Here is a 57671-nt window from a genome sequence, read left to right on the forward strand (position 1 = left end):
CGGCGAATCGCCCGTCACCCATATGGATGAGAAGGTCGAGCTGGTCAGGGCCGTCAAGGAGGTCGTCGACGTTCCGGTGATTTCCGGCGCCGGCTCCAACGACACCGCACACACCGTGCGTATGGTCGAACAGACTCAGGAAGCGGGTGCCGACGCGGTGCTCGTCGTCATGCCTTACTATTCCCGCCCCTCGCAGGACGGTATCGTCGGCCACTACAAGGCCGTCGACGAATCCGCCGAAAAGCCGATCATCGTCTACGATGTTCCCGGCCGTACCGGCTTGAAGGTCAAGGTCGGAACCTACGACCGACTGGCCGAACTTGAACACGTCAAGGCTGTCAAGGACGCCACCGGCGATCTTGCAGCCGCAGTGGAGAAGCAGCAGCGCACCGGCCTCGCCTGGTATTCCGGCGATGACGGCCTGTTCCTGCCGTTCCTCTCCATCGGTGCCGTCGGCATCATTTCGGTGATTGCCCACGTCGCCTCCAACCCCATGCAGCAGCTTGTCCAGGCATTCGATCGCGGCGATATCACTACCGCCCGTCGCCTCGCCAACCAGCTCGCCCCCCTTGTCCACGCGTTGAATGGCGACGGCTATCAGGCCGTCATGGCCAAGGCTGCGCTCAAGGTCAAGGGCGTTATCCCCTCCACCACCATGCGTCTGCCGAACATCGGTCCCGACGCCACTCAGCTTGACAAGGCTGAAGAGGGCATGCGCGCTGCCGGACTGCTGTAAGCCCGAAACGCTGCATACGGGTTGCCAGCCCGCCGCCCCTGCATGACAGAGCAGAGGCACCACAACAGAAATCCCAAAAAGGTTATGGCACAAGAACAAAAGAAAACAAGCAAGAACACGAATTCTCGCCGTCGCGGTTCCGCGCGCGGCCGCAACGCCAACGGATCCAACAGCCGTACGCCGTCCCGTAAGATCAACGCCACCCGGCAGGCCACCGCACCCCAGCAGGATGCCGTGCTGATCGCCCCGCCGAAGTACCGCAAGGGCTCCATGCGCATCACGCCGCTCGGCGGCTTGGGTGAAATCGGCCGCAACATGAACGTGATCGAATACAACGGTCACCTGCTGCTCATCGACTGCGGCGTGCTCTTCCCCGAGGAGGAGCAGCCGGGCGTGGATCTCATCCTGCCCGATTTCAGCTACATCAAGAACCGTCTCGACAAGGTCGACGCCCTGGTGCTCACCCACGGCCACGAGGACCACATCGGCGGCGTGCCCTACCTGCTCAAGCTGCGCCCGGACATCCCGCTGATCGGCTCCAAGCTGACCCTCGCCTTCGTGGACGCCAAGTGCAAGGAACACCACCAGAACCCCACCAAGGTTGAGGTTGCCGGCCGTGAGAAGCTCAAGGTGGGTCCCTTCGACCTCGAATTCGTCAACGTCACCCACTCCATCCCGGACGCCCTGGCCGTCTATGTCAAGACCCCGGCCGGCTCCCTGATCGACACGGGCGATATCAAGCTCGACCAGCTGCCGCTCGACCACCGCATCACCGACCTCGTCGAATTCGGCAAGATCGGCGAAAAGGGCGTGGACCTGCTGATGATGGACTCCACCAACGCCGAGGTGCCCGGCTTCGTCAAGCCCGAGACCTCCATCGGCCCGGCCCTTGACCAAGCGTTCGCCCAGGCCACCCGCAAAATCATCGTCGCCAGCTTCTCCTCCCACGTGCACCGTGTGCAGCAGGTGGTGGACGCCGCCCACAAGTACGGCCGCAAGGTCGTGTTCGTCGGCCGTTCGATGGTGCGCAACATGTCCATCGCCGCCGACCTCGGCTACCTGCACATCCCCGAAGGCACCGTCGTGGACCTGAAGCAGGCCAACGACATTCAGGACGACAAGCTCGTCTTCATGTGCACCGGCTCCCAGGGCGAACCGATGGCCGCACTCGGCCGCATCGCCGACGGCAACCACCGCGATATCCACATCAACGAGTTCGACACCGTGATTCTCGCCAGCTCCCTGATTCCAGGCAATGAGCACGGCGTCTACAAGGTGATCAACAAGCTCGTGCAGCTCGGCGCCAAGGTCGTCAACCGCGACAACGCCGCCGTGCACGTGTCCGGCCACTGCAACGAGGGCGAGCTGCTGTACATGTACAACATCGTCAAGCCCAAGTGCGCCATGCCGATCCACGGCGAAAACCGCCATCTGGTGGCCAACGGCCTGATCGCCGTCAAGACCGGCGTGGACCCGCAGAACGTGGTTTTGGCCGAAGACGGCGATGTGGTCGACCTGTACCACGGCAGGGCCGCGGTCGTCGGCTCCGTGCCGTGTGGTTACGTGTACGTCGATGGCGATTCCGTCGGCGAGCTGACCGATGACGAGCTGGAAAAGCGCCGCATTCTCGGCACCGAGGGCTTCGTCTCCGCGTTCGTGGTGGTCGACACCGACAATCACGAGGTCGTCACCGGCCCGAAGATCTACCTGAATGCCGTGGCCGAGGACGAAAGCGAGTTCGACAAGGTTCGTCACCAGATCGTCGAACAGCTCAACGACCAGATGATGCAGGGCACGCGCGACACCTACAAGCTGCAGCAGACCATGCGCCGCACGCTCGGCAGCTGGGTTGCGCGCCAGCTGCACCGCAAGCCGATGATCGTGCCCGTCGTGGCCGACATCGCCCAGGACGTCGAAACCGTAGAAACCAAGTAGTCCGGATTATCCAGGGACGACCGTAAGGAGTAATTGAAGTCATGCCCGGTTCTAATCTCACTCGTATTGAAGCCGAAGAACGTAAGGCCGTTATCGAAGCGCCGATTCACTATCACGTCGACCTTGACCTGACGGTCGGCGCGAAGAACTTCGGTTCCAAGTCGTTCATCTGCTTCAACGCGAAGCCTGGTTCGTCGACCTTCCTCGACCTGATCGCCGACGAAGTGACCTCCATCGACCTCAACGGCAAGTCCCTGGACCCGGCCGTGGCCTTCCAAGACAACCGCATCGAACTGACCGACCTCAAGGAGAAGAACGAGGTCACCGTCGAAGCCAGGTGCCGTTACTCCAACACTGGCGAGGGCCTGCACCGCTCGGTCGACCCGTCCGATGGCAACATCTACCTGTACTCCCAGTTCGAGGTGCCGGACGCTCGCCGCGTCTACGCCGTGTTCGACCAGCCTGACCTGAAGGCCACCTTCGACTTCAAGGTGCTCGCTCCCGCCAGCTGGATCGTCACCTCCAACATGCCGGTTGCCACCATCGAGGACGATCCGCGCGAAACCCTCGACGGCACCCTCGGCGACAAGCCGAACGAAAGCACCCGTCTGTGGGACTTCGAGCCGACCCCGGTGATGAGCTCCTACCTGACCGCCATCTGCGCCGGCCCGTACGCCGAATGGCACACCGAATACCTGAACGAAGACGGCCGTACCGTGCCAATGGCCCAGTACTGCCGACAGTCGTTGGCCAAGGCCTTCGCGAAGGACGTCGACTACCTGTTCGACATCACCAAGAAGGGCTTCGCGTTCTACGCCAAGACCTGGGGCGTGCCCTACCCGTACGCCAAGTTCGACCAGATCTACGTTCCCGAATACAACGCGGGCGCGATGGAGAACATCGGCATGGTCACCATCCGCGACTCCTACGTGTTCGAATCCAAGGTGACCGACGCGCTGGCCGAGCGTCGTGTGGTGACCGTGCTGCACGAGCTTGCGCACATGTGGTTCGGCGACTACGTGACCATGAAGTGGTGGAACGACCTGTGGCTCAACGAGTCCTTCGCCGAATTCACCTCCACGCTGGCCACTGCCGAAGCCACCGAATGGCACGACGCCTGGGCCACCTTCTGCTCCGGTGAGAAGAGCTGGGCGTTGCGCCAGGATCAGCTGCCCACCACGCACCCGATCGTCGCCCCGATCAACGACCTCAACGACACCTACGTCAACTTCGACGGCATCACCTACGCCAAGGGCGCCTCCGTGCTGAAGCAGCTGGCATTCTACGTGGGCCGCACGCAGTTCTTCGAAGGTATCCACAACTACCTGAACCGCCACGCCTACTCCAACGCCACCCTGGCCGACCTGCTGAGCGAACTGGAGAAGACCTCCGGCCGCGATCTCAAGGCCTGGAGCGCCAAGTGGCTGGAGGAATCCGGCATCAACACGATCGCCACCGGCCTGACCGTAAACGCGGACGGCACCATCGCCGAACTGAAGCTCACCCAGAGCGCGCCGGCCGAACACCCGGTGCTGCGTCCGCATCGCCTGGCCGTCGGCTTCTACAATGAAGACGCCGCAACCGGCAAGATCGTGCGCACCGAGCAGTTCGAACTCGACGTGGATGGCGAAACCACCATCGTCGAGGCCGCGGCAGGCAAGCCGCGCCCGGCATTCGTGCTGGTCAACGACGATGACCTGACCTACACCAAGATTCGTTTCGACGCCGAATCCCAGGCATTCGCCGAAGCCAACCTGCATCGTTTCGACGATGCCCTGGCCCGCGCCGTGACCTGGCTCGCCTTCTGGGATATGACCCGTGACGGCGAATTCCCGGCCGAACGCTTCGTGGACATGACCCTGCGTCTTCTGGCCACGGAAACCGAATCCACCACCTTCCGTTACGCGCTGGCCTGCATGGGCACCACCGCCCACCACTACGTGGCGCCAGCCCGCCGCGACGATGTGCTGCGCCACGTGGCCGCCGAGCTGTGGACCCTGGCCAACGCCGCCGCAGCCGGCTCGGACACCCAGTTCCAGCTCGCCACCGCCTACCTGGGCTATGGCGAGGAGGGCGATGCCGCATTCGCCGCCAACGCACACGGTCTGCTGGACGGCACCGTGCGTCTTGAAGGCCTCGAAATCGACAACAACTTCACGTGGACCATCGTCCAAGCGCTCACCTCCGTCAACGAGATGACCAACGACGACGTGGACGCGCAGCTCGCCAAGAAGGAGACCACGGAAAACCGCGAGTTCGCCTACGGCGCCCGCGCCTCCATGGCCACGACGCAAGCCAAGGAATGGGCTTGGGATCAGGCACTCCACAACGACGAGCTGACCAACTCCCAGCTCGAGGCCGTGGCCCGTGGCTTCTCCGCCACCCCGCGCCCCGATCTGGCCGAGCCGTTCGCCGCCAAGTACTTCGAGACCGTTGACTGGGTCTGGGCCAACAAGACCTATCACATGGCCGAGGCTTTGCTCAACGGCCTGTACCCGGGTTACGCCGATCCCGCCACGCTGGTCAAGCTCGGTGACGCCTGGCTGGACGAGCACATTGCCGCCGACAACGCCCTGAAGCGTCTGATCGTCGAAAACGTGGCATCCTCCCACCGCACCCTCAAGGTTCGCGAATACAACGAAGCGCTCTGATTTCCTTCTGGCTCCCCTCGGGTGCGAGGGGAGTTGTCGCCTCAGGCGACTGAGGGAATCGCTTCCGCGAGGAGCTACGTCCACATTCCAACATAAAACCCGCAACCAATCCTCAACAGCGTATTCTCGCTCAAGGCCGGCAATGTGCCGGTCGATGAGCGACAAGGATACGGGGAATGATTGCGGGCTTTTCCATAACTTCATTACTACTGATTCTGTTGGCCGGAATCGGCGCAGGATTCGTGGGCTATGCGGTAGGCGCATCGTCACTGGTCTCATACCCGGCCCTGCTCGCGTTCGGCATTCCGCCTGTATTGGCAAACGCTTCTAACACCGTTGGCGTGGTCGGCACGGGCATCGGTGGCGTGATGGGTGCGCGCAAAGAACTCAAAGGCCAAGCGGTACGCTCCATTACGTATATGGTCATCGGCGCATTCGGCGGGGTGGCCGGTGCGTTTCTGTTGCTCAAACTCGACCCGAGTGTCTTTGAATTTGCCGCACCAGTGCTGATTTTGCTGAGCTCGCTGATCATCGCCATCAATCCGCGCGGCCGCATGCAGGCCAAGCAAGCCGCCGCGGATGCCACCGCGCAACTCAAGCACATCGAAGCCACTGAAGCCACTGAAGCCACTGAAGCCGCCAAGCGCGCAACCACCCCTACCGCACCTCACCGCCCGCCGGAACAACTCGTGCAGCCCATGAGTCAGGATTCCTGGTGGGTATGGCTGGGCGTAGCGGCGGTCGCCATCTACTCCGGCTACTTCGGCGCGGGCGCCGGTACCTTGGCTCTCGCCGTGCTTGATGCCGCCAAAATCGGCCCATTCCACAAGATCAATGCATTGAAAACCCTGATCGGCACAGGCGCGAACATCAGCGCCTCAGTGGTATTCATCATCCAAGGCGCGGTCGATTGGCCGGCCGCCATCATGCTGTGCATCGGATGCTTCATCGGCGGGTACATCGCCCCGTCCATCACCCGCAAGATTCCCGCAAACATCATGCGCGCCGCCGCCGTAATCGCCGGCATCATTCTTACCATCGATCTGGGGCTCAAAACCTATTGATTCGTGCCTTACACTGATGCAGTGAAGCATACAGCATGGCCGTCAACCGCAGCGTGGTCGCAGACCCCGATAAGGTGGCCAATGTCTGGCATTTGGCGACTGCGGAACCTGAGCGCCTAGAAACCAGCGCGGCAGGCGAAGCGGTGAACGACTTCCTCGATCCGCCAGACACGTCGCAGATTCACGGCATTGCGTGTCATGCTGATTGGCGGTTCGCGGCGCGAGCAGGTGCTGTTCGCCGGCGTTATGAAGGAGCTACTCGCGCCCATCAACAATCCGCGATATGTCATCATCGGTAAGGAATGGGGCGTGCGCGCTTACTGCGTGAGCTTCCCCTGCCCGTCCGTATTTGCCCGCCGCCAGCAGGACGCCGAGATACTGAGCCGGCAGTTGGACCGCTGCCTGACGCATTGCACCATGGTATACGCCCGCACTGAGGAAGGTCGGCATACGCTACTTCGCTGCCAAACGCGTTCTTTCCTCAACCGCGACGAGCAACTGCCGCACATACTGACCACAACATCGGAGTAATAGATCGTTGCATTCATGGCCGAGACCACCCCGGTAGAGGAGATGCCGTTGGGCATGTTCATCGCATGGCTCAGCGTGTTCCTCGCCGTCGTTCTGTTTGGTGTTGCTTTGCCGGTTATCGATGTACGCTGGGTAGTTCCGTTCGTCGTATTTGCCGCTGTATTGTTTACAGGCGCGTTTGCCGGCCCGTTCTTACTAGTGCGATGGCTTCGTTCCCGTGCCGGAGTGCATCGGTCCGCCCGGCATGCCCGCTAACGAATGTATCTCATCATTCATCCGCCGAACAAGATGAATATGCGGGTTTGTGGGTGATGCCATTGCGGCTGTTGAATGCTGATTTCCGGTTCTGGAGCAGATTCCGTGGCGGTTTTTTGCCGAGTCGGGTCCTAGGGTGGAGCACAACGACTACGATGGTGCGGGTAACGCGATACAAGGAGTGGAACTTCATATGCCGAAGATGTTTGGAACCGATGGTGTTCGAGGACTGGCCAATAGGGATTTGACCGCACGTCTGGCGTTGGATTTGGGCGATGCCGCCGTGCGTGTGCTCGGCGACGCCGGCACCCAAGACGATCAGCCTGAGGGGCGCCGCCGCGCGCTCGTGGGTCGTGACACCCGTGTGTCCGGCGATTTTCTGGCTTCCGCCCTGTCTGCGGGCATGGCCGCCGGCGGATTCGACGTGATCGACGCAGGCATCATCCCGACCCCGGGCATCGCGTTCCTGACCAGCGTGCTCAACGTTGAGATGGGTGCCGTGATCTCCGCCTCCCACAACCCGATGCCCGACAACGGCATCAAGTTCTTCGCACGCGGCGGCTTCAAGCTGCCCGACCAGAAGGAAGACGACATCGAGGCCGTGCTCGGCCAGGACTGGGACCGCCCGACCGGTGCCGGCGTGGGCCGCGTGAGCCACGACCAGACCACTGCCACCAACCTGTACATCGATCATCTGGTGGCCACCATCGCTCCGCTGAACGATGACAAAACCCAGCCCAAGCCGCTCAAGGGACTGAAGATCGTGGCCGACTGCGCCAACGGCGCCACTTCCGTGGTGGCTCCCGAAGCCCTGCGCCGTGCCGGTGCGGATGTAATCGTGATCAACGCCTCGCCGGACGGCTACAACATCAACAAGAACGCCGGTTCCACCCACCCCGAGCAGCTGCAGGCCATGGTCAAGGCCACCGATGCCGTGATGGGCGTGGCCTTCGACGGCGACGCCGACCGTTGTCTCGCCGTGGACGAAGACGGCAACATGATCAACGGCGACCAGATCATGGGCATTCTGGCCCGCGCCAAGCAGCGCGAAGGCAAGCTCAACCACGACACCCTCGTGGTCACCGTGATGAGCAACCTCGGTCTGAAGCTCGCCCTGAAAGATATGGGCATCAAGACCGTGGAAACCGCCGTGGGTGATCGTTACGTGCTTGAGGAAATGCTCAAGGGCGATTACTCGCTCGGCGGCGAGCAGTCCGGCCACGTGATCAACCGCGAATTCGCCACCACCGGCGACGGCACCCTGACCGCACTGACCCTGTGCAACGAGGTCGTCAAGTCCGGCAAGAGCCTGAAGGAGCTCGCCGCCGACTTCCCGCAGCTGCCGCAGACCCTCATCAACGTGCCGAACGTGGACAAGAAGGCCGCCTCCACCAACAAGCGCATCCAGGATGCCGTGGCCCGTGAGGAGGAACTGCTGGGAGACACCGGCCGTGTGCTGCTGCGCCCCTCCGGCACCGAACCGCTCGTGCGCGTGATGGCCGAGGCCGCCACCCAAGCCTACGCCGACGAAGTCTGCACCCGCCTCGCCAAGATCGTCGCCGAAGAACTCGCGCTGTAGCACCCTTCCCTAAGGAAAAAAAACAATGTTTGGAAAGAACGCCAAAGTCGACCTCGAACTCAACCGTGATGTCGAACAACTCATCAAAACCGGCGGCAAGGAGAAGCTCCTGCCCATCGTGCAGGCCGGCGAACCGGTGTTGCGCCAACGGACAGTGGCCTATAATGGCCAGCTTTCCAAGCGTACGCTCGCCAAACTCATCGATACGATGCACACCACCATGCTGGAGGCACCCGGCGTGGGGCTCGCCGCCACCCAGATCGGCTTGGGGCTCGCGCTCGCCGTGGTCGAAGACCACGTGCGCGACGACGAGGATGATCCGCGCGAAATCGCGGAATTCCCCTTCCACGTGATCATCAACCCGAGCTACAAACCCACCAGCGACAAAACCGCCTCGTTCTACGAGGGCTGCCTGAGCTTCGACGGATACCAAGCTGTGCGCAAGCGTTGGCTCGACATCACCGCCGAATGGGATGATGAAGACGGCAAACACCACAGCGAGCCGCTGCACGGCTGGCCCGCACGCATCTTCCAGCACGAAACCGATCATTTGAGCGGCGAGTTGTATATCGATCGCGCCGAAATCCGTTCGCTGACCACCAACGAGAACCTCGAGGACTACTGGTGCGAAGACCCGGTGCCCACCGAGGCCGCTGAAGAGCTCGGTTTCGCACTATGACCGACCGTGCATGGTTCGACGCCGCCAAGGGAGACATTCCCCAATGGGCGGCGTCCATGCCCAAGGACGCCGATGGCACCACCATCGACTGGGACTGGGTGCGTTCTCTGGACCTGGCGCATGGCGTCGGCACAATACCGGAATCCACCCCACAGTCCATCCACGACGCATTGAAGGCCGACTACGCCACACGCGAGCGTCTGGAATCGATCATCGCCCAATGCAACAGCGCATTCATGACCGATTTCGACCGGTTCATCGGCTCCTATCGTCTGCCTCGCGCGCTCGCCTACGCCAATCGTCGGCTCAACGACAACATCAACACGCTGTTGCATCTGGGCGAACAGCAACACCTATGGGCGGTCAGTCGCGAACGGCGGGGGAGGTCCACCATTGCCGTGCTCAAGCCGTACTCCGGCAGCGGCCCGTCGAACGATGACCAAGGCATGCTGGATCTGAGCGGCGAAGCCGGTGGCACATCTGCCGGAAACACTGCCGCCGAAAACAGCGATGTCAAGTTCCCCACAACAGTCGCCTTGGACGATGTCCAAGATCGTACGGCAGCGATTCTTGACGCACGCGCCGAACGGCGTAAGGCCCAGCGCTTCCAGAAGCGGGCGGGCGATGCGGCGATGGCCCGCGCCAATCTCTCCGGCGCGACTTCGCCGGGTGGTGCCGCTCTGCCGGGTGGTGCCGCCGCGTCTGGCAACGCTACCGGACACCATCCCAAGCCCGACTGGCGCGACGCCTACCTGCCCGGCCGCGACGTGGATGCGGTGATGGGCATCGACATCGAAACCACCGGCATCGATCCGGCACGTGACTACATCATCGACGTCGGCTTCGAGTTCATGAACATGGCCAGTCCGCGCCCGGCCGGCGAACCCGAGACATACGCCTATGAGCAGGGCTATTACGCCGCCGGCGACGCCTACGGCCAGTCCCGCCTCGCTTTTGGCGTGCCGCCGGAAAACGCGGCGCTCGGCAACGCCCTCATCGCCAAACTCACCGGCATCGATGTACGCGGCCGCAGCAGCGAGGCCGGGTACCGACTCTTCGACGAATGGCCCCAAGCCCAGGCCGGCCTGCTCGCGCGGCTTACCCAGCAGCCGTACGTGGCGCATAACGCCACCTTCGAACATAGCTGGTTCATGCTGAACGTCGCCGGATACGCGGAAAGCTACCGCGCCGGGCGCATCACCATCATCGATACCCTGCCGATGAGCCGGCAGTGGGACCCCGGCGCGGTACCCACCAACGAGCATCCTTACGGAGACAACACGCTCGACGCCTACGCCAAACGTCAGGGCGCGCTTGATTCCGCCCACAACGAACGCCACTTGGGCCTTGAGGATTCGCACATCATGCTGGTGGCCATGAAACACCATCTGGCGGCGCTGAAAGCGCAAAGGAAAGGGCCGTGGGGGTCCACCGGCAGGGCGGGCGTCGGCGGCAAGTCCTGCGGTCGTAAGCGGTGAGTACACTATTGGTCTCGTGAGTAACTATCAGGACAGCCGACAGCAGCGTGAGAACCGCCGCCGCACCATCGTGCGTGTGGTGTGCGTGGTCATAGCTGTGGCCATGCTCGGCTCCCTGATCATCCCGGCGATTTACGCGGGGCTTTGACGTTGCCTTCGCATATTCGTGCCCGCAGTTGAACACGTCTGATGCGAGGGATTCGTGAGGTCGCCCGGCCGGCTATCGGCAAGGCAGGCCCGGAACCTTCTGACAGCATGGATTGCAGGCGGATGCGCGTGTGGCGCGGCAATGCCCGCCAACGCCAGAGGAATGTGCGAAGGCTGTCAACAAGGACGTGACTTCCCAAAGAATCTCAAAGAATCAACAGTAAGGTAAACCACGATGGCAGAATTTGACTTTACCCAGGCGATCGGCGAAGCCCGCGCCAAATACGAATCCATCGCCAAGGCGCTGGACGTCGACCGACTCAAGGCCGATATCAAGGATCTCGAAACGCAGGCCGCGGCCCCGGGCCTGTGGGATGACCCGGAAAACGCCCAGAAGATCACCAGCCGGCTGTCCGCCGCGGAATCGCAGCTGAAGCGTCTGAACTCCGCCTCCCAGCGCATCGACGATGTGGAAACGCTCGTCGAACTCGGCCACGAGGAGGGCGACCAGGACTCTCTGGACGAGGCGCAAAGCGAAATCGGCGAGATCCAGAAGGATCTCGACCAGATGGAGATCCAGACCCTGCTTGACGGCGAATACGACGAACGTTCCGCCGTGGTGACCATCCGCTCCGGTGCCGGCGGCGTCGACGCGGCCGACTTCGCGCAGATGCTGCTGCGCATGTACCTGCGCTACTGCGAGCGTAACGGCTTCAAGGCCAAGGTCATGGACACCTCCTACGCCGAAGAGGCCGGCATCAAGTCCGCCACCTTCCAGGTGGACGCCCCCTACGCTTACGGCCGACTGTCCGTGGAAGGCGGCACCCACCGTCTGGTGCGCATCTCCCCGTTCGACAACCAGGGCCGCCGCCAGACCAGCTTCGCCGCCGTGGAAGTGGTGCCGCTGGTCGAGGCCACCGATCACATCGACATTCCGGATACGGACATCCGCGTGGACACCTACTGCTCCTCCGGCCCCGGCGGCCAGGGCGTGAACACCACGTACTCGGCCGTGCGCATCACCCACCTTCCCACCGGCATCGTGGTGACCATGCAGGATGAGCGTTCGCAGATTCAGAACCGCGCCTCCGCCATGGCCGTGCTCCAGTCCCGACTGCTCGTGCTGCGCCACGAGGAGGAGGCCAAGAAGAAGAAGGAGCTCGCCGGCGACATCAAGGCCAGCTGGGGCGATCAGATGCGCTCCTACGTGCTGCACCCCTACCAGATGGTCAAGGATTTGCGCACCGGCTACGAAACCAGCCAGACCCAGGCCGTGTTCGACGGCGACATCAACGCGTTCATCGAGGCCGGCATCCGCTGGCGCCACGAACAGCGCCGCGCCGCCGAAACCGAGGAGTAAACAGCATTATGGCACTGATCTCACTGGACAATGTGTCCAAGATCTATCCCAAAGGCACCCGACCGGCGCTTGACGACATCAACCTCGATATCGAACGCGGTGATTTCGTGTTCCTTGTGGGTGCGTCCGGCTCCGGCAAGACCACGCTCTTGAGCCTGTTGTTGCGCGAGGAAGAGGCCACCAACGGCGAGATTCGCGTGGCCGGCAACGATCTGCGGCGCATCACCAACCGTCAAGTGCCGCAGTACCGCCGTTCGCTGGGCTTCGTGTTCCAGGATTACAAGCTGCTCAATAACAAAACCGTATGGGAGAACGTGGCGTTCGCCCTTGAGGTGATCGGCACACGGCGGTCCACCATCAAATCGTTGGTGCCCAAGGTGCTGAATACCGTGGGGCTCACCGGCAAGGAAAAGAACTACCCGCATGAGCTCTCCGGTGGCGAGCAGCAGCGTGTGGCCATCGCCCGCGCCTACGTGAACCACCCGCAGATTCTGCTGGCCGACGAGCCCACCGGCAACCTCGACCCGACCACTTCGCTGGGCATCATGGAAGTGCTGGACGCCATCAACCGCACCGGCACCACCATCGTCATGGCCACGCATAACGAAGAGATCGTCAACTCGATGCGCAAGCGCGTGGTCGAACTGCACAACGGCAAGATCGTGCGTGACGAGGCTCATGGCTCCTACGATTCCGCCCTGTTCTTCCCGGATGCCGAAGTCGAAGCCAAGTCCGACACCGCCCATCATGTGCTGGCGGCGGCGACCAAGGCCATCGAGGGCAGTGACGAGCCGTCCGAAGGCATCGCCCGTCTGGCCAACTCCGTGCATTCCGGCCGCACCGGCCGCTATGGCGAGACGTTCGCGCCGCTGGAAGACACGCTGACCTGGGGCAAGGGCATTCCGTTGGATGAGCAGGCCGCCGCCCTGGAAAGCACCCAGGCGTTCGACCCGTTCAAGGACGAGTCCGCCGCGACCGCCGCGGTTGCCGATACGTCCGTGTCATCCGCCGCCGAGCCACCGGCCCCGCCGGAGCCGCCCGCACCGCCGGAACCGCCCGTACCGCCTGTCGGCGAGCAGTCCGCCGCAGACCAAACATCCGACGATCAACCCGCTGAGGGCGCGAAGGAGTAAGGGGGATCATATGCGAGCACGATTCATTCTGTCCGAAACGTGGGCCAACCTCACCCGTAACCTGTCGATGCTGCTGTCGCTGACGCTGGTCACCTTCATCTCATTCCTGTTCATCGGCGCTTCGGTGCTTACTCAGGCGCAGATCACCAAAGCCAAGGGCGACTGGTACGACAAGGTCGAGGTCGTGGTGTGGCTATGTCCCGACGGCACCAGCCAGTCCGCGAACTGTGCTTCCGGCAAATCGCCCTCAGCCAATGAGATCACGGCACTGCAGAAAACCATTCGCGATGAACTCAACGACGTGGTCTCCAACATCGACTATGTCAGCAAGCAGGATTTCTACGACAACACCTTCACCAAGCAGTACCCGAACGGTGAATTCCAAGGCCGTACGCTGACCGCGGACGATATGCAGGACTCCCTCTGGCTCAAGCTCAAGGACCCCACCAAATATCAGGTGGTCTCCGAAGTGCTCTCTGGCAAGGAGGGTGTGGAAGACGTTACCGATCAGCGCCAGATCTTCGACCCGGTGTTCGCCGTGCTCAACCGAGCCACGGCGGTTACGGCTGTGCTCGCCGGCGTGATGGTGGTGGTCGCCATCCTGCTGACCGGAACCACCATTCGTATGTCCGCCGCATCCAGACGAACCGAAACCGAAATCATGAGGTACGTGGGTGCCTCGAACTGGACGATTCGTCTGCCGTTCATTCTGGAGGGCGCCATCGCCTCGCTGATCGGCTCGGTGCTCTCGTGCCTGATGCTTTCGGCTATCGTCAACGTGTTCGTCACCGGCTGGCTGGCGAAATCCGTTACATGGATTCCTTATGTGAATCAGCTCACGGTACTGGTGATATCGCCGTTCCTGGTTGTGGGCGCGATACTGCTGTCCATCATCGCTTCAACCATCTCGTTGCGGCGTTATTTGAGGGCGTAACGCGACCGGCTTACCCGCGAGAAATGTGATGACATCATGTGCAAGCCTCTCAGGTTCGCATGTTATGGTATTGGCTTAAGTGAGCGAAAGGACTATTCACATATGACGAACGTACGTGTGATCAAGCCCGCACTGGCGGCACTGGTGGCCGCCGCAGCCTGTGTGGGAGGTCTGGCGTTCAGCTCGGCACAGCCTGCCCAGGCAGACACCTATTCCGACCTGATCAATGCGCAGAACCAGCACGCCGCGTCGGTACAGCGCGAGGCCGAACTCAAGCAGCAGCTGGCCGGTGCCAGCCAGGACCTGGCGAATAAGGTACTTGAGCTGGACGATCTGACCAACAACAAGATTGTCGCCGCGCAGGCCAAGGTCACACAGGCCAACGAGGATGCCGCCACCGCTCAGGACGAGGCCGATGCCGCATCCGGACGTCTTTCCGCCGCGCAGAAAGACAAGGAGACGCTTGAGGAGCAGATCAAGCAGACCGGCAAGGACTACGATGACGCGCACGCCGCCGTGGCCCAGCTGGCCCGTGACGAGATGCACGGCTCGAATGCTTCCGACGTGATGAGCGTGGTGACGGGTGCCACCAGCACACAGGACTTCGTCAACTCCATGCAGTCCCGGGACGCGTTGTCCCGCAACGAGGCGAATGCGGCTTCCTCCGCCGCGACCTCACTGAGCACGTCGAAGAACCGTGGCGAGCGCTTGGCGGCCATCGAAAAGCAGATCGCTGTGCTCAAGACCCAGTCCGATGAGAAGGCCGCTTCCGCACAGACCGCCGCCGAAACCGCGCAAAGCGAACGTGACGCTTTGGACAAGCTACGCCAGGAGGGTGAGACGCGGCGCAACGAACTGTCCTCCATGGTCGACAGTCTGGATTCCCAATCCGCCAAGCAGGCGGCCCAGACCGTACTGATCGCCTCCCAGGTCGATTCCTACAATCGTCAGTTCCAGAAGGAGCAGCAGGACGCCGCCAACCGGGTGGATACCGGTAACCAGGGCGGCACGCCGTCCACTCCGGTGACCCCCGCTCCGGCTCCGGCGCCGGCTCCGGCTCCCGCTCCCGCCCCCGCCCCCAGCGTCGGCGGCCAAGGCACGTCGAACGGCGACTATGGCAACGCCTATGCCGCCGGCCAGTGCACGTACTGGGCGTATGAACGTCGCAGGCAGATGGGCATCGGCACGCCGTCCTATCTGGGCAATGGCGGCTTCTGGTGGCGCAGCGCCCCCGCGTACGGCCTGCGCGTGGACCACACGCCGCAGGTCGGCGCCGCACTCTCCTTCCTGCCCGGCCAGGATGGCGCCGACGGCACCTATGGCCATGTTGCCGTAGTCGAAGCCGTGTATGGCGACGGCACATTCCAGATCTCCGAAATGAACTGGGGTGGTCCGTGGAACATGCACTACCGCACCTTGACCAATTTGGGTCAGTACTGGTTCGTCCACTGACCGGTTGGTTCGGCCGATATATGCGGTTGAAGGGTTCCTCTTGAAGAGGAACCCTTTTCGTATTCGAGGCCGGTCCGTGATATCGTCGGATGTTGCGTTGCTACCCACGAGTTGCTACCCACGAGTTGCTACTCACGAGTTATTGCCCACGAAAGGAGGAGACATGCCCAAGGAAACCGGTGAGAAACTCATCGTCCAGAACAAGAAGGCCCGGCATGACTATGCCATCGAAGACAAGTACGAGGCAGGGCTGGCCCTGACCGGCACCGAGGTCAAGTCGTTGCGCGAAGGCCGCGCATCGCTGTCCGAGGCGTTCATCTCCATCGACCGCCGTGGCGAGATGTGGCTGGAGGGCGCGAACATCCCCGAATACCTGAACGGCACATGGAACAACCATGCGCCCAAGCGCAAGCGCAAGCTGCTGCTGCACCGATTGCAGATCACCAAGCTCGCCCGCGGCATCGAGGCCAAGGGATACACGATTGTGCCGCTGAGCCTGTACTTCAAGGACGGTCGCGTCAAGGCGGAGATCGCACTGGCCCGAGGCAAGAAGGAATTCGACAAACGCCAGGCCCTGCGCGAAGAGCAGGACAAGCGTGAAGCCCTACGCGCCATGCGCTACGCCAACATGCGCCACTAGTCCCGCCCCTTGGCTCCCCTCCGGAGGGGAGCCAAGAGTAGGATGTCCACGTTGTGGGCCATTTCGCCCACGATTAACGCTTCCGTAGCATTGCACTCCTACGCTCTGGAACCATCTGGGAAACATACCCGCCCAGCTGACTATCCGGAGAGAGGAAATCCAATGTCTCTAAGCAAGGGAATACAATCCGCTGCGGCCGCCGCCCTGAGCGCGGCCATGCTGATCGCCGTGGCGGCCTGTGGCACGACTGACGGCACCGACACCGCATCCAAGAGCGGCGATTCATCCAAGGACTCGTCCAGCACTTCGATTCAAGGCTTCGACACCAGCAGCATCCAGAAGGACGACGAGATTGCCGCACTGCTGCCCGATTCCGTGGCCGGCGACGGCACGCTGACCGTCGGCACCGATACTTCCTATGCCCCGGCCGAGTTCCTGGCCGAGGACGGCAAGACCCCGGTCGGCTTTGATGTCGACCTGTCCAAGGCGCTGGCCGCAGTGTTCGGACTGAAGGAAAACACCGTCTCCTCCACGTTCGATTCGATTATCCCGTCCGTCGGCTCCAAGTACGACATCGGCATCTCCTCCTTCACCGTGACCAAGGAACGCATGGAGGCTGTGGACTTCGTGACCTACTTCAAGGCCGGTTCCACGTTCGTGGTGCAGAAGGGCAACCCGAACAAGGTCGACTCCTCGAACCTGTGCGGCGTGAAGGTGGCTGTGCAGACCGGTACCACTCAGGAAGAGGAAGTCAACAAGGCCAACGAGCAGTGCAAGGCGGACGGTAAGGATGCCATCGACATCCAGTCCTCCAAGCTGCAGACCGATGTGACTACCGCCGTGGCTTCCGGTAAGGCTGATATCTTCTACGCCGATACGCCGGTTGCCGGCTACGCCATCAAGCAGACCGGTGATACGCTCGAGGCCCTCGGCGAGGACGTTGGTGTGACCCCTGAGGCCGTGGCCGTCAAGAAGGGCGATTCCAAGACCGCCGAGGCCGTACAGAAGGCCATCCAGAAGCTGATGGATGATGGCACGTACAAGAAGATCCTCGACACGTGGGGCGTCTCTTCCGGCGCCGTCGACAAGGCCGAGATCAACCCGTCCGTCGAGTAGTTTCGGTTACTATGAAGACTCCCGTTGCCCTGCGGCGGGAGTCTTTTTGTATATGTATGCACTGTAGTGTATAAATATGCTTAACCGTTGATCGTTGCCGTTGAAGCGGCGTAAGAGAGAAGAAGAAACGATTATGCAGTCCACCAAACTGAAGTCCATTATGGCCATTGCACTGAGCTCGGCCATGCTGTTCGCCACCGCCGCTTGCGGCACCTCCGACAAGGCCGATGCCGGTACGGATTCCGCCAAGGGCTCCGATGCCGCCACCATCACCAGCTACGATGTCAGCTCCGTGGAGAAGGATGACACCATCGCCGCACTGCTGCCTGAATCCGTGACCAAGGACGGCAAGCTCACCATCGGCACCAACCCCTCCTACGCCCCGGCCGAATTCCTCGACGCCGACGGCAAGACCCAGATCGGCTACGACATGGATCTCGCCCGCGCCATGGGCAACATCTTCGGTCTCGAGACCGAAATCGTCTCCTCCAACTTCGATACGATCATTCCGGCCATCGGCTCCAAGTACGATCTGGGCATCGCCGCCTTCACCATCACCAAGGAGCGCATGGAATCCGTCGACTTCGTCTCCTACTTCACCGCAGGCATGGGCTATGCAGTGGCCACAGGCAACCCCAAGAACGTCGATGAGAACGACCTGTGCGGTCTGAACGTTGCCGTCGAGACCGGCACCGTCGAGGAAGAGGCCATCAACAAGACCGCCAAGCAGTGCAAGGCGGACGGCAAGAAAGACATCACCATCCAGTCCTCCAAGCAGCAGACCGACGCCACCACCGCTGTGGTGACCGGCAAGGCCGACGTCTTCTTCGCCGATTCCCCGGTTGTCGGCTACGCCATCGCCCAGACCGATGGTCAGCTGGAACAGCTCGGCAAGGACTTCGATGAAGTGCCGAACGCCATCGCCATCAAGAAGGGCGATTCCCAGACCACCGAAGCCGTGCAGAAGGCCATGCAAAAGCTCATGGACGACGGCACCTACACCAAGATCCTCCAGCACTGGGGCGTCGAATCCGGCGCACTGGACAAGGCCGAAATCAACCCGGCCGTCGAATAGTCGACAAGCTGTCGCGAAAATTCGAATGGGGCGCACTGTTTGTAACACAGTCGCCCCATTCGTGCACTAAGGTTCAATGCTAGTTGCAACTTGCAGTTCAGGCTGCCCAACACATCCAAGGAACCAGATTATGGCGAAGAAAGAAGTCGACGGTGAGGGGCTGAACATCCCCAATCGCATCAAGGCGCTGCCGGTCAAGCGCCCCGGCCCGATTGTGGCCGCAGTGATCGTGGTACTGCTCGCCGCGATGCTCATTCAAGGCTTGATTACCAATCCGCGACTGGATTGGCCCACCGTCTGGAAGTACCTGTTCAACGAGAACGTGCTTGAAGGCATTCGCTATACCTTGGAGCTCACCGTGATCTCCATGGTCGTGGCAATCATCCTGTCGGTGATTCTTGCCATCATGCGCAAATCCATCAATCCGGTGCTGCGCGGCGTCAGCTGGTTCTTCATCTGGTTCTTCCGCGGCACGCCTGTGTACACGCAGCTCATTTTCTGGGGTCTGTTCGCCGTGCTGATTCCCAAGATCAGCCTCGGAATTCCGTTCACCTCGGTGGAGTTCTGGAGCATCGACTCCAACGTGGTGGTCACCGCATTCAACGCCGCATGGATTGGTCTGGCCCTGAACGAGGCCGCCTACCTGTCCGAAATCGTGCGTGCCGGCCTTGAAGCCGTGGACCCCGGCCAGACCGAGGCGGCCAAGGCATTGGGCATGAACCGCACGCTCATCATGCGCCGCATCGTGCTGCCGCAGGCCATGCGCATCATCATCCCGCCCACCGGCAACGAGACCATCGGCATGCTGAAGACCACCTCGCTGGTCACCGCCGTGCCGTTCACCCTCGAACTGCAGTTCGCCACCAACGCCATCGCCAACCGTATCTACAAGCCGATTCCGCTGCTTCTCGTGGCCTGCTTCTGGTACCTGCTGATCACCTCCATTCTGATGGTTGTGCAGTCCCGCCTTGAGGCGCACTTCGGCAAGGGCTTCAACGCCCGCCCGGTGGGCACCAAGGGCAAGCAGCCGCCATACGATCCGCCGTACCCCGGCAAGTCTGACGGCGAGCCGAAGGACGATGTGAACAAAATCAATCAGACCACCTTCGCTGGGCTGAATGCGTAAGGCGGGAGCGAGAATTATGACTACGAACGACATCACCAACTCCGCTCCGGTCGTGCGCAAGGCGGTTGACGGTTCCGTGATTCCTGCTGTCAAGGCCGTGCAGGTGCACAAGGCGTTTGGGCCGCTGCATGTGCTCAAGGGCATCGATCTAACCGTTATGCCCGGCACTGTGACCGTGATTCTGGGGCCCTCCGGTTCCGGCAAGTCCACGTTCCTGCGTCTGATCAACCAGCTGGAAACCCTGACCGGCGGTTCCATCGAGGTGGACGGCGAACTCATCGGCTACAAGCACGTGACCAAAAACGGCCAGGACATGCTGCAGACCCTGGACGATAAGGAGATCGCCGCACAGCGTTCTCGCCTCGGCATGGTGTTCCAGCGCTTCAACCTGTTCCCGCACATGACCGCGCTGGAAAACGTGATGGAAGCCCCGATTCACGTGCAGCACCAGTCCAAGAAAGCCGCCCGTGACCTGGCCGTGGCCGAGCTTCAGCGCGTCGGTCTGGGCGATCGCATGGACTATTACCCCTCCCAGCTGTCAGGTGGTCAGCAGCAGCGTGTGGCCATTGCCCGTGCTCTGGCCATGAAGCCGGAGATCATGCTTTTCGATGAGCCGACCTCCGCCCTTGACCCCGAACTGGTGGGTGAAGTGCTCAACGTCATGCGTTCCTTGGCCAAGGAAGGCATGACCATGGTGTGCGTGACCCACGAAATCGGCTTCGCCCGCGAAGTCGCCGACCAGATCGTGTTCATGGACGGCGGCGTAGTCGTAGAAAAGGGCGGCCCCGACATCATCGACCACCCCACCGAGCCTAGGTTTAAGGACTTCTTGCAGCACGTGCTGTAGGAAGGCTCGTTGTTGCAGCTCCAAAAACGTACGCTGATGAACTCAGCGTACGTTTTTTTGCGACGCCTAATCGCACCCCCATCTCGTGAAGAACGTACGCTGAGTGGTAGTCAGTGTACGGTTTTCACGAAGGGGCATGTTCCAATCCTGCAAAGGCGGCGGGTTGGATTCGCTTTGCGCAATAATCGTCCGCTAGGCTGGTGAGCCATGTGTGGAATCGTTGGATACGCGGGAAATATTGAAACGGCATGCGGCAAGCCTTTGGAGGTCTGCCTGCAAGGCCTGGAACGTCTGGAATACCGAGGCTATGACTCGGCCGGTGTGGCGCTGACCGCGCCCGGCATGGATAAGGTGGTCGTGCGCAAGAAGGCCGGCCGTTTGAAGAACCTGGTCGAAGACATCGAGCGCAAGCCGATGCCGCTCGCCACGGTGGGCATCGGCCACACGCGCTGGGCCACCAATGGCGAGCCGAGCGACGTGAATGCCCACCCGCACACCAGCATGGACGGCAAGGTGGCCATCATCCATAACGGCATCATCGAAAACGCCTCTCAGCTGCGTCTCGACCTGCAAGCCGAAGGCTACCGATTCGCCTCCGCCACCGACACTGAGGTGGCCGCTAAGCTGCTCGGCAAGATCGTGGACAAGATTATCGCGGACGAAGGCAAGCCAGACTTGTTCAAGGCTGTGCGCCGTATGGCCCGCATGCTTGAAGGCGCGTTCACCATTCTGGCCACCGACTGCCGCCAGCCGGACATCGTGGTCGGAGCCCGCCATGATTCGCCACTGGTCGTGGGCCTTGGCGAGGGGGAGAACTTCCTCGGTTCCGACGTCGCCGCATTCGTGGCCTACACCAAGCGCGCCATGGAAGTCGACCAGGATCAGGCCGTATGCGTGTCCGCCGACAAGGTCATCGTCACCGATTTCGACGGCAACGTGGTCGAAAACCCGAAGACCTACACCGTGGATTGGGATGCTTCGGCCGCCGAAAAGGGCGGCTGGGATTCCTTTATGGACAAGGAGATCCACGAAGACCCTGCCGCAGTGCAGCGCACCCTGCTTGGCCGCTTCGATGCGAATGGCGGCATCACCCTTGATGAAGTGCGTATCGACGAACACGACTTCAAGGCCATCGACAAAATCATCGTCGTGGCCTGCGGCACCGCCAGCTACGCCGGCCAGGTAGCCAAGTACGCCATCGAACACTGGGTGCGTATCCCCGTGGAAATCGAACTCGCGCACGAATTCCGTTACCGTGACCCGATTCTGACCCCGCGTACGCTCGTGGTGGCCATTTCTCAGTCCGGCGAAACCATGGATACTCTGATGGCCCTGCGCCACGCGCGCGAACAGGGGTCCAAGGTGCTGGCCATCTGCAACACGCAGGGTGCCTCCATTCCGCGCGAATCCGACGCCGTGCTCTACACACACGCCGGCCCGGAAGTTGCCGTGGCATCCACCAAGGCGTTTGTGGCGCAGATCACCGCCGCCTACCTGCTGGGCCTGTATCTGGCGCAGGTCAAGGGCGCGATGTTCCGCGATGAGATTCATCAGGTGCTTGACTCCCTGAAAGACATGCCGCGCAAGATTCAGTGGGTGCTCGACACCCAGCCCAAGACCATCCAGGCGGCCGCCGAGCGCATGGTGAACGCCAACTCCTTCTTGTTCCTCGGCCGTCACGTGGGCTACCCGGTGGCGCTTGAGGGTGCACTGAAGCTCAAGGAGATCGCCTACACGTTCACCGAGGGCTTCGCGGCCGGCGAGCTCAAGCATGGACCGATCGCGCTGGTGGACGAGGGTGAGCCCGTGGTGTTCATCGTGCCGCCGCAGCGCGGCCGCAATGTGTTGCACGCCAAGGTGATCTCTGGTATCGAGGAGGTCAAGGCTCGTGGCGCGTACATCATCGCCGTGGCCGAGCAGGGCGACCCGGATGTGGAACGGTACGCTGACGTGGTGTTCTGGCGCCCCGCCTGCCCAACGCTGATGAGCCCGCTGGTTGACGTGGTGCCGCTGCAGCTGTTCGCCATGGACATGGCAAAGCTCAAGGGCTACGACGTGGACAAGCCCCGCAACCTCGCCAAGTCCGTGACCGTTGAGTAAGCCACATCGGTATGTGATTGACGAGCCTCATATTCCGTTTGAGATGGACGTGCTGTATGAGGACGAGCGGATCATCGTGGTGGACAAGCCGCATTTTCTGGCCACCATGCCACGCGGCATGTGGTATCGGCAGACCGCGCTGATCCGATTGCGTGAGCGGCTGGGGGAGCCGGACATCACGCCAGCGCACCGATTGGACCGCATGACCGCCGGCGTATTGGTGTTCGTGCGGGATTCGGCCTGCCGCGGCGCATATCAGATGCTGTTCCAGAACCGGCAGGCCGTCAAGATCTATGAATGCCTGGCACCCTGCCGGCCGATCAGCGGCCCGCGATTCGGCACGATCATGCAGGTCGAACCGCCACGCCCGTTCCCATTGCTGCGCCGATCGCACATCACCAAGGAACACGGCACGATGGCCGCATTCGAGGAACCGGGTTTGGCCAACGCCGAAACCCTCATCGAGCGCGGCGACCTCTGTTTCCCTCCCGCTGGCGGGAGGTGGCGCGAAGCGCCGGAGGGTGGTCCCCATCCGGGAAATCACCCCATCTGCCGCTACACACTCCACCCGCGCACCGGCAAAACCCACCAATTGCGCGTCCACATGAATTCGCTCGGCCTGCCCATCGTGGGCGACGACTTCTACCCGCGCATCCAGACACGCCCCTACGACGATTTCAGCCAGCCGCTGCAATTAGTGGCGCGTGTGCTACGATTCACCGATCCAATAACAGGCGAGAAGCGCGAATTCGTTTCCCGTGTGCCGCTTAAGATCTGATTTCTTATGCATTGAGAGTGTTTTCGCTCATGGTGTCACCATTCATAGAGTTCGGCGGGCTGCGGGGTTTTGCGGACATCCAGCGACAAGCCAAGCTCAGTCAGGGCGCTGAGAATGGTGGAGAATTCGGGATTGGGGACTCGGGCGTGTTCAAATTCGATCAGCCAGCGACGTGACACGCCCAGCCGTTGGGCCATGTCGGTCTGACTAATGCCCTGGCGTTGCCTATGAATCACTGGCAGGTGGATCACTGGCAGGTACCAGTGGATGCCAGCGCATGCCGCTCGTCAGCTGATGTCGAGCACGGAACCGCGTTCAATCAGTTCCGGCGGGATTACGGTTTTGACGCCGACCGGTATCTTCTCGCCTTCGCATTGACGGCGGACCATGGAGAAGGCGGTGGCGCCAATGTCGTCAAAGCGCAGCTTCATGGTCGTCAGGTTCAAGCGCGGGACCATATCGACCAGCGAATCATCGACGCCCACGATGCTGACATCCTCGGGCACGCGCTTGCCCGCTGACTGCAACCCGAGCATTGCGCCGTATGCCATTTGGTCGTTGGCGGCGTAGATGGCCGTGCAGTCGGGGTCGTGGGCCAACGCCACGCCGGCCTGGTAGCCTGAATCCGCGCACCAATCGCCGATGTACATGCTCGGTATGCGTGCTCCCATTTGTTCCAACGCTTCTCGCCAACCGCGGGCGCGGCTTTCGGCGGCGCGCGAGGTGGACGGTCCGGCAATGTGGTAGACGGTCTTGTGCCCCTTGCTCATCAGGTAATCGACGATAGCGGTCGAGCAGCCATACTGGTCGGCGTCAACGGTGGGGCAGTGGTCGGCGGCGGATTCGCAGATGAGCACGACTGGAAATTCTCGCGGAGGCTTGTATCCGACGAAATCGGAGATGCGTTCCTCCAGCACTACGATGACACCATCCACCGGCTGACGCTGCATGCGATCGATGGCGGCGGAAAGCGTGCGTTCCGCACCGTGGCGCATGGTCTGGATGGTGACTGAATAATCGTCATCGGCCGCGTTGGCCACAATAGAATCAAGGATGCGGGCGTTGCCGAACGTGGCGGTGTTGAACATCACCACGCCGATATCCTGGAAGCGGCCGTGCTTTAGGGCTCGGGCCGCATAATTCGGACGATACCCAAGGCGTTCCATTGCGGCTTCGACACGCTGGCGTGTTTCGGGTTTCACCGCATCGCTGCCATTCGCCACGCGGGACACTGTCTGTGGCGAAACGCCGGCGGCTTTCGCTATGTCTTGCATGGACACCTGTGTTGGCCTCGACATTTCACCCTCGCTTGACTCATTAATGTCGGTGTTTCGTTTGCAACGCTTATCTTAGGGTCGCTTACGGTAACGATAACATCGTTGTCTTCGTGACCATTGTAGCAGAGTGACTGAGAAACCCTTAATTCAACACGGTACTCAACACGATTGGACAATGTTACAAATGGTGTTATGATGATAACGCAAACATTTTGGTCAACCTTCGAAGGAGAGGGGTTGGGAATGGCTTCAGCCGATATCGCAGCTGCGCCCGTGCATTCGGGCAAGGCTCGTGTGAATAAGCACAAGGCCGATTGGCGTGGATGGAAATTCATGTGGCCTTTTGCGGTGGTGTTCGTGTTCGTGTTCATCGTGCCGATCGTGTACGCCGTTTATATTTCGTTCTTCAAGAAGCAGATGATCGGCGGCACCAAGTTCGTCGGCTTCGAGAACTACGCGCGCCTGTTGGGTGATGGCCAGTTCTGGAGCAGTGTTGGTCGTGTGGCCCTGTTCACGTGCGTGCAGGTGCCGATCATGCTGTGCCTGTCGGCTTTGATGGCCCTGGCGTTGGATTCGATGAAGCTGCATGGCACGAGGTTCTTCCGTATCTCGACGTTCCTGCCCTACGCGGTGCCGGCGGTGGTGTCGACGTTGATCTGGGGTTTCGTGTATGGCGCGAAGTACGGCCTGGTGGGTTCGTTGAACGATTTCCTGGGCACGGACATCGACGTGCTCGCCCCTTCCGTGTTGTTGGCCAGCATCGGGAACATCGTGACGTGGGAGTTCACGGGCTACAACATGCTCATCTTCTACAGCTCGCTGTCGACCATCCCGCATTCCCTGTATGAGGCGGCGAGCATCGACGGCGCGTCGGAGTGGCAGATCGTGAAGAGCATCAAGCTTCCCGAATTGCGCGGCAGCCTGGCTATCACGGTGATCTTCAGCATCATCGGCTCGTTCCAGCTGTTCAACGAGCCGAGCATTTTGCAGAACATGGTTCCTGGTAATGCGATCACGACGTATTACACGCCGAACATGTACGCGTACAACCTGAGCTTCAGCGGCAACCAGTCGAATTATGCGGCCGCGTTGGCGATCGTGATGGCCGTGATCACCATGGCCATCGCCTACATCGTCCAGTTGAACAGCCTGAAGGAGCAGATGAAGTGACGATGACCGCTGTTCGTGTTGAGGAATCGATGATGATCGTGAAGGAGCGTATGTGATGAGTGCAGCAACGACTTCGGCCGCCGGTCGCCTGACCGACGCCGAGCTCAAGGCCCAGGAGAAGGCCGCCAGGAAGGCGGAGAAGGCCCGCCAGAAGAGGATCGCCGCCGACGAGGCCGCCGAACGCAAGCGCAGCGCGAAGGCCGGGTTCGCGAACGTGAACAACCCGAGGCGTTCCACGTTGTTGACCGTCCTGTGCGCGGTCTTCGCCGTGTACTGCCTGTTCCCGTTCGTGTACCTGCTGATCAACGCGACGAAGACACAGGCCGACTTCACGAGCACGTTCGGCCTGGGGTTCGGCAAGACGTTCGCTTTGTTCGACAACATCGCGACCGTGTTCTCCTATCAGGACGGGATCTTCGCGCGCTGGCTGTTCAACACGATCCTGTACGTGGTGGTCGGCGCCGGCGGCGCGACCCTGCTGGCGATCATGGGCGGCTACGCTCTGGCCAAGTTCCGCTTCCCGGGGCGCAAAGCGGTGTTCGTGGTCATCATCGGCGCGATCAGCGTGCCGGGCATCGCGTTGGCGGTTCCCCAGTTCCTCCTGTTCGCCAAATTGGGCCTGACGAACACCCCGTGGGCCATGATCATCCCGTCGCTGATCAGCCCGTTCGGTTTGTACCTGATGTGGATCTTCAGCGAGCAGGCCGTGCCCCAGGAGCTGCTGGAGGCGGCGCGCGTGGACGGCGCGTCCGAGTTCCGCACGTTCTGGCAGATCAGCCTCCCGTTGTTGGCTCCGGGCATCGTGACGACGGCCCTGTTCACGATCGTGGCGACGTGGAACAACTACTTCCTGCCGTTGATCATGCTCAAGGACGCGGACTGGTACCCGCTGACCATCGGCCTGAACCAGTGGAAGGACCAGGCGAGCACGGCCGGCGGCCAGGCGATCCAGAACCTGGTGATCACGGGCTCCCTGATCACGATCATCCCCTTGGTCATCGCGTTCTTGTGCCTGCAGAAGTACTGGCAGTCCGGCCTGGCCGCAGGCGCCGTCAAGGAGTGACCGTACTTTGGCTCCCTTCTGGTGGAGGGAGCCGAGATAAAGGCATAACCACTAACAGAAGGAGGCACCTATGCAGATATTCGCATTGTTGAGAATTGTGCAGGTGCCTCCTTGTGTGTCTGTGCAACGTGAGGAATTTATTCCCGCGGACGCAGATTATCGATAAAATTCAATAAAGGAGCTGAATCATCATGGAACGTAAAGAGTTCAAGTGGCCGCAGCCGCTTGCGGGCAACAAGCCCCGCATCTGGTATGGCGGCGATTACAACCCCGACCAATGGCCTGAGGAAGTGTGGGACGAAGATGTAGCCCTCATGCAGCAGGCCGGCGTCAACCTCGTCTCCGTAGCCATCTTCTCCTGGGCCAAGCTTGAGCCCGAAGAAGGCGTGTACGACTTCGATTGGCTCGACCGCGTCATCGACAAGCTTGGTAAGGCCGGCATCGCCGTCGATCTCGCCTCCGGCACCGCATCCCCGCCGATGTGGATGACCCAGGCCCACCCGGAGATCCTCTGGGTCGACTACCGCGGCGACGTCTGCCAGCCCGGTGCCCGCCAGCACTGGCGCGCCACCAGCCCGGTCTTCCTTGACTACGCGCTCAGCTTGTGCCGCAAGATGGCCGAGCACTACAAGGACAACCCCTATGTGGTCTCTTGGCATGTGAGCAACGAGTACGGCTGCCACAACCGCTTCGACTATTCCGAAGACGCCGAGCGCGCCTTCCAGAAGTGGTGCGAGAAGAAGTACGGCACCATCGACGCCGTCAACGACGCTTGGGGCACCGCATTCTGGGCGCAGCGCATGAACAATTTTTCCGAGATCATCCCGCCGCGCTTCATCGGCGACGGCAACTTCATGAACCCGGGCAAGCTGCTTGACTGGAAGCGCTTCAGCTCCGACGCCCTGCTCGACTTTTACAAGGCCGAGCGCGATGCCCTGCTCGAGATCGCCCCCAAGCCGCAGACCACCAACTTCATGGTCTCCGCCGGCGGTGCCGGCATCGATTACGACAAGTGGGGTTACGACGTGGACTTCGTGTCCAACGATCACTACTTCACGCCTGGCGAAGCTCACTTCGACGAGCTGGCTTACTCGGCCTCCCTATGTGACGGCATCGCCCGCAAGAATCCGTGGTTCCTCATGGAGCACTCCAGCTCCGCCGTCAATTGGCGCCCGATCAACTATCGCGTCGAGCCCGGCGAATTGGTGCGCGACTCCCTGGCCCACTTGGCCATGGGCTCCGACGCCATCTGCTACTTCCAGTGGCGCCAGTCCAAGGCCGGTGCCGAGAAGTGGCACTCTTCGATGGTTCCTCACGCGGGCCCCGACTCCCAGATCTTCCGCGATGTGTGCGAGCTGGGTGCCGACCTCAACAAGCTTGCTGACGAGGGCCTGCTGAGCACCAAGCTGGTCAAGTCCAAGGTCGCCGTCGTCTTCGATTACGAGTCCCAGTGGGCTACGGAACACACCGCCACGCCTACTCAGGAGGTACGCCATTGGACCGAGCCGCTCGCGTGGTTCCGCGCGCTGGCGGACAACGGTCTGACCGCAGACGTGGTGCCGGTTCGCGGCCCTTGGGACGAGTACGAAGCCGTCGTGCTGCCGAGCCTGACCATCCTGTCTGAAGAGACCACGCGCCGCGTGCGCGAGTATGTGGCGAACGGCGGCAAGCTGTTCGTGACCTACTACACCGGTCTGGTGGACGACAAGGATCACGTCTGGCTGGGTGGCTACCCCGGTTCCATCCGTGACGTGGTGGGCGTGCGCGTTGAGGAATTCGCCCCGATGGGAAACGACTTCCCCGGTGCCATGGACCACCTTGACTTGGACAACGGAACCGTGGCGCATGATTTCGCCGACGTGATCACCTCCGTGGCCGATACCGCTCACGTGGTCGCCTCCTTCAAGGCAGATAAGTGGACCGGTTTCGACGGCGCTCCCGCCATCACCGTCAACGACTTCGGCGACGGCAAGGCCGCATACGTCGGTGCCCGTCTCGGCCGTGAGGGTTTGGCCAAGAGCCTGCCCGTGCTGCTGGAGGAACTCGGCATCGAGACTTCGGCTGAGGACGATCGCGGTGAAGTGCTGCGCGTCGAGCGTGCGGACGAAACTGGCGAGAACCACTTCGTGTTCCTGTTCAACCGCACCCACGATGTTGCGGTCGTGGACGTGGAAGGCGAACCGTTGGTCGCCTCGCTGGCCCAGGTCAACGAGTCCGAGCACACGGCCGCCATCCAGCCCAACGGCGTACTCGTCGTCAAGCTGTAAAACCGCGCATAGCGCCTAATTACCCAACGGCTCTCTTGCTGCTCATCGCAGCAGGGGAGTCGTTTTCGTATCTCCAGCAAAGTCGGGTAGGGTGGTCACCGTGCGAGGCAAAAACAGAGTGACGATGGCGGACGTGGCCCATGAGGCCGGTGTTTCGGTAGCCTCGGTGTCTAATTTTCTGAACAAACAGCCATATATGAGCGAGGCGATGGCCGCGCGTATTGCGGAAGCCATCGACCGGCTCGGATACAAAGTCAACTCGTCGGCCAGAAACCTGCGTTCCGGGCGTACCCGGTTACTCAAGCTGGTCATTCCCGATCTGCGGCAGGTGTACTTCTCCGAACTCGCCGAGGATATTCTGGCCGAGGCCCGGCAACATGGCTACGGCGTCATCGTGGAATCCACCACCAACAATCGTGCCCGCGAGCTGGAAAGCATCGCATCGATGGGCACGCACAGCGCGGACGGGCTCATCTTAAGCCCTCTGATGATGACGGTTGACGATATCGCGGCTTTGGATGGCGATTACCCGCTCGTGCTGTTGGGTGAACGTTTGTTCGGCGTCAACGCGCCGCACGTAGTGATTCGCAATCGCGAAGGGGCCGCCGCCGCGACTTATCACCTGCTTGATGCCGGTTGCCGCCGCATCGCCGTAGTCGGTGCCGTGCCCCACCCCGAGCACGATTTCTCGTCGGGCTCCATCCGCACCCACGGATATCGTGAGGCGCTGGCCGCGCGCGACATCCCCTGTGATGACAGTCTGCTTATCGAAACCCAAGGCTGGGGGAGCGCCGACGGTTTGGCCGCGGTGGACACCATGCTGGAGAGTGGCCTGCAATTCGATGCCGTGTTCGCTTTGAATGACTTGCTGGCGTGGGGCGTGCTGCGTGAACTGCGCGAACGCGGCGTTGCCGTGCCGGATGATGTTCGCGTCATCGGCTTCGATGACGTGGAGGAATCGGCCTACATGGTGCCGTCTCTTTCCACCGTTAACCCCGGCAGGGAAGCCATCGCCCGACTGGCCGTCGAATCCATCATCCAACAGGTCGAATCCGGCAGTCGCGCTCCTGCCCAAACCATCGAGGCCCCCTATAGCCTCTCCCTGCGCGAGTCCTCGCCGGCGTTGGCCTGCGCCTGATGAATCCATGGTTCGAAATATCCGAAGTGAATGACAAGGCCCGTCAATCGTATGGTGATTGACGGGCCCTGGTCGTATTGGACTTGACTGTACTTGGTACGGGCGTGACTCTCCGTCTTTTAGCCGTGGAATTCCACGCTGATCCAGGAGATGGCGGGAAGCGTTGCCGTGCAGGTGCCGGTGGCGTTCATCGCAATGTCGAGCGGTTGCGGCGTGACGGCTTCGGGCGCTTCGGCGGTGTTGGTGCGGTACGGATCGTCCTCATGCAACAGTTGCGCCTTGCCGAGCGCGAGCGTGCCGAGACCGGGCAGGCCGGGCAGCCCGGAAAGGTCGATGGTGAGCGTGTGCGGGGTGTTGGCGTCGCGGTTGACGGCAAGCAGCAGACCGGTGCGGGCCTGTTCATCCCACGTGACTACCGCGTCGATGGCCGGCACGTCGCCGTATGCCTCGGTATGGATGGTGGGGGAGCTGATGGCCGGAGCGTAGGCCTGGCCGCGCGCGTGAAGGGCGGCTTCGGCGAACGGGTAGAACGTGGTCTGCCGCCATGCCGGGCCGTGTTCCTCGGCCATGATGGGGGCGATGACGTTGACCAGCTGGGCGCGCGAGGCGGAACGCACGCGATCGCAGTGCTTGAGCAGGGTGATCATCAGGGAACCTTCGACCACCGCGTCGGCCGCGGTGTAGATGTCTTCCAGCAAATGTGGAGACTTGGGCCATGGCTCGTGGTGCAAACCCTGCGCGGCCTCCGCCTTCCACTGGTCTTCCTGCTCGTTCCACTTGTCCGAATACCATACGCCCCATTCGTCGAAGGACAGGGCGATGTCTTTGGTGCCGTTGTTGGCTTCTCGCGCCTGATCGGCCGCGTCCGAGACGGTGGCGATGAACTTGGTCATGTCTTCGGAAGAGGCCAGGAAGTCCTGCATGGAGGCGGCGGTCCGGGTTTTATGGCCGCGGTCGAAGTAGTAGGCATGGCAGGAGACGAAGTCGAGATTCTCGTAAGCCTTGGTGAGCACGGTCTTCTCCCACGTGCCGAAGGTCGGCATATAGGCACCCGAGGAACCGCAGGCCACGAGTTCGAGACCGGACTCGGCGAGCTTCATGGCGTGGGCCACCTTATCCACCGCGCCGGCATATTCTTCCGGGCTCATGTGGCCCACCTGCCACGGGCCGTCCATTTCGTTGCCGATGCACCACATCTTGATATCCATCGGCTCCTCGATGCCGTTGGCCACGCGCTGATCCGCCCAAGCGGTGCCGGGCGCGCCGTTGACATACTCGAGCTCGTCGAGCGCGGCTTTCAGCCCCCGGGTGCCCATGTTGACGGCAAGCATGATTTCGGTGCCGGCTTTCTGGCTCCAGCGGTAGAAGTCGTCGATGCCCATCTCGTTGGTTTCGGTGCAATGCCAGGCCAGGTCGCGGCGCACGGGGCGATTCTCGCGTGGACCGATGCCGTCTTCCCAGTTGTAGTTGGATACGAAATTGCCGCCGGGGTAGCGCACGCAGGTGACGCCCAGCTCCTTGACCAGGTCAAGCACGTCTTGGCGGAAGCCGTTTTCGTCGGCGGTGGGATGGCTGGGCTCGTAGATGCCGCCGTAGACGCAGCGGCCCAGATGTTCTACGAATGAGCCGAACAGACGCGGGGGAACGTCGGCTACCGGAGTGGCGTCGGCGTTGAGGGCGATGCTGGCGTCCGGCGTGGTTGCGTTGCCGGTTGTGGAGACGTTACTGGCCGTGGTGCCGGCGGCGGTCGGCGCCGGGCTGCTTTCCTGCTTGTCGGGATGGGTGGTTTCGGCGGAATACTGGCTGTTGTGAGTGGTCATGAGCGGGATGCATCTCCTTCGGTTTGCGGTTAGTCACCATGGTGCGACGTGTCGTGTTTGCGTAAACATAAAACATGTGGTACCGTTTCTTAAAACGATACAATACTTGGAACAAAACGCCAAGTCCCGTCGTTTCCCATAACAAGGAAGGAAAGAACGATGAAGTTCGGCAAGAAGACGATTGCCCTGATTGGTGCTGTGGCCATGCTCTCCTCTGTAGCTGCCTGCGGTTCCACCTCTGCCGGGGATAGCGGAAGCACCGGCTCCTCTGATAAGAAGATCGAGCTGACCGTGTGGTCCTGGGATTCCACACTGCCTCGTACGGTCAAGGGATTCGAGGCCAAGAACCCGAACATTAAGGTGAAGGTGACCAATGCCGGCACCAACAAGGACGAGTACAACGCACTGTCCAACGCCATCGAGGCCGGCTCCGGTGCTCCGGACATCGCCCAGATCGAATACTACGCACTGCCCGAATACGTGATTCGCGGCCACCTCGAGAACCTCTCCGATCTCGGCGCCTCCGATTTCAAGGACTTCTACACCCCGGGCACGTGGTCCTCGGTGAGCATCAATGACGGCGTCTACGCCCTGCCGATGGATTCCGGCCCGATGGCCTGGTTCTACAACAAGGACGTCTTCGACAAGGCCGGCGTCGATCCGACCCAGGTGCGCACGTGGGACGACTTCTACGAGGCCGCCAAGAAGATTCGCGCCGTGGACTCCTACATCACCTCCGATTCCGGTGACGCCGGCTTCTTCGACTCCATGACCTGGCTGGCCGGCGCGACCCCGTTCGAGACCTCCAAGGATGGCGAGACCGTGACCATCAACCTGACCGGTGACAAGAACGTCAAGACCTTCACCGACTTCTGGCAGAAGATGATCGACGAAGACCTCATCGACACCAAGACCGTCGGCTGGACCGACGATTGGAACAAGGGTCTGGATGACGGCTCCATCGCATCCCTGCTGACCGGCGCTTGGATGCCGTACAACCTGCTTTCCGGCGCTCCGAACGGTGACGGCAAGTGGCGCATCGCCCAGATGCCGACCGCAGACGGCTCCGAGACCAACTCCGAGAACGGTGGTTCCTCGCTGGTCATCGTGAAGTCCGACGACAAGGCCAAGGTCGCCGCCGCCTACAAGTTCATGGAATACGCCTGCCACGACGCCGAGGGCATTAAGACCCGTGTTGACGGCGGTGCCTTCCCGGCCGACAACGACACCCTCAAGTCCAACGACTTCCTCAACATGACCTCCCTGACCGACTCCGACGGCAAGGCCCACGAGTACTTCGGCGGTCAGAAGTTCAACGAGGAGCTGGCCAAGGCCGCAGCCAATGTGTCCACCGGCTACAAGTTCCTGCCCTTCGAGGTCTACGCTCGCGGCAAGTTCGGCGACTACGCCGGCGATGCCTACACCGGCAAGACCACGCTCTCCGATGCCGTGGCTTCCTGGCAGAAGGACCTGCAGGATTACGCCAAGCAGCAGGGCTACCAGGTGAAGTAACGGCAATCGCAGCAGACTTCCTCCTGTGGTTTCTGTAGCGGGAGGTTGCGATAACAGGATCGGGCACTCTTCGGGGCGCCCGATTTTCTTATGCCATGGGAGCAGTGGCGCGCGGATTGCGATACCAAGATGGCGTGTTGCCGAAGAATGTGTATAATAAAAGATGTTATCGCAACCATAGCTACAAAGTGGCGAAACAAAGCCGTTTTGTGACTACTGAACCATAGAGTGATGGTTCACGATAGCATGACGACGAGGAGAGTTGCCATGCTGTTGTGGTGACAATCACTGCAGACCGCCGAAAGGCGATCCAAGGAAGGAGAACAGAACGATGAAGTTCACCGTTGCTAAGAAGGCCATTGCACTTACCGGTGCGGTTGCCATGCTGGGTTCCGTTGCCGCCTGCGGTTCCGACACCGCCAGTGGCAAGCCGGCTCAAGATAAGGACGTTACCGAAATCACCGTGTGGGCTTGGGAGCCCACGCTGACCCAGGTTGCCAAGGACTTCACCAAGAAGACCGGCATCAAGGTCGATCTCAAGAACGTCGGCACCAACACCAAGGAATACACCCAGCTTGATAACGCCATCGAGGCTGGCTCCGGTGCTCCGGACGTCGCTCAGGTTGAGTACTACGCCATCCCGCAGTACGCCATCAAGGGCAACCTGCTGGACATCACCGACAAGACCTCCGGCTACTCCGACTTCTACACCCCTGGCCCGTGGGCTTCCGTGCAGTTCGCCGGCAAGGTCTACGGCCTGCCGATGGATTCCGGCCCAATGGCCTTCTTCTACAACAAGGAGGTCTTCGACAAGGCCGGTGTTGACGCCGAGCAGATCAAGACCTGGGATCAGTACTACGACGCCGCCAAGAAGATTCACGCTCTGGGCGACAACTACTACATCACCTCCGACACCGGTGACGCCGGCTTCTTCGACTCCATGACCTGGCTGGCCGGTGCAAAGCCGTTCCAGACCTCTTCCGATGGTTCCGAAGTCACCGTCAACCTGACCGAGGACAAGGGCGTCAAGACCTTCACCGACTTCTGGCAGAAGCTGCTGGACGAGGGCCTGCTCGACACCAAGACCGCTGGCTGGTCTGAGGACTGGTTCAAGGGCATGGTCGACGGCACCATCGCCTCCCTGTTCACTGGCGCTTGGATGCCTGCCAACCTGGCCAACTCCGCTGCTGACGGCGCTGGCAAGTGGCGTGTGACCCAGATGCCGACCGCTGACGGCTCCACCACCAACTCCGAGAACGGTGGTTCTTCGCTGGCTGTGCTCGCCTCCACCAAGAAGGCTGACGCTGCTTACCAGTTCATCGAGTACGCCAACCACGGCGACGGCGTGGCCACCCGTGTGGCCGGCGGTGCATTCCCGGCTGACAAGGCCTCCATGGAGTCCGACTCCTTCAAGAACACCACCACTGTGAAGAACGCCGATGGCGAGGACGTTGACTACTTCGGTGGTCAGAAGTACAACGAGGTTCTGGCTCAGGCTGCTGAGAACGTGTCCTCCGACTACCAGTTCCTGCCCTACGAGGTCAAGGCCCGCACCATCTTCGGCGACTACCTTGGCAAGTCCTACACCGGCGACCAGAAGCTGACTGACGGTATCGCCGCTTGGCAGAAGGCACTGCAGGATTACGGCAAGGATCAGGGCTTCACCGTGAAGTAAGCCTTGAACCCTCGCTGAGACTGCCTAGCTAATCTCACCTGATACACAAAGCCCCGTGACGAATCCCGTCACGGGGCTTTTACCGTTTTAAGCCCCGCCTAGTACACTCGTCACCATGCGAGTGATCGGACAGCGAATCAAAAGAATGGCAACCATAGCAGTGACTGCCATCCTTTCCGTATCCTTGGCCTCGTGCGGGCAGTCCACCACCGATAACCGCACGGAAATCAGCGTATGGAGCTGGGAACCGAGCATGGGCGAGGTCATCCGCCGTTTCGAAAAAGCCAATCCGGACATCCGCGTGAAATGGACCAACATCTCCGGCTATGGCAATCTCAACACCGCCATTCAGGACGGTTACGGCACGCCGGACGTGGCTCAAATCGAATACTATGCACTGTTGCAGTACGCGGTCTCCGGCCAATTGCTTGATCTGACCGACAAAATCGGCTCGGATTATTCCAACTTCTTTACCCTCGGCACATGGTCGTCCGTGCAGCTCGCCGGCCGTACCTACGGGCTGCCCATGGATTCGGGCCCGATGGGCTTCTTCTACAACGAAGACGTGTTCCGCCAAGCCGGCGTGGACGCCACCAAGATCAAGACTTGGGATGACTACTATGAGGCTGCCAAAAAGCTCAAGGAGATTGGCGTGTACATCGCCGCCGACTCGGGCGATGGCAGCTTTTACGATGCCATGGTCTGGCTCGCCGGCGGCCAGCCGTTCCACACGTCGGCCGACGGCAAAACCGTGACCATCGATTTGGATGAGGACGCCGGCACCCAACGGTTCACCGAATTCTGGCAGAAAATGATCGATGAGGGGCTTGTTGACACCACCTCCGCCACATGGTCCGACCGATGGAAGCGCCGTGTGGGCACCGGTACCATCGCCTCCGTGTTCTCTGGGGCCTGGATGCCGTCGCTGCTGCTGTCCAATGTGCCGGGCGCGGCCGGTCTGTGGCGCGTGGCTCCCATGCCCACCTATGATGGCCAGCCTGCCAACGCCGAAAATGGCGGCTCGGCGCTGACCGTGTTGCAATTGACCCGTAAGCCGGATGCGGCCTATCGTTTCGTGGACTTTGTGGCGCATGACGCCCAAGGCATTAGCGCGCGTGTAGACGGCGGTGCCTTTCCGGCCGATTACGCCACCCTGAATTCCGCTGATTTTCTGGATAAAACCACGATTACCAATGACCGTGGCATTGAAATCCCGTATTTCGGCGGGCAGAAGTTCAACCGGGTACTGTCGGAGGCCGCCGAGGATGTGTCGGTCGGATACCAGTATCTGCCATTCGAAGTGTATGCGCGCAGTGACTTCAAATCGACGGTGGGCCAGGCATACGAGTGGTCCGGCAGTTTCCACGCCTATCAGCAGCGACAGGAAGCCATTGAGATGGGCATGAAGGACGAGGAAGGCAACCCGCTCGAACCATTGGAGAAGCCCGGCAAGAAAGTCAGTCTCTCCGACGGCCTGGCCCAATGGCAGAAAGACCTCCGAGAATACGGCCTCAATCAGGGCTTTACGATTAAGTAGGGATTCGGGGTTGGGTCGGAATCGACCGCGCTATACGCGGCCGATTCCTGCATACTACGTCACTTCACATTGCGCGAGTAGATGTGCGCCATGCCCTTGAAAATCAAATCCGGGTCATACACGTCAATCAGCTCGGTGTCATTCTCAAACACTCGACCGAGGCCACCGGTGGTGATCACCTTGAAATCCTCGCCTCCGAGCTCTCTGCGGAACTGACGAATCGTGCGCTCCACACCGCCCAAGAACGTGTAATACAAACCGGCCTGCATGCAGGTCTTGGTGTTGGTGCCCAGAATCGTATCCGGTCGCGTAATTTCCACTTCCGGCAGCTGGGCCGTATCTCCCCACAGAGCGGCCGCACCGGCACGGATGCCGGTGGTGATGACGCCGGAATCGACCACGCCCTTGTCGCTCACGTGCGTGAACGTGGTGGCGGTGCCGAAATCAGCCACCAGCACTGGGCCGCCATACTCGTAATAGGCACCGGCGCAGTCGGCCAGAATATCCGCACCCAGCGATTTCGGATCGTCAACGCGCACGTTCATACCGGTCTTGATGCCCGGTCCCACCACCATCGGATCAATGTCGAGGAATTTGACGATGGACGAACGGAAGGAGTGCATCACTTTCGGCACCACCGAACAGATGATCACATCGTCCACATCGGATGGCTGAAAACCGCTCATTCTCAGGAATTCAGTCAGAAACAGCCCATACTCATCAGACGTATGGTTGGCTTTGGTGGTGATGCGGTAGGTGCCGGCGATGGCATCGCCATCCAAAAAGCCCAGCACGATGTTCGTATTGCCGATATCAACGGCGACCAGCATGATAACCCTCCAGATTCAAGATGGATTTCATGCGCAATTCTACAGTCCCATGGCTATGATGGCCTGCGGTGGTCGACCCAGCGTGGCGGCCAACCGTAGAACACAACATATACAGAGGAAGAACCATGTCTCAAGACAATGGTGCGCACGTCGAAGACGGCGCAACCACAGATGCGAGCCTTGCCTCGCGCGCAAAGAATCCGAAAAAAAGCGGCCCGAAGTGGTGGCTGATCTCACTGATTGCCGTCATCGTGGCAGTGGCGGTCGTCATCGGCGTCACGCTCGCTTTCGGCGGTAAGAAAGATGACAAGTCGGCTTCGTCCAGCAACCAATATGCCGACACCGTGACCATCGGCCTCAAACTGGCCCCCACCAATCTGGACATCCGCAACACCGCCGGCTCCGCGCTTGACCAGATCCTGATCGGCAACGTATACGAAGGCATCGTGGCACGTGACTCCAAGAACCAGGTCGCTCCCGCCATCGCCTCCAGCTGGGAGACGTCCAAGGACGGCCTGACCTACACCTTCCACCTCAATAAGAACATGACCTTCTTCAATGGCGACAAACTTGACGCCGAGGACGTGGCCTGGTCCATCAACGAGCTGATCGCTAAGGGCTACCACGACGCCGACGCGCTCGCCGCCGTCAGCAAGGTGGAGGCCAAGGACGCCGACACCGCGGTGATCACGCTCAAGACGCCGAACTCCAACCTGTTGTGGACCCTGACCGGTCGCGCAGGGCTCGTGTTCGACAAGGACGCCAAGTATGACCTGAAGACGCAGGCCGTCGGCTCCGGCCCCTACACCGTTGCCAAGTTCGTGGAAAACAGCTCGATCACGCTGAAGGCCAATGAGAAGTACTGGGGCAAGAACAAGGCCAAGACGCCCACCGTGGTCGTCAAGTATCTGGCCGACGACAACGCCGCGGTCAATGCGCTGAAGTCCGGTGACGTGCAGGTGCTCGCCCCGATTACCGAGAACCTCGCCGAACCGTTCAAGTCCGATTCCGCCAAGTACACGGTCAAAGCCGGCAACGGCACCGACAAGTTCGTGCTCGGCTTCAACAACGCTTCCGGTTCCAAACTGGCTGACAAGCGCATTCGCCAGGCCATCCGTTACGCCATTAACCACAAGGAGCTCATCGCCTCTCGCGGCGGTGCGGACAAGGCGCTCGGCGGCCCGATCCCGTCTCTCGACCCCGGCTACGAGGATCTGACGAATCTGTACCCGTATGATCAGAACAAGGCCAAGTCGCTCATGGCTGAAGCCGGCTATTCCACCGACAAGCCGCTTCAACTTACGCTGACCTACGCCAACATCTACGGCACCGAGCTCGGAGACCAGCTGCGCTCCCAGCTCAAGCCCATCGGCATCGACCTGAAGGTGAATGTGGTGGAGTTCTCCACGTGGCTGCAGGATGTGTACACCAACCACACCTTCGATATTTCGCTGGTGGACCACAACGAAAGCCACGACTTCGCATCGTGGACCAATCCGACATACTATTTCGGTTACGACAACAAGAATGTGACCAAGCTGTACAACGAGGGTGTTGCCGCCACCTCCGACAAGGAGCGTGATGCCAAGTTCGCCGCGGCCGCCAAGCTTGTCTCCGAGGATGCGCCGGCCGACTGGCTGTTCAACTACCGCATCACCACCGCCACGGCCAAGGGCGTTGAAGGATTCCCCTTCGACCTCAACCAGACCGTTCTGCCCCTCTACAACGTGACCTACACGAAGTAGTTCGTTACAGCAATGAGCTCCCTCAGTGAGGGGGCTCATTGTTAATCCAAGTAAAGTAGGCATTATGCGATTCGTGTTGAAACGGCTGGCGTTATTCGTGGTGGCGTTGTTCGGCCTGTCCGTGGTGGTTTTTGCAGCATTGCGCATTCTGCCTGGCGATGTGGCCTCCGTGATGGCCGGCGTCAACTCGCCGCCTGAGCGTGTGACCCAGCTACGCGAACAACTCGGTCTGGATCGGCCATTGATTGCACAATACTTCGATTGGATGAGTGCGCTGGCCCGTGGTGACTTCGGCACTTCAATCCTGACTGGTCGCTCCGTAACCTCCTTGGTAGGCGCACGTGCGTCCATCACCTTTCCCCTGATTATTCTTGCCCTGCTCATCGCCTTGGTCATCGGCTTGCCGCTGGGCTGTGCGGCGGTACTGGCCCGCAGCGCAACGGTGCGTGCGGTGTTTCATGTACTGGCTATTGTCGGCGGTGCCGTACCTGCGTTGTGGGGCGGTCTGCTGCTGATTCTGTTGTTCGGGCGCGGCGTAGGATTGCTTGATGTGTTTCCCTCGCAAGGGTTCCCGCTGGATGGTTGGGGCGCACCCGGTTCGGCGATATCAGCGTTGGTATTGCCGGCTGTATCGGTCGGCATCATCGTGGGAGCATCGCTTATGCGATACACGCGCGCGGCCTTAGGGGATTTAGCCAGTTCCGGCTACATCGATATGGCACGCTCGTGTGGCATGACGCGCACTCAGGCGGTGTTGCGTGTGGGATTGCGGTTGGCAACCCCGCAGCTGGTGTCTGTTATCGGGCTGACCTTCGCTTCGATGGTCACTGGCGTGATGGTCATCGAAAACCTGTTTGCGTTACCGGGCATCGGCAACGGTCTTGTGACCGACGTGGGCAACCGCGACCTGATTGCCGTGCAAAGCGAGCTGTTCCTGCTGGCCGCGTTCTTTTTGACTGTCGGCCTCGTGGTCGATTTGTTCCACCGCGTGCTCGACCCGCGTCTGAAAACCGCTACCGCCATTACGGAGGTGACCGCATGAGCAATGTTCGTCGTGCGACGACTGGTGGTCGACGGGCTGCCTTCGTCATCGTCCTGCACTCTATGTGGCGTCGTGCCGAGGGCAAATTCGCACTTATCGTGCTCGCTCTGTGGTTGCTCATTGCCATCGTTTCCCTGTTCTGGACCCCGCAATCGCTGTGGGCCACTGATGGCTACCATGTATGGGCCAAGCCGTCCGCCGAGCACTGGCTCGGCACTGACGGCACCGGCGCGGACGTGTTCAGCTGGCTGCTGGCCGGCTCACATACCAATCTTGTGATCGTGCTGCTGACCGTAGTGGCATCTATGGCTTGGGGGCTGCTGCTCATCGCGGCCATGGTGGCACGCAATGCGGCGCTCGCCAGTTCTTCGGTAGTGGTAGTTGATGCGTTGATTTCCGTTCCCACCGTGTTGATTGCGTTGATTCTGGCTGTGCCGTTGGGAGCGTCAATCGCGGTGATTGTGATCGCCTGCGGCTTCGGATATGGGTTGAATCTGGCTCGTGTGGCTCGCCCCGCAGCGTTGCTGGCGTCCCGCTCGTCATATGTGGAATCGGCCTTGGCCAATGGTGCCAGCGGGTGGCGTGTGCTCATAAGCCATGTTATGCCGAATATTCTGCCGGTATTGGCTGTGCAACTGTCATTGTCGGCGGGCACGGCGGTGTTGGCTGAGTCGGGGCTCACTTATCTCGGTATCGGTGTGCCGTCCGGTGTGCCGAGCTGGGGGCATTCTCTGGCCACTTCGGTCAAACTCATCAACGTGTTCCCATTAACCGTGGTGTGGCCCGGCCTGATCGTCACGGTTGTGGTTGTGGCGCTGAATATTTTTGGTGATGTGCTGCGCGATGCCATCGATCCGGTCACCAACCCCGCATTACGTGAAATAGGAGGCGAACGATGAGCGTCGATGTTCGCGGGCTGAAAATCACGATTGGCGGCAAACCAATCGTCTCTGATGCGGATATGACCATTGCCGACGGTGAACGAGTCGGCTTGATCGGTTCTTCAGGCTCCGGAAAATCTATGATTGCCAAGGCGATGCTGGGGTTGCTGCCCCTGACCGCTGTGACTAATGGGTCGATTGATATGGGCGGCACGGAAATTATCGGAGCTTCCGAACGTGCGCTTGCCGACCTGCGCGGCCGGTATGTGGGTGCGGTGTTCCAGAATCCGGCTGCCTCACTGAACCCGGTGATGACCGTGGCGCAGCAGATCGCCTTGCCATTGCGGTTGCACTATGATCTGACCAAGGCCGAACGAGCCGACCGAGTGAATGCCTTGTTGAGCAAGGTCGGGCTGGATCTCGATATGGCCGGCAAATACCCGCACGAACTGTCCGGCGGCCAACAGCAGCGCGTGGGCATCGCCACGGCGCTGATCACCTCACCGCGATTCATCATCGCGGACGAACCCACCACCGCACTCGACTCCATCACGCAACGCCAGATCGTGGACCTGCTGACCTCGCTGGTGGACGACGCCGGTGCCTCCATGCTGTTCATCACCCACGATTTCTCCGTACTCGCGCGTGCCACCACCCGCTGCTACGTGCTGGACGCCGGCCGCATCGTCGAATCCGGACCCACCGCCGACCTGCTCGCCGCGCCGACCACACCACAAGCCCAGCGCCTGGTCGCCGCCGCCCAAACCCTCACCCTCCACACCCCCAAGGAGGATTCGCATGAGTAACAGCAGTGTGCCGCTCCTCTCCGCCCACTCCATCACCAAATCCTTCGGCCCGCGCACCGCACGCCACCAAGTCCTCTTCGACGTCTCCGCCGACGTCCACGCCGGCGAATGTCTGGCCGTGATCGGCGGCTCCGGATCCGGCAAATCCACGCTGACCCGCATTATGCTGGGCTTGGAATCCGCGGACTCCGGCAGCGTGGAATACGAGAGCCAATCCATTGTCGGCGGCCGAAAATCGCCGGGATTCGCGGCCCTGCGCCGCGAATCGGGACTGGTGTTCCAGGACCCGTTCTCCTCGCTCGACCCACGTTGGCGAGTCGCCAAATCAGTGGCTGAACCGCTGAGTCTGCAACGGCGTGACCTGAACAACACCGATATCGACGAGCGAGTGGCCGCGGCTCTGACCATGGCAGGCCTTGAACCGGCAGACTTCCTGAACCGGTACCCAATCGACCTGTCCGGCGGCCAGGCGCAGCGCGTGGTCATCGCCCGCGCTATCATCAACGAGCCCAAAGTGATCCTCGCCGATGAGCCGATGAGCGCCATCGACGTGGCCGCGCGCATTCAGATCCTCGACACCTTCGCCGCCATCCGCGCGGCCCGGCCGAGCACCGCCATCATCATGGTCTCCCACGATCTCGGCGTGGTACAGCACATCGCCGACCGCATCCTCGTGCTCCATGACGGGCGTCTCGAAGAGACGGGTTCCACCGCTGAAGTGCTCGGCAACCCCCAATCCGATTACACCCGTCAGCTCATCGAGGCAGCCTCGTTATAGACCTTTTTTGGCTCCCTCTCTGAGGGGAGCTGTCGAACGCAGTGAGGCTGAGGGGAGTTACGGGTGCCGTCGTATTCCCCTCAGTCCGCTTCGCGGCCAGCTCCCCTCAGGGAGGGGAGCCGAGGCCGCCGGCGACACGCGCTTGTCGCGGGTTGTGCTATGGTGTGAGACATGCAGATTATCTCATGTTGTTGTCGCTAACCGACGCCCCTGGGCGAGCGGTCAGTGACGCATAACTTGAGATAGAGCATTCGAATCGCGGCAAATCTGTCGCATGAATTTTCATGAAATCGATGGCACGAGCGTAACCGTGTAACGCGCGAGTCGTGGTTAACATGAAAAACCGATTCACTTTCCGGCTTCACCGTACAGTGAGCGGGGATACTCGATTTCAAACTAAAGCCACAGTCCATTCGTCTGGGAACGTCGGTTCACGAACGCAACGCAGCAAAACCCCACAACCCCAGCAACGAAGGACTTCACATGACCATCCACAACAGCCTCGCAGAACTCATCGGCAACACCCCGCTCGTCAAGCTCAACCACATCCCGCAGGCGGCCGGCGTCAAAGCCACCATCGCCGTCAAAGTCGAATACTTCAACCCCGGCGGCTCCTCCAAGGACCGCATCGCCGAGCGCATCATCGACGCCGCCGAACAGTCCGGCCAGCTGAAGCCCGGCGGCGTGATCGTCGAGCCCACCTCGGGCAACACCGGCGTCGGCCTGGCCCTGGTCGCCCAGCAGCGCGGCTACCGCACGATTTTCACCCTGCCGGACAAGGTTTCCGAATCCAAGCGCGCGGTGCTGCGCGCCTACGGTGCCGAAGTCATCGTCACACCGACCGACGCCGGCCCGGACGACCCGCGCTCCTACTACCAGGTCGCCGAACGACTGGCCAACACGATTCCCGGCGGCTTCCGCCCGAACCAGTACGACAACCCGAACGGCCCGCTGAGCCACTACTACACCACCGGCCCCGAGATCTGGGAGGCTACGGACCACAAGGTCACGCACTTCGTGGCCGGCATTGGCACCGGCGGCACCATCTCCGGCACCGGCAAGTACCTCAAGGAAGCCTCCAACGGCGCGGTCAAGGTCATCGGCTCCGACCCGGAAGGCTCCATCTACTCCGCTTCCTCACGCGACGAAGTCCACCAGTACGACATCGAGGGCGTGGGGGAGGACTTCTACCCCAAGGCTTTCGACCGGAACATCACCGACGACATCGTGCGCGTATCCGACGCCGAAGCCTTTGAAATGACCCGCCGTCTGGCCGGCGAGGAGGCGTTGCTGGTCGGCGGCTCGTCCGGCATGGCCGTGGCCAGCGCCATCAAGTACGCGCTTGCCAATGATTTGGACGAGAACCAGATTGTGGTGGTGCTCGCCCCTGATTCCGGCCGCAGTTATCTGGAGAAGATCTTCAATGACGACTGGATGCGTGCCAACGGCTACGGTGACATCGTGGAACGCACCAGCAAGCCCTCCCTCGCCGAGCAGTACCTTAACGGAACTCCCTCTGATGAGGGAGCTGCGGATGGACTCCATAACTAGCTATCAAAAGAATCAATACCAACATCCGCACTAACTAACCGCACCTGTTTTACCTTCGAATACGGAACAATCCCGAAAGGAACCCAATATCATGTCCGCTGAATACAACGCCAAGTTCGCCAACACCGACATCGCCACTCGCGCCATCCACGCCGGCCAGGAGCCCGACCCGACCACCGGTGCGGTCGTCACGCCGATCTTCGCCACCTCCACTTTCAAGCAGGATGGCGTGTTGGGCCTCAGGGGAGGCCACGACTACTCTCGCTCCATCAACCCCACTCGCACCAGCTTCGACGAGCAGCTCGCCGCCGTGGAAGGCGGCAAGTACGCGCTGAGCTTCTCCTCGGGCTTGGCCGCCATCGACGTGCTGCTGCGCTCCACCATCAAGCCCGGCGACAACATCCTGCTCGGCAACGATGTATACGGTGGCACCTACCGCCTGCTCTCCAAGGTGTTCGTGCCGTGGGGTGTGGGCCTCGACGTGGTGGACATCACCGATCTGAAAGCCGTGGAAACCGCATTGGCCTCCAAGCACTACCAGTATGTGTGGGTCGAGACCCCGTCCAACCCGCTGCTCAACATCACCGACATCGCGGCCACCGCCGAAGTCGCCCACAAGTACGGCACCAAGGTCGCGGTCGACAACACCTTCGCCTCGCCCGCCCTTCAGCACCCGCTGGCCGATGGCGCCGATGTGGTGGTCTACTCCACCACCAAGTACATCGGCGGCCACTCCGACGTGGTCGGCGGTGCCGTGGTGGTCAACGACGAGGAGACCCGTGAGAAGGTCGCCTTCCTGCAGAACGCCGCCGGCGCAGTGCCCTCCCCGTTCGACTCCTGGCTGGACATCCGCGGCCTGAAGACCCTGGATCTGCGCGTCAAGCGCCACAGTGCCAACGCCCTGAAGGTGGCCGAATGGCTCGAATCCCAGCCCTCTGATGTGATTGAGCGCGTCTGGTACCCGGGCCTCGAGTCCCACCCGGGTCATGAAATCGCCGCCCGCCAGATGCACGGCGGCTTCGGCGGCATCGTCTCCGTGCAGCTCGCGGCCGGTGCCGAGGCGGCCAAGCACTTCGTGGACCACACGCAGATCTTCACACTGGCCGAATCGCTCGGCGGTGTGGAAAGCCTCATCGAGGTGCCCGCCGCCATGACCCACGCCTCCGTGGCCGGCACCACCCTGCAGGTGCCCGCCAATCTGGTGCGTATTTCGGTCGGTATCGAGAACGCCGACGACCTTATCGCCGATCTCAAGCAGGCGTTGGATCGTATCTGACCGTACTGACGGTACTGGTGGCACCGTATTGACGGTGCCACCACGCTTATCGGCGGACTCGCTATCGATTGGTACCTACAAAAAATCCCCGGCCCACAAGGGTCGGGGATTTTCCGTTATCGATTAAACATGGATCGAATCAGCTGGCGTTGCCGCCCTGCCATCCGGTGGCATCCGCACCAGCCGGGCGCAACGCCTGACCGGAAGTCGGTGTGGTGCCATCAACGACCACACGAGTGCCGATGGTGGCAAAGTCGTACATCCACTTGGCGTCGGCCACCTGCATGTTGATGCAGCCGTGCGAGCCTGGGATACCCTGCTGCACATAGATGGGGTGCTCGCCCCACATGTATGCAGGAACACCGTGCAGGGCCTCGCCGCCGTTATAGTAGGAAATCCACGGCGTGCCTGGCTGGTTGTAGCCTTCGCCAACCATGGTCTGCGATTCGTACTTGAGATACACGTAGAACGTGCCGGTATCGGACAGCATGGAACCATCGGCGGTGGGCTTGCCAGAAGCGATGTTGAACTTCCTGACCACCGTGGTGCCCTGATATGCAGTGGCAGTCTGGTTCGTCAGATCAACATGAACCCACTTATCGCCATTTGCCGTATCGAAGTTATGAGGCACCTCGACCTGCTTGACATCATATGGGCTGTCTTTCACAGCCACAGTGGAATCAGTGGACTGGTTCTGCTCGATGGCGGTAGCCAGACGTTCGGGGGCGTCCCCGGCACCAGTCACTTCAATACCATCCACACCGAGTGTCTTATCGGCACCAATTTCCACGCCGCCTTCGTCTTTCGGCGTGATGTAGACCTCGCGTGTCACCTTGGGAACAGTCAGTTCTTTGGTTACGCTGTCACTGGTGACGTACTTGGTGATGGCATCGCGGTCGACTACCAGACTCATGGTGCCACCCGCCTTATTCACCGTGGGCTTGAGGAATGAGGCAATGGTATCGGCCGGGATGGTGACGCTCTTGTTCACGCCGTTGTCCACGGTCAGTTTGAGTCCAAGCTTGGCATTGGCGTCAAACTGTGTTTGCTGTGCGCTCGCGTCATCAATCGGATTCTTTGCAGTCTGTAGCTTGACCGGCACCGTCGCATTTTCGCCCGGGGTCGCGACGGCCTCCTTGACTGCAGCATTGACAACATTGATATCCGGACCCTTGCCATCCTGACCCGCGGTGTAATCGAACTGCTTGGTGCTCTTGTTGTAGACAACGGTGGCAATCTGCGCTCGGTCGGCCTCATCGACCAGGCCGGCGGTGACGAATTGTTCGGCAGTCTCTTTGTCCCTGGTGGCGGTCAGAGCGATATGCGGCTGATCGAAAATATTGAGCTTGGCCACGTCGCCGGTCTTCGCGTTCAACAGCGCATCTACGGTTTTATCCGTGTCGACGGTGACGCCAAGGTCCTTCAGCGAGGCTTTGACGCTGTTGCCTTCGGCGGTGAACGTCACTGTGGTGTTATTCAGCTGCTGCTTCACAGTATTCGCAAGTTCTTCGCGGGTCTGGCCCATGACAGAGACATTGCCCAAATGAACACCGGGCGCAGCCTTGTCTTGGAAGTACCAACGTCCGACGAAGAAATAGGCTATTAATGCGGCAAGCAACACTGCAAATATGGTTATGATGGCAATCCGTGCGGCCTTGCCATGTGATTTAGCGGTGGTAGATGCCATGACATGTTCACCCACATAGGCTGTATTGTCGGCATGGTTATTGGTGCCATTGTCGCTTTGCTGTGGCGTGGCGGTACCTGTGGCCGCGGCTGCGAACAGCCCATCGGCGGCCACAGGCTGCAGCACCGCCGTCTCCTGATCGTCAGGAGAGGAGAAGGAAAATGTATCGTTGGCCATAAAATGCCCCGTCTTAGTTCTCTCAAAGCGGCATATCGTGTGATATGCCGGGAATAGCGTTCCTCGACGCATAATAATACGGAAGGGCTACGTACATCGTTACGAGGTATTCCGTTATACGATGAAATCCATCCGCGGTCGGCTTACACTGGTCGTTTATGACAGCACATCAGGCGGCGCTGGAGGCGCTCACACGATACTTCGGCTATGACTCGTTTAGGCCCGGACAGCAAGGAATTGTCGAGGCTTTGCTTGCCGGACGCGATGTCTTGGGCGTGATGCCCACCGGCGCAGGCAAGTCCGTGTGCTACCAGATTCCCGCCGCGCTCAGCCCGGGTGCGACTTTGGTCATATCTCCCTTGATTTCCCTGATGCGCGACCAGGTCGATGCGCTGAACGACCTCGGTCTGCCGGCCGCGTTCATCAACACCACTCAAACTCCCGACGAGCAGGCGATGGTGTTCGCCCAAGCCGCCGCCGGGCAGATCAAACTGCTGTACGTGGCCCCGGAACGCTTGGAAACCGGGCGATTCCGCGACTTTGCCGCCCGTACGCCGATCTCGCTGATCGCCGTGGACGAAGCCCACTGCGTCTCCCAGTGGGGTCAGGACTTCCGCTCGTCGTACTTAGGCATCGGCGATTTCATCGCCGGGCTGCCGCAGCGTCCACCGGTGGGTGCGTTCACCGCCACCGCCACCGAACGGGTGCGTCGGGACATCGTGGGACTGCTGGGATTGCGGAATCCGGCCGTCACCGTCACCGGATTCGACCGGCCGAACCTGTATTTTGATGTGGTCAAACTGGAGACCAAATACAAGGCCGCATGGGTGGCGCGGTATGTGGCCGACCATCCGGACGAATCCGGCATCGTCTACTGCGCCACCCGCAAGACCACCGAAGCGCTCGCCGACACGCTGAACCAGATGGGGCATCCGGCCGTCGCCTACCATGGCGGCATGTCGCCGGACGCGCGTGAGGTGGCCCAGCGCGACTTCATCACCGACAAGGTGCCGGTGGTCGTAGCCACCAACGCCTTCGGCATGGGCATCGATAAGTCCAACGTGCGTTACGTCATCCACCACAATCTACCCGAATCCATTGAAGCCTACTATCAGGAGGCCGGCCGCGCGGGCCGTGACGGCGAGCCCAGCCGATGCACGCTGCTGTGGAATGAGTCAGACATCGTCACCCGGCGTCGGTTGCTGGATAACGATTATGAGAACGAGCGATTGACTCCCGAAGAGCAGGAGATCGTTCGCCAGTCCAAGCGCCGGCTGCTGGACGGTATGGTCGGCTACTGCCGCACCACCGACTGCCTGCACCGGTATATGACCCGGTATTTCGGTCAGGAATTGTCGCCGAATGCTGGTTCCGCGGCGGGTGAAGACATTGCGGCGGACTCTTCGCAGTCCGGCAGATGCGGTGCCTGCTCGAACTGCGAAAGCACGTTCGAGACCATCGACGTGACCCGCGTGGCGCAGGCGATCAGCCGTTGCGTGCATGACGTGGGGCAGCGCGTCGGTTCCGGCAAGATCGTCAAGATCCTGCGCGGTTCGCGGGCACAGGATCTGGCATGGCTGAACCCGGAGCGGATGCCCACCTTCGGCATGCTCAAGGACGTGAACGAAGCTCGCGTGCGCGACGTGTTGAGCCAGATGGCCACGGACGGGTACCTGTCAATCGCCGAAGGGCGTATGCCAATCGTCATGTTCGGTGCGCGGGCGGCCGAAACCGCCGCTCCCGACTTCCACTATGAGATCAAACGGGTGGAACGCAAGTCGGCGGCGGCCGGTTCCGGTCGGAGCGGGGGAGTGGCTGATACTGCCGATTCCGCCAATGTTCCCGGCGATGCGCTGGGCTCGTATATCCCAGACGATGACGAGGAATCGCTGTTCCAGAAGCTACGCGAACTGCGACGCACCATCGCCCAGGAAATCGGCAAGCCGCCGTACATCGTGTTCTCCGACAAGACCTTGCGCGACATGGCCCGCATCAAGCCGGTTACCAACGCGCAATTTCTGGCGGTCAACGGCGTCGGTCAACACAAGCTCGACCTCTACGGCCAGCGCTTCATGCAAACCATCGCCTCGTTCAATGCCGGGAGTGCGTCATAACAATCTCCTATAGCGAACCGCGGAGTATTTGCGGGCGTTCTTGGGCTGGCGCGACTACGATGACTGTTCGATACTTCATGACCGAACACTCAGCAAGTAGAAAGGCAACAGCATGGCAGAAGACAAGGCCGAAAAGCCCGTCGTCGAATCATTCCAGCTTGATCACACCAAAGTCAAGGCGCCGTACGTGCGTTACATCGACACTGAAACGGGCCCTCACGGCGACGTGATCTCCAATTACGATCTGCGCCTGACCCAGCCGAACGAGCAGGCCATCCCCACCGGCGGCCTGCACACCATCGAACACACCATCGCCGTGCTGCTGCGTGAACGCATTCCCGGCTACATCGACTGCTCGCCGTTCGGCTGCCGCACCGGCTTCCACCTGCTGACCTGGGGCACCCACTCCACCGAGGATGTGGCCAAGGCGTTGAAGGAATCGTTGGAGTTCATCGCATACAAGGCCACATGGGATGACGTGCCCGCCACCACCGAGAAGAGCTGCGGCAACTATCGCGACCACAGCCTGTTCGCCGCCAAGGAATGGGCCAAGCAGATCCTTGAGGAAGGCATCAGCTCCGACCCGTTCGAGCGCAAGGTCGTCTGATCGCAAGCCAATCGGCATGGAAGAACCCCGCCCCCGCATACCACGCGGACGGGGTTTCTTTGTGCCTATGTTTGTGCCTATGGCATGGTAGGTTTGCCGTCAGTTAATCGTTGGCCGCTGCACATCGGTAGCTTGGCATGTTGGAGAGGTGGAAGTGACTCAGTCGAACGCTGCAAACAAGGCGACAGGCCGCCGTTTCCGCCACGCCACCATGCGCGATCTGCCGCAGATGCAGAAAATCTACGCACGCGCACGCGCGTTGATGGCCGCCAACGGCAACCCCACCCAGTGGGGCAACGAATTTCCGCGTGAATCGATGATTGAGGACGACATCGCCAACCAGCGTACGATGCTGCTGGTCGACACCTGCAATGGCCACGAACGCATTCTGGCCCAGTTCGCCCTGTGCCCGGGCGAGGATCCGACCTACGCCAAAATCGACGGCGCCTGGCTGGACAACGACGCCTATGTGACCATCCACCGCATCGCCGCATCCGGTCTGGTGCGCCACGCGGCCCGCGACTGTATCAGGTGGGCCCTGAAGCACTACGGCAACGTGCGCGCCGACACCCACCCCAATAACAAGGCCATGCAGCACGTGCTCGAAAGCTCCGGCTTCGCCCGTTGCGGCCTGATCCAGCTGCTCGACCGGCCGGTCGACACCACCAGAATCGCCTATCAGCGCCACGAGTGGTGAGTGTGGCTGCCGGCTGATGTGCTCGTTTCTGCACCGTCATCGGTTTCTGACGGTAGAATCAGTGTGTGAGAAGAACACGTTGGGTCGGGGGCGTCGTGACGGTGCTTGCGGCTGTCATGCTGTCGTCGTGCGGCGGCGTCCAGTCGAATCCCGGGTAACACACCGTTGCCAATCCATTCACCGCGCAGGTGAATGGAGAAGACATGGCGATGCCTGTCGGCCGATGGAGCCCCATCGGCCGACAGGCATCGAGGAAGTCACCGTGGCCGGCGGAACGCGCGGTCGCCGATTGGGGCGAATGGCTTGTGTGGTTCGCTTTGGTACCAGTAGGCGACCGTGGCCACGTCGTCCTGTCGTTCGAAGTTGCCGGCTTCCTCGGTGCCGATCTGCTGCCATTCGACGCGCAGGTCTCGCTCGAAGTAGATCGGGTCGGGGATGTGCCAACGGTATAGGCCGCGGGTCACGGGGGTGGCAGTGTCCCAGTAGGCGCTTTCGCGTCCGGCGAGGTTCTGCGAGTAGAACGGGAAGCCGAGGTATGGGCCGGTGAAGGTGCGCTCGTGCATGCGGCCGTGTTCGTCGAATTCGGCGAAGCTCCAGGCACCGCCGAAGTAGTCCTCGGCGCCGGTGCTGCACCAGGTGGGGTATTTGCCGTCGCCGTCGATGTAGAACTTGAATTCGCCTTCGCCCCACCAGCGGCTTTCGAGCGCGGTGAGCGCCAGGTAGGTGCCGACGTAGGTGCCGTGTCCTTCGACGCCATCGAGCACCACGTAGTCGTGGGCGAGTTCGGTGACGCGTTGGCGGCGCCACTGCGCGTGGAAGCGCATCGTGTCGGCCGGCAGCTGGTCGTATTCGGTGTAGTCGATTTGGTAGAAGAACGCGGGCACGTCCTCGTTGTGGTCGTTGCGCAGCACGATGCGCGCGTGTTCGAACGGCATGGCGAAGTAGCAGTTGAAGCCCCGGTTCGGGTTGACCATGACGGGAATTGAGTTGATGGTGCAGGACTGGGCGTGTCCGCAGCAGAAGAAGTCGCCGATCGGGCATTGCACCGAGGGGGAGTCCTCGCCGTCCCAGTAGAATTCCAGGATCAGGTTGCGTAGCACGTCGGGGCCGGTGGGGGAGGTGCGGTCGGTTACCGTCATCCAGATGTGACGGATCACGCCGGGGCCCTCGACATCCATCAAAGTCACCGATTCCCCGGACCTCACCGTGCTGATGCAGGGGCTTCCCTTGCGGGAGGGGCCCAACGCGCTGGCCGCCATGGCCGCGCGGCCCTTGCCGCCGTCCGGGTTTTCGGCGTTGATGCAGCGGGTGCGGCCGGGTGCCCTCATGGCCACGGCATCCAAGGCGCCTTGTCCGAGCCCCGGCGCGGGGTTCGCTGTGGTGAATGCGTCGAGCATGATGCTTACTTCCTTTCCTGTCGCAGGCCCGGCCCGCCACGGCGTTTTGTCTGGGGCGGGCTGGGCTGCTGGGGGGGTGTTATTTCACGGCACCGGCGGTGATGCCCTGGGAGAGCTTGCGCTGGGGTAGTGCCCGATATCTTGCGCACTTTGGTCTTCGCCCGTCCCTGTGGCGATGATCGGTTCGCTTCCCGTACAGTCTCACCGAGTCTTGACATGTCGAGGTAGCGGCGCGTCGACCACTCGTTCGACGTGACATAGCGCACGCGTGCGCAGACGAGCATCAACGCGCTGCGTTCGTCGGGGAAGCTGCCGACCATGCGCGTGCGCCGTCTGACCTCGCGGTTGCGGGGGTGACCCTGGCGAGGACGTTGCGTTCGAAGTGCACCATGCACCGCTGGTAGCGGGCATCGCGTTCAAGGTCTCCTTGACGCTCTTGCGGACCATACGGTCCAGGGTGGTCTCCGACATGGCCTCATATCGCAAAAACCGTACGCTGAAAGTAACTCAGCGTACGGTTTTCACGAAAGCAGCCATCGGCTATCGGTCAGCCGATAGACCTCAGTCCTCAGTCGCAGCGACCTTGGTGTCAGCCCCGGCCTTCTGCTCAAGGCCGAGCTTGGAGCGCTTGCGGCTGTAGCCGAAGTACACGATCAGGCCCAGACCGAACCAGACGGCGAAACGCACCCAGGTCTCCCAGTTGAGACCGGCGATGAGCACGAAGCAGAATACGATGGCCAGAATCGGGGTGACCGGCACGCCCGGCGCGCGGAAGCCGCGGGGCGCATTCGGCTGGGTCTTGCGCATCCATAGAATACCGGCCGACACGATGATGAACGCGGACAGCGTACCGATGTTCACCAGCTCGAACAGCACGTTGATGTTGATGAAGCCGCCGGCGAACGCGGTCAGCAGACCGAAGAACCAGGTGCCCTTGAACGGGGTACGGTACTTCTCGTGCACGTGGCCGAAGAACTTCGGGAACAGGCCGTCACGGCTCATGGCGTAGCAGATACGGGATTGGCCGTACAGCTGCACGAGCATCACCGTGGTCATGCCGATGAGGGCGCCCAGGTTCACGATCACCGCGAGCCAGTTCATGCCGGTCTCCAGAATCACGCCGGCCACCGGGGCGTCGATGTACTTGGCGAACTCCTTGTAGGGCACCACGCCGGTCATGATCAGGGTCATGATGACGTAGAGCACGGTGGAAACGGCCAGGGACAGCAGAATGCCGCGCGGCAGCGTCTTGTTCGGGTTGATGGTCTCCTCAGCGGAAGAGGACACGGCATCGAAGCCGATGAAGCTGAAGAACACGATGGAAGCGGCCGGCACGATGCCGTACGGCTGGGTGGAGCCGGGCTGGAAAGTGTAGATGCCGTACGGGGAGAACGGCTGCCAGTTGGACGGCTTGACATACCACACGGCGCACACGATGAACAGCACGATGATGGCGAGCTTGATGAGCACCATCACGTCATTGGTGCGCTTGGTCTGGTTGATGCCGATGGAGAGCACCCACGTGATGATGAGCACGATGACGAAACCGGGCAGGTTGAAGTAGGTGGTGACGTCCGGGTTGGTGCCGTAGGCGGCGGTCAGCTCGACCGGCAGGTGCAGGCCGAAGCCTTCCAGCAGTTTGTTGAAGTAGCCCGACCAGCCGGCGGACACTGTGGCCGCCTGCAGGGCGTACTCCAGAATCAGATCCCAGCCGATCACGAAGGCGATGAGCTCGCCGAACGCCAGATAGGCATAGGAGTAGGCCGAGCCGGACACCGGGGCCATGGCGGCGAACTCGGCGTAGCACAGACCGGCAAAACCGCAGCAGACGGCGGCCAGCAGGAACGATACGGACAGGGCCGGGCCGGCGGTCAGCGCGCCCTTGCCAGTGAGCACGAAGATACCGGTGCCGATGATCGCGCCGATGCCGAGCATCGTCAGATCGAAGGTGCGCATCGTGCGCTTGAGGGGAGTGGATTCGGCGACAAGCTGATCCACGCTTTTCTTACGAAACAGATCCATGTTCTTCTCTCATGAAATCTAGGATTATGGGGCTGAACCGGACGGATTTCCGGGATCCCGGCACGCCTCAACGCCGGGAATCAAAGGCGGCTTCCGAGAAACCGCATATCGGTCATTAGTGTACGACTGCCGGGCGAAAACAGACGATTGCGACTACACGTCACATTCTCGCGCAACAATAGGTGTCTATGAGCATGAACGCAGCACCTGAAATCGCATTCTCGTCCGAGCAGGGCAAGGCCAACTATGCGGCCGCCCGCCGCCAATACCCCGCACAGGCCATCGTGGACCTCAAAACCATGCGCGACAACATGGCCCACCTGGTCTCCGTGGTCGGCGGGCCCGCTTCCGGCACGGCGGTGATGGGTGTGGTCAAGGCCGACGCCTACGGCCACGGACTGCTGCCCGCCGCCCTGGCCGCGCTCGCCGGCGGCGCCACATGGCTCGGCACCGCGCAGTCGCACGAAGCGTTGCTGCTGCGCAAGCTCGGCATCGGCCCCGACCGCTGCCATATTTTGACTTGGGTATACAACGGCACCGAAGTCCCGTTCGACGAGCTGATCGCCGCCGACATCGACGTATCGGTCGGCTCCCTGCCCGGCATCGACGCGGTGGCCGCCGCCGCACGCAAGCTCGGCAAGCCCGCCCGCGTACACGTCAAGGTCGATTCCGGCTTCGGTCGCAACGGTTTCACACCGGCCGGATTCGACGCCGCGCTCGCCAAACTCGTGCCGCTCGCCAAAGAGGGCGTGTTGCATATTGTGGGTCAGTGGAGCCATCTCGCCGTGGCCGATTCGCCCGATGTGCCCGAATTCGTGTCCTCCACCGACCGCCAGATCGAAACATTCAAGGACTTCACGCGCCGCATGGAACAGGCCGGCATTCCGCCGGAGATCCGTCACCTGGCCAACACGGCGGCCACTTTGGACCGCCCGGAGATTCACTTCGAACTTACCCGCCCCGGCATCGGCCTGTACGGCTACGAGCCCGATCCCGCGATGGGCACCCCGCGCGACTGGCATCTGACCCCGGCCATGCGCCTGCAGGCGCAGCTCGGCACGGTCAAGGATGTGGAGGCCGGCCATGGCATCTCTTATGGCCGCACCTACCTGACCCCGGACAACACCTCGACCGCTATTGTGCCGCTGGGCTACGCCGATGGCATCCACCGCTCCGCTTCCGGTTTCGATATGGAAGGTGCCAAGCACGTGGAGAAGCCGGGCGGCCCGGTGCGCATCATGACCACCGAAGGCCCGAAGCTCTACCGCGTGTGCGGCCGCGTGTGCATGGACCAGTTCATCGTGGACCTGCACGGATCCGCCGCCGAACTCGGCGTTCACGAGGGCGACACGGTCGAACTGTTCGGCCCGGGCCGCGGCGAGGATTACGTTGAGCCTACCGCCGACGATTGGGCCCGCGCCGCCGACACCATCAGCTACGAGATCTTCACCTGCCTGCGCAACCGCATCCCGCGCCTTTACGAGCATGCCGCCGAAGTACTGCCCGCCGCCGACCTCGCCAAACTCGACCCCGCCACGCTGCTATAAGGTGCATTACCGCCATACGGTGGCACCCCGTAATCCCTTCTTCCCGAATATGTGCCGTTGACATGTGCTGAGCGTCACATATTCGGGAAATCGGCCCCAATCTCCCGAATATGTGCCGTTGAGTTGACGTCAGTGGCACATATTCGGGAAGTCGGGATTACTGCGGCCGATATGTGTGCCTATGCTTGGAATATGGAAACGACTTTGGATGGGGAACAGGTGCTGAGCGATGAGGGCTACAGCGCCTTCGACGAGGAGCGGTGGGCACCCGAGCCGCCCAAATCCAAGTCGCGCACGGCTTTCGAACGCGATCGCGCGCGACTGATTCATTCGTCCGCTTTGCGGCGTTTGGGCGCGAAAAGCCAGATTCTGATTGCCGGTACCGACGATTTCGCCCGCACTCGACTGACGCATACGCTGGAAGTCGCCCAGATCGGTCGCCAAATCGGCGCATTGCTCGGCTGTGATCCGGACGTGGTCGACTGCGCCTGTCTGGCCCACGACCTTGGTCACCCGCCGTTCGGGCACAACGGGGAGCGTGCGCTCGCCGACATCGCCAGCAATATCGGCGGCTTCGAGGGCAACGCACAGACCATGCGTATCCTGACCCGGCTCGAACCCAAGATCTTTCACCCGGACGGGCGTTCGGCCGGCGTGAACCTGACCCGTGCGGCCTTGGACGCGGCCGTCAAATACCCGTGGACCTTGGCCGAAGCCGACCAACACCCAAAGGGGGAGCGGTCGAAGAAATTCTGCGTCTACCCGGATGACGAGCCGGTATTCCGATGGCTCAAGATCGGCGCGCCCCAGGCCGCCAAGCCCATGGAATGCCAGATCATGGACCTTTCGGATGATATCGCCTACTCCGTGCATGACGTCGAGGATTCCATCGCCACCGGCGCGTTCGATCCGATTGTGCTCGCCGATCCGAAGATGCTGGACCACATCATCGAGCAGACGCGCGCATGGTATGGGGCGAAGTGGGATGCCGACAAGCTGCTGGCCGCGTTCATGCGATTGCGCCGAGAGTATTTGTTCCCTGCATATTTCAATGGTTCGCGCGAATCGTTGGCACAGCTTAAGAACATTACGTCCGATTTGATCGGCCGCTTCTGCTGGTCGGTGGAAACCGCCACGCGCGACACGTACGGGCCCGGGCCGTTGACCCGGTATTCCGCGAACATCGTGATTCCCGAGAACACGAATTACGAGATCGTGGCGCTGAAGGGCATCGCCGTGTACTTCGTCATGGCGCCTCGCGAGCGCGAGCCATTCCATCAGGAGGAGCTCAAGATCGTATCGGATTTGGTCGATGTGCTTATGGCTGATTCGCCGCTCCCATCCGACGCTTTGGAAAGCCAGTTCCTGGCCGATTGGAACGAATCCACCAACGACGACGAACGCCTGCGCGTCGCCATCGATCAGGTCGCGAGCCTGAC

At 61.3% G+C, this 57671-nt stretch carries 47 protein-coding genes and 1 pseudogene (2 of these 48 running past the window's edge); 40 read left to right on the forward strand and 8 right to left on the reverse strand.

The window, feature by feature from the left end; translation table 11 throughout:
* From dapA to AB5287_RS02810, 21 genes are all read left to right on the forward strand, one after another.
* Positions 1-736 carry the 3' portion of a 4-hydroxy-tetrahydrodipicolinate synthase gene (dapA, locus tag AB5287_RS02710; RefSeq protein WP_007053723.1) on the forward strand. It extends 170 nt beyond the left edge of the window, so 736 of the gene's 906 nt are visible here — the last part of the coding sequence; its start codon lies off the left edge, out of view; it ends in the stop codon at positions 734-736.
* Positions 737-820: 84 nt separating this feature from the next.
* Positions 821-2671 carry a ribonuclease J gene (locus AB5287_RS02715; RefSeq protein WP_007056431.1) on the forward strand — a complete coding sequence of 617 codons (1851 nt, stop codon included), beginning with the start codon at positions 821-823 and terminating at the stop codon, positions 2669-2671.
* A gap of 41 nt (positions 2672-2712) precedes the next feature.
* Positions 2713-5322 (forward strand): aminopeptidase N, encoded by a 2610-nt coding sequence (pepN, locus tag AB5287_RS02720; protein WP_117760892.1) that lies wholly within the window; start codon positions 2713-2715, stop codon positions 5320-5322.
* Positions 5323-5498: 176 nt separating this feature from the next.
* Positions 5499-6386 (forward strand): sulfite exporter TauE/SafE family protein, encoded by an 888-nt coding sequence (locus AB5287_RS02725; RefSeq protein WP_069483657.1) that lies wholly within the window; start codon positions 5499-5501, stop codon positions 6384-6386.
* Between the two features lie 198 nt (positions 6387-6584).
* A complete protein-coding gene (locus AB5287_RS02730) occupies positions 6585-6917 on the forward strand; it encodes a hypothetical protein (RefSeq protein ID WP_007051301.1) in 333 nt (110 codons plus the stop codon).
* 15 nt (positions 6918-6932) lie between these two features.
* Positions 6933-7172, forward strand: coding sequence for a hypothetical protein (locus tag AB5287_RS02735; protein ID WP_007051300.1), 240 nt, complete (start codon positions 6933-6935; stop codon positions 7170-7172).
* A gap of 193 nt (positions 7173-7365) precedes the next feature.
* Positions 7366-8751, forward strand: coding sequence for a phosphoglucosamine mutase (gene glmM, locus AB5287_RS02740; RefSeq protein ID WP_007051299.1), 1386 nt, complete (start codon positions 7366-7368; stop codon positions 8749-8751).
* 25 nt (positions 8752-8776) lie between these two features.
* Positions 8777-9430, forward strand: coding sequence for a peptide deformylase (locus tag AB5287_RS02745; RefSeq protein WP_007051298.1), 654 nt, complete (start codon positions 8777-8779; stop codon positions 9428-9430).
* Positions 9427-10908, forward strand: a complete 1482-nt coding sequence (locus tag AB5287_RS02750) for a DNA polymerase III subunit epsilon (protein WP_368220604.1) — start codon at positions 9427-9429, stop codon at positions 10906-10908. The genes AB5287_RS02745 and AB5287_RS02750 overlap by 4 nt, the downstream gene beginning before the upstream one ends.
* 16 nt (positions 10909-10924) lie before the next feature.
* Complete coding sequence (locus AB5287_RS02755; RefSeq protein WP_007051296.1) at positions 10925-11056, forward strand: hypothetical protein; 132 nt, start codon at positions 10925-10927, stop codon at positions 11054-11056.
* Positions 11057-11290: 234 nt separating this feature from the next.
* Complete coding sequence (prfB, locus tag AB5287_RS02760; protein ID WP_007051295.1) at positions 11291-12415, forward strand: peptide chain release factor 2; 1125 nt, start codon at positions 11291-11293, stop codon at positions 12413-12415.
* Between the two features lie 8 nt (positions 12416-12423).
* Positions 12424-13548 carry a cell division ATP-binding protein FtsE gene (gene ftsE, locus AB5287_RS02765; protein ID WP_368220606.1) on the forward strand — a complete coding sequence of 375 codons (1125 nt, stop codon included), beginning with the start codon at positions 12424-12426 and terminating at the stop codon, positions 13546-13548.
* A gap of 10 nt (positions 13549-13558) precedes the next feature.
* Positions 13559-14482, forward strand: a complete 924-nt coding sequence (ftsX, locus tag AB5287_RS02770; RefSeq protein ID WP_011068337.1) for a permease-like cell division protein FtsX — start codon at positions 13559-13561, stop codon at positions 14480-14482.
* A 102-nt stretch (positions 14483-14584) separates the two neighbouring features.
* A complete protein-coding gene (locus tag AB5287_RS02775; RefSeq protein ID WP_206873992.1) occupies positions 14585-15934 on the forward strand; it encodes a CHAP domain-containing protein in 1350 nt (449 codons plus the stop codon).
* A 163-nt stretch (positions 15935-16097) separates the two neighbouring features.
* Entirely contained in the window at positions 16098-16574 is a 477-nt protein-coding gene (smpB, locus tag AB5287_RS02780; RefSeq protein ID WP_007051292.1) for an SsrA-binding protein SmpB, read from the forward strand.
* Positions 16575-16736: 162 nt separating this feature from the next.
* The gene (locus AB5287_RS02785; RefSeq protein WP_007051291.1) at positions 16737-17690 is read left to right on the forward strand and encodes an ABC transporter substrate-binding protein; all 954 of its coding nucleotides are present in this window, start codon (positions 16737-16739) and stop codon (positions 17688-17690) included.
* Between the two features lie 133 nt (positions 17691-17823).
* The gene (locus AB5287_RS02790; RefSeq protein ID WP_007051290.1) at positions 17824-18765 is read left to right on the forward strand and encodes an ABC transporter substrate-binding protein; all 942 of its coding nucleotides are present in this window, start codon (positions 17824-17826) and stop codon (positions 18763-18765) included.
* 130 nt (positions 18766-18895) lie between these two features.
* Complete coding sequence (locus AB5287_RS02795) at positions 18896-19891, forward strand: amino acid ABC transporter permease (RefSeq protein ID WP_007056432.1); 996 nt, start codon at positions 18896-18898, stop codon at positions 19889-19891.
* A 16-nt stretch (positions 19892-19907) separates the two neighbouring features.
* Positions 19908-20738, forward strand: a complete 831-nt coding sequence (locus tag AB5287_RS02800) for an amino acid ABC transporter ATP-binding protein (protein WP_007056434.1) — start codon at positions 19908-19910, stop codon at positions 20736-20738.
* Positions 20739-20945: 207 nt separating this feature from the next.
* A complete protein-coding gene (gene glmS, locus AB5287_RS02805) occupies positions 20946-22838 on the forward strand; it encodes a glutamine--fructose-6-phosphate transaminase (isomerizing) (RefSeq protein WP_013582420.1) in 1893 nt (630 codons plus the stop codon).
* Between the two features lie 13 nt (positions 22839-22851).
* Complete coding sequence (locus AB5287_RS02810) at positions 22852-23616, forward strand: pseudouridine synthase (protein ID WP_013140358.1); 765 nt, start codon at positions 22852-22854, stop codon at positions 23614-23616.
* Between the two features lie 35 nt (positions 23617-23651).
* On the opposite strand, the gene AB5287_RS02815 is transcribed toward AB5287_RS02810, so the two are convergent.
* Both AB5287_RS02815 and AB5287_RS02820 read right to left on the reverse strand, forming a co-directional pair.
* Positions 23652-23813: a helix-turn-helix domain-containing protein gene (locus tag AB5287_RS02815; RefSeq protein ID WP_010081131.1), complete on the reverse strand. Its 162-nt coding sequence runs from the start codon at positions 23811-23813 to the stop codon at positions 23652-23654.
* A gap of 90 nt (positions 23814-23903) precedes the next feature.
* Positions 23904-24890: a LacI family DNA-binding transcriptional regulator gene (locus AB5287_RS02820; protein ID WP_007056427.1), complete on the reverse strand. Its 987-nt coding sequence runs from the start codon at positions 24888-24890 to the stop codon at positions 23904-23906.
* Between the two features lie 246 nt (positions 24891-25136).
* On the opposite strand from AB5287_RS02820, the gene AB5287_RS02825 reads away from it, so the two are divergent.
* From AB5287_RS02825 to AB5287_RS02840, 4 genes are all read left to right on the forward strand, one after another.
* Positions 25137-26063, forward strand: coding sequence for a carbohydrate ABC transporter permease (locus AB5287_RS02825; RefSeq protein WP_007051281.1), 927 nt, complete (start codon positions 25137-25139; stop codon positions 26061-26063).
* 55 nt (positions 26064-26118) lie between these two features.
* Positions 26119-27126, forward strand: coding sequence for an ABC transporter permease subunit (locus AB5287_RS02830; protein ID WP_021975688.1), 1008 nt, complete (start codon positions 26119-26121; stop codon positions 27124-27126).
* Positions 27127-27317: 191 nt separating this feature from the next.
* Positions 27318-29393 (forward strand): beta-galactosidase, encoded by a 2076-nt coding sequence (locus tag AB5287_RS02835; protein ID WP_007053701.1) that lies wholly within the window; start codon positions 27318-27320, stop codon positions 29391-29393.
* Between the two features lie 124 nt (positions 29394-29517).
* Entirely contained in the window at positions 29518-30531 is a 1014-nt protein-coding gene (locus AB5287_RS02840; RefSeq protein WP_013410313.1) for a LacI family DNA-binding transcriptional regulator, read from the forward strand.
* Positions 30532-30650: 119 nt separating this feature from the next.
* On the opposite strand, the gene AB5287_RS02845 is transcribed toward AB5287_RS02840, so the two are convergent.
* Positions 30651-32351 carry an alpha-N-arabinofuranosidase gene (locus AB5287_RS02845; RefSeq protein ID WP_023658124.1) on the reverse strand — a complete coding sequence of 567 codons (1701 nt, stop codon included), beginning with the start codon at positions 32349-32351 and terminating at the stop codon, positions 30651-30653.
* 159 nt (positions 32352-32510) lie between these two features.
* Here AB5287_RS02845 and AB5287_RS02850 point away from each other — a divergent pair, with 159 nt between their 5' ends.
* The 3 genes from AB5287_RS02850 to AB5287_RS02860 all read left to right on the forward strand — a co-directional run bounded on the left by AB5287_RS02850 (position 32511) and on the right by AB5287_RS02860 (position 37075).
* Positions 32511-33863, forward strand: coding sequence for an ABC transporter substrate-binding protein (locus tag AB5287_RS02850; protein WP_060662088.1), 1353 nt, complete (start codon positions 32511-32513; stop codon positions 33861-33863).
* A gap of 331 nt (positions 33864-34194) precedes the next feature.
* The gene (locus AB5287_RS02855) at positions 34195-35538 is read left to right on the forward strand and encodes a sugar ABC transporter substrate-binding protein (protein ID WP_007053697.1); all 1344 of its coding nucleotides are present in this window, start codon (positions 34195-34197) and stop codon (positions 35536-35538) included.
* A gap of 115 nt (positions 35539-35653) precedes the next feature.
* A complete protein-coding gene (locus AB5287_RS02860) occupies positions 35654-37075 on the forward strand; it encodes an ABC transporter substrate-binding protein (RefSeq protein ID WP_171022658.1) in 1422 nt (473 codons plus the stop codon).
* A 59-nt stretch (positions 37076-37134) separates the two neighbouring features.
* Here AB5287_RS02860 and AB5287_RS02865 read toward each other — a convergent pair whose 3' ends face one another.
* A complete protein-coding gene (locus tag AB5287_RS02865) occupies positions 37135-37905 on the reverse strand; it encodes a type III pantothenate kinase (protein ID WP_008783138.1) in 771 nt (256 codons plus the stop codon).
* Positions 37906-38030: 125 nt separating this feature from the next.
* On the opposite strand from AB5287_RS02865, the gene AB5287_RS02870 reads away from it, so the two are divergent.
* The 7 genes from AB5287_RS02870 (at position 38031) to AB5287_RS02900 (ending at position 45984) form a co-directional block, all read left to right on the forward strand.
* Entirely contained in the window at positions 38031-39650 is a 1620-nt protein-coding gene (locus tag AB5287_RS02870; protein ID WP_161389039.1) for an ABC transporter substrate-binding protein, read from the forward strand.
* 64 nt (positions 39651-39714) lie between these two features.
* The gene (locus AB5287_RS02875) at positions 39715-40692 is read left to right on the forward strand and encodes an ABC transporter permease (RefSeq protein WP_015512341.1); all 978 of its coding nucleotides are present in this window, start codon (positions 39715-39717) and stop codon (positions 40690-40692) included.
* Positions 40689-41591, forward strand: coding sequence for an ABC transporter permease (locus tag AB5287_RS02880; protein WP_007056422.1), 903 nt, complete (start codon positions 40689-40691; stop codon positions 41589-41591). The genes AB5287_RS02875 and AB5287_RS02880 overlap by 4 nt, the downstream gene beginning before the upstream one ends.
* The gene (locus tag AB5287_RS02885) at positions 41588-42379 is read left to right on the forward strand and encodes an ABC transporter ATP-binding protein (RefSeq protein WP_007053692.1); all 792 of its coding nucleotides are present in this window, start codon (positions 41588-41590) and stop codon (positions 42377-42379) included. Before AB5287_RS02880 ends, AB5287_RS02885 begins: the two co-directional genes overlap by 4 nt.
* Entirely contained in the window at positions 42372-43157 is a 786-nt protein-coding gene (locus tag AB5287_RS02890) for an ABC transporter ATP-binding protein (protein WP_008783136.1), read from the forward strand. Before AB5287_RS02885 ends, AB5287_RS02890 begins: the two co-directional genes overlap by 8 nt.
* Before the next feature lie 483 nt (positions 43158-43640).
* Positions 43641-44708: a pyridoxal-phosphate dependent enzyme gene (locus tag AB5287_RS02895; protein ID WP_007056441.1), complete on the forward strand. Its 1068-nt coding sequence runs from the start codon at positions 43641-43643 to the stop codon at positions 44706-44708.
* Between the two features lie 91 nt (positions 44709-44799).
* Positions 44800-45984, forward strand: a complete 1185-nt coding sequence (locus AB5287_RS02900) for a cystathionine gamma-synthase (protein WP_007051266.1) — start codon at positions 44800-44802, stop codon at positions 45982-45984.
* A 139-nt stretch (positions 45985-46123) separates the two neighbouring features.
* Here AB5287_RS02900 and AB5287_RS02905 read toward each other — a convergent pair whose 3' ends face one another.
* Complete coding sequence (locus AB5287_RS02905; RefSeq protein WP_197308510.1) at positions 46124-47848, reverse strand: L,D-transpeptidase; 1725 nt, start codon at positions 47846-47848, stop codon at positions 46124-46126.
* A 158-nt stretch (positions 47849-48006) separates the two neighbouring features.
* Here AB5287_RS02905 and recQ point away from each other — a divergent pair, with 158 nt between their 5' ends.
* The 3 genes from recQ (at position 48007) to AB5287_RS02920 (ending at position 51266) form a co-directional block, all read left to right on the forward strand.
* Complete coding sequence (gene recQ / locus AB5287_RS02910; RefSeq protein WP_368220611.1) at positions 48007-49962, forward strand: DNA helicase RecQ; 1956 nt, start codon at positions 48007-48009, stop codon at positions 49960-49962.
* Between the two features lie 112 nt (positions 49963-50074).
* Positions 50075-50569, forward strand: a complete 495-nt coding sequence (locus tag AB5287_RS02915) for an S-ribosylhomocysteine lyase (RefSeq protein WP_007053686.1) — start codon at positions 50075-50077, stop codon at positions 50567-50569.
* 154 nt (positions 50570-50723) lie between these two features.
* Positions 50724-51266, forward strand: coding sequence for a histone acetyltransferase (locus AB5287_RS02920; RefSeq protein ID WP_007051262.1), 543 nt, complete (start codon positions 50724-50726; stop codon positions 51264-51266).
* Between the two features lie 257 nt (positions 51267-51523).
* On the opposite strand, the gene AB5287_RS02925 is transcribed toward AB5287_RS02920, so the two are convergent.
* The 3 genes and pseudogenes from AB5287_RS02925 to AB5287_RS02935 form a co-directional block, all read right to left on the reverse strand.
* Complete coding sequence (locus AB5287_RS02925) at positions 51524-52663, reverse strand: glycoside hydrolase family 172 protein (protein ID WP_095346194.1); 1140 nt, start codon at positions 52661-52663, stop codon at positions 51524-51526.
* Positions 52664-52845: 182 nt separating this feature from the next.
* Positions 52846-53010, reverse strand: a pseudogene (locus AB5287_RS02930) (IS256 family transposase); the annotation flags it as partial.
* Positions 53011-53224: 214 nt separating this feature from the next.
* Positions 53225-54685, reverse strand: a complete 1461-nt coding sequence (locus tag AB5287_RS02935) for an APC family permease (RefSeq protein WP_100969279.1) — start codon at positions 54683-54685, stop codon at positions 53225-53227.
* Between the two features lie 188 nt (positions 54686-54873).
* On the opposite strand from AB5287_RS02935, the gene alr reads away from it, so the two are divergent.
* Positions 54874-56232, forward strand: coding sequence for an alanine racemase (alr, locus tag AB5287_RS02940; RefSeq protein ID WP_008783132.1), 1359 nt, complete (start codon positions 54874-54876; stop codon positions 56230-56232).
* Positions 56233-56424: 192 nt separating this feature from the next.
* Positions 56425-57671: the 5' portion of a deoxyguanosinetriphosphate triphosphohydrolase gene (locus AB5287_RS02945; RefSeq protein WP_368220613.1), read on the forward strand. The gene runs 40 nt beyond the window's last position; 1247 of the gene's 1287 nt are visible here — the first part of the coding sequence; the start codon lies at positions 56425-56427; the stop codon falls past the right edge of the window.

The organism is Bifidobacterium sp. RTP21102st3_E2_RTP21102_210122, from assembly GCF_040916945.1.
GTDB classification, from domain to species: Bacteria; Actinomycetota; Actinomycetes; order Actinomycetales; family Bifidobacteriaceae; genus Bifidobacterium; species Bifidobacterium longum.

What these genes read in the sequence shown, in the direction of transcription:
- AB5287_RS02715 (WP_007056431.1), top strand. Translation starts at nt 821, where the DNA reads ATGGCACAAGAACAAAAGAAAACAAGCAAGAACACGAATTCTCGCCGT.
- pepN (WP_117760892.1), top strand. Translation starts at nt 2,713, where the DNA reads ATGCCCGGTTCTAATCTCACTCGTATTGAAGCCGAAGAACGTAAGGCC.
- AB5287_RS02725 (WP_069483657.1), top strand. Translation starts at nt 5,499, where the DNA reads ATGATTGCGGGCTTTTCCATAACTTCATTACTACTGATTCTGTTGGCC.
- AB5287_RS02730 (WP_007051301.1), top strand. Translation starts at nt 6,585, where the DNA reads ATGCTGATTGGCGGTTCGCGGCGCGAGCAGGTGCTGTTCGCCGGCGTT.
- AB5287_RS02735 (WP_007051300.1), top strand. Translation starts at nt 6,933, where the DNA reads ATGGCCGAGACCACCCCGGTAGAGGAGATGCCGTTGGGCATGTTCATC.
- glmM (WP_007051299.1), top strand. Translation starts at nt 7,366, where the DNA reads ATGCCGAAGATGTTTGGAACCGATGGTGTTCGAGGACTGGCCAATAGG.
- AB5287_RS02745 (WP_007051298.1), top strand. Translation starts at nt 8,777, where the DNA reads ATGTTTGGAAAGAACGCCAAAGTCGACCTCGAACTCAACCGTGATGTC.
- AB5287_RS02750 (WP_368220604.1), top strand. Translation starts at nt 9,427, where the DNA reads ATGACCGACCGTGCATGGTTCGACGCCGCCAAGGGAGACATTCCCCAA.
- prfB (WP_007051295.1), top strand. Translation starts at nt 11,291, where the DNA reads ATGGCAGAATTTGACTTTACCCAGGCGATCGGCGAAGCCCGCGCCAAA.
- ftsE (WP_368220606.1), top strand. Translation starts at nt 12,424, where the DNA reads ATGGCACTGATCTCACTGGACAATGTGTCCAAGATCTATCCCAAAGGC.
- ftsX (WP_011068337.1), top strand. Translation starts at nt 13,559, where the DNA reads ATGCGAGCACGATTCATTCTGTCCGAAACGTGGGCCAACCTCACCCGT.
- AB5287_RS02775 (WP_206873992.1), top strand. Translation starts at nt 14,585, where the DNA reads ATGACGAACGTACGTGTGATCAAGCCCGCACTGGCGGCACTGGTGGCC.
- smpB (WP_007051292.1), top strand. Translation starts at nt 16,098, where the DNA reads ATGCCCAAGGAAACCGGTGAGAAACTCATCGTCCAGAACAAGAAGGCC.
- AB5287_RS02785 (WP_007051291.1), top strand. Translation starts at nt 16,737, where the DNA reads ATGTCTCTAAGCAAGGGAATACAATCCGCTGCGGCCGCCGCCCTGAGC.
- AB5287_RS02790 (WP_007051290.1), top strand. Translation starts at nt 17,824, where the DNA reads ATGCAGTCCACCAAACTGAAGTCCATTATGGCCATTGCACTGAGCTCG.
- AB5287_RS02795 (WP_007056432.1), top strand. Translation starts at nt 18,896, where the DNA reads ATGGCGAAGAAAGAAGTCGACGGTGAGGGGCTGAACATCCCCAATCGC.
- AB5287_RS02800 (WP_007056434.1), top strand. Translation starts at nt 19,908, where the DNA reads ATGACTACGAACGACATCACCAACTCCGCTCCGGTCGTGCGCAAGGCG.
- glmS (WP_013582420.1), top strand. Translation starts at nt 20,946, where the DNA reads ATGTGTGGAATCGTTGGATACGCGGGAAATATTGAAACGGCATGCGGC.
- AB5287_RS02815 (WP_010081131.1), bottom strand. Translation starts at nt 23,813, where the DNA reads ATGGCCCAACGGCTGGGCGTGTCACGTCGCTGGCTGATCGAATTTGAA.
- AB5287_RS02820 (WP_007056427.1), bottom strand. Translation starts at nt 24,890, where the DNA reads ATGCAAGACATAGCGAAAGCCGCCGGCGTTTCGCCACAGACAGTGTCC.
- AB5287_RS02825 (WP_007051281.1), top strand. Translation starts at nt 25,137, where the DNA reads ATGGCTTCAGCCGATATCGCAGCTGCGCCCGTGCATTCGGGCAAGGCT.
- AB5287_RS02830 (WP_021975688.1), top strand. Translation starts at nt 26,119, where the DNA reads ATGAGTGCAGCAACGACTTCGGCCGCCGGTCGCCTGACCGACGCCGAG.
- AB5287_RS02835 (WP_007053701.1), top strand. Translation starts at nt 27,318, where the DNA reads ATGGAACGTAAAGAGTTCAAGTGGCCGCAGCCGCTTGCGGGCAACAAG.
- AB5287_RS02840 (WP_013410313.1), top strand. Translation starts at nt 29,518, where the DNA reads ATGGCGGACGTGGCCCATGAGGCCGGTGTTTCGGTAGCCTCGGTGTCT.
- AB5287_RS02845 (WP_023658124.1), bottom strand. Translation starts at nt 32,351, where the DNA reads ATGACCACTCACAACAGCCAGTATTCCGCCGAAACCACCCATCCCGAC.
- AB5287_RS02850 (WP_060662088.1), top strand. Translation starts at nt 32,511, where the DNA reads ATGAAGTTCGGCAAGAAGACGATTGCCCTGATTGGTGCTGTGGCCATG.
- AB5287_RS02855 (WP_007053697.1), top strand. Translation starts at nt 34,195, where the DNA reads ATGAAGTTCACCGTTGCTAAGAAGGCCATTGCACTTACCGGTGCGGTT.
- AB5287_RS02860 (WP_171022658.1), top strand. Translation starts at nt 35,654, where the DNA reads ATGCGAGTGATCGGACAGCGAATCAAAAGAATGGCAACCATAGCAGTG.
- AB5287_RS02865 (WP_008783138.1), bottom strand. Translation starts at nt 37,905, where the DNA reads ATGCTGGTCGCCGTTGATATCGGCAATACGAACATCGTGCTGGGCTTT.
- AB5287_RS02870 (WP_161389039.1), top strand. Translation starts at nt 38,031, where the DNA reads ATGTCTCAAGACAATGGTGCGCACGTCGAAGACGGCGCAACCACAGAT.
- AB5287_RS02875 (WP_015512341.1), top strand. Translation starts at nt 39,715, where the DNA reads ATGCGATTCGTGTTGAAACGGCTGGCGTTATTCGTGGTGGCGTTGTTC.
- AB5287_RS02880 (WP_007056422.1), top strand. Translation starts at nt 40,689, where the DNA reads ATGAGCAATGTTCGTCGTGCGACGACTGGTGGTCGACGGGCTGCCTTC.
- AB5287_RS02885 (WP_007053692.1), top strand. Translation starts at nt 41,588, where the DNA reads ATGAGCGTCGATGTTCGCGGGCTGAAAATCACGATTGGCGGCAAACCA.
- AB5287_RS02890 (WP_008783136.1), top strand. Translation starts at nt 42,372, where the DNA reads ATGAGTAACAGCAGTGTGCCGCTCCTCTCCGCCCACTCCATCACCAAA.
- AB5287_RS02895 (WP_007056441.1), top strand. Translation starts at nt 43,641, where the DNA reads ATGACCATCCACAACAGCCTCGCAGAACTCATCGGCAACACCCCGCTC.
- AB5287_RS02900 (WP_007051266.1), top strand. Translation starts at nt 44,800, where the DNA reads ATGTCCGCTGAATACAACGCCAAGTTCGCCAACACCGACATCGCCACT.
- AB5287_RS02905 (WP_197308510.1), bottom strand. Translation starts at nt 47,848, where the DNA reads ATGGCCAACGATACATTTTCCTTCTCCTCTCCTGACGATCAGGAGACG.
- recQ (WP_368220611.1), top strand. Translation starts at nt 48,007, where the DNA reads ATGACAGCACATCAGGCGGCGCTGGAGGCGCTCACACGATACTTCGGC.
- AB5287_RS02915 (WP_007053686.1), top strand. Translation starts at nt 50,075, where the DNA reads ATGGCAGAAGACAAGGCCGAAAAGCCCGTCGTCGAATCATTCCAGCTT.
- AB5287_RS02925 (WP_095346194.1), bottom strand. Translation starts at nt 52,663, where the DNA reads ATGCTCGACGCATTCACCACAGCGAACCCCGCGCCGGGGCTCGGACAA.
- AB5287_RS02935 (WP_100969279.1), bottom strand. Translation starts at nt 54,685, where the DNA reads ATGGATCTGTTTCGTAAGAAAAGCGTGGATCAGCTTGTCGCCGAATCC.
- alr (WP_008783132.1), top strand. Translation starts at nt 54,874, where the DNA reads ATGAGCATGAACGCAGCACCTGAAATCGCATTCTCGTCCGAGCAGGGC.